The organism is Sphingomonas sp. NFR04 (genome assembly GCF_900114095.1).
Lineage (GTDB): Bacteria > Pseudomonadota > Alphaproteobacteria > Sphingomonadales > Sphingomonadaceae > Sphingomonas.
The window spans coordinates 56555-113405 of sequence record NZ_FORV01000009.1; the positions used below are offsets into that span (position 1 = coordinate 56555).

The window sequence follows — 56851 nt, forward strand, 5'->3', positions numbered from 1 at the left end:
CCTGCCTGCCCGATGCGATGCTGGCGCCGCATGTGGAGAGCGGCGCGCTGGAGACGGTGCTGACCCGCTTCTCGCCACCCTTCGCCGGCTATCATCTCTATTATCCCAGCCGCCGCCAGCCCACCCCGGCCTTAGCGCTGCTGGTCGAGCGGTTGCGCTGGCGGGGCTGATCCGCCTGTGGCAGGTTGACGGGGAAGAGGCCCAAGCGTTCTCAACATCCTACAGGGAGAGATGCCGTGAAGATCCTGCCCAGCGCCCTCGCCGCGGCCGCATTGCTGTTCGCCCTGCCCGCTGCGGCGCAGACCGCCGCCGATCCAACCTCGTTCGCCACCGCCAAGGAGGTGCAGGCGCAGCTCAAGACGATGCTGGCCGAGATGAAGCCGGGCCAGGGCTTCGCCTGGAAGCCGCTGGTACGCGACGGCAGCAACAATGCCGCCATCGAGATCTGGAAGAAGCCGGGCAAACCCGCCGTCCACCCCGACCAGGCCGAATATGCGATCGTGCTGGAAGGCGCGGGCACGCTCGTCTCGGGCGGCACCATGCCCGATCGCGAGATCCGCAACCCCACCCTGGTGGAAGGCAGCCGAATCGACGGTGGCACCACCCGCACGCTCGCGCCGGGCGACGTAATCCTGGTGCCGGCCGGCGTGCCGCACTGGTTCGGCATCACCGGGGAGCGGCTGGTGCTGCTCGGGATCAAGCTGCCCAAGGGGCAGTAATTGGCGCGGGCTAGTTCGCCGCGCTGGCCGAAGCCGCCGGGGCAAGGCTCCACCAGGAGAGCGTGTGGACATCGTGGGCGCTGGTCCACACACCCGTACTGGCGAAGCGCAGCGCACCGCTGCCGCTCGGCTTGCCGAGGCGGCCGAGGATCGCGAGCGTCTTGGGGTCGATGGTAACGAAGGTCTGGTCGGCGGTGGTGCGCAGCCAAACCATGCCGCCGCCGGTATCGATGTCGCCATAGAGCAGGTCGGCACCGACCTTCACGCGGCCGGAGACCTCCACCGTGGCAGGATCGATCCGCGCGAGCGTACCGTCGCCCTGCTCCTGCACCCACACCGCGCCCTCGCCCGCGGCGAGGAAGCCCGGCTGCTTGCCGAGCTTGGTGCGGCCGGTCACCTGGTTTGTGGCCGGGTCGATCCGCTGGAGCGACTGCTGGCCGCTGCTCACCGCCCAGACCGCATCGAACCCGAAGGCGAGGTAGTGCGTGCCCGGATCGACCGCGATTGACGCGACGACGCGGTTGTCCGCCGGATCCACCCGGGCGATCTTGCCGGCATTGTCACTGGCCACCCAGATCGATCCGGCGCCGGCGACCACGTTCAGTTCGCCCTTGGGATTGGCGATGCCGGTGGGGATCGCCGCCAGCAGCTTGGCGGTCTTGAGATCGATGCGGTTGAGCGTGCCCTCCTTGCAATCGGCGACCCAGAGCGAACCCGCCGCGATCGCCATCGCCCCGCACGGATGCGTCATCCCCACCTCGGCGAGCTTGCCCCCGCGTGACCAGCGCTCGACCCGGCCCTTGTTGGTTGCCCAGACGCTGTCGCCGTCCACCGCGAGGAAGTCGGCGAAGCCGGGCACGGTGAGCACCTGCTCCTCGCGCGGCTGCGGGTCGGCATCTGCGGGCGCGGCGGCGAGCAGCATGGCGAGCATCGGCATCCAGGCCATCGCTCAGCCCGCCGCGACGTCGGTGGTGGCGGACGGGCGCTGCTTCAGCCGCGCGAGGATCGGCTGGAACGGGAACAGCCATTGCTCGCGGATCGACAGCCGCCGCCGGTCGTCTTGGCCGACCACCGAGGCCTCGCCTTCCTTGTAGGTGCCGAAGATGCGGTCGAGCAGGATCAGCGAGTTGCCGTAATTACAGCGCGTATCCTCATAGGGCACCGAATGGTGCAGGCTGTGGTGGCGGATCGTGGTGAAGACGAAGCTGTACCAGATCGGTGGATCGGACCGCACATTGGCATGCGCGAAGCCGGACACGACGCCGAGCACGCTCACCCCGCAGAAGATCGCGGTCAGCGGCAGGTCGAACAGCGCGACGACGCTGAGGCTGATCAGGAACAGCTCGATCGGGTTGCCGACATAGCCCTTGGCGGCGTTGAGCTGAGTGAGGTGATGGTGCGGCGCATGCGTCATCCAGAAGGGCGCCGAATTGTGCATCAGCCGGTGCATCCAATACTGGCCGAACTCGATCAGGAAGACCACCAGCGCGACCTGCGCCAGGAACGGCCAGTGCATCAACCAGGGGGTGGCGATGCCGAGCGACTGCTTAAGCGCAAGCAGCGGCGTGTCGGCCAGCGTGCGGGAGACCCAGGAGATCGCCGTCGAGCCGAGCACGACATAGAACAGGTCGGTCCAGAACTCGCGCCAGTTCATCCGCCAGCCGGCGTGCCGCTCGAACAGGAATTCGAGGCCCTGGATGTACAGCGTGATCAGCGCCGACACGACCACGATCGTCCAGGGATTGGCGAGCACGGCCGCGGGGGCGAAGGCCCAGAAGCAGACGACCGCCACCACGGTCGCCGGGGGAATGAGGTTCACGAGCCCTTTGGTCATGCGCTGTCGTCCCGATCGCGAGCGGGGCGATGCCGCCCCGTTTCGATCAGAAGCTAGCCGTGCAAAGGATGCCAGCGCAGGTGGCCGAATGACGTAGCGCGCCCGAAAGCACGCGGCCGCGCGCATCCTTTCGGGACACGCACGGCCGGATAGGACCGTTCAGAAGACAGGTCTTAGCGCAGCGACGCGACCTGCACGCCGCGGCTCTTGTTCGTCTGGGCGACGCGCGTCTCGATCTGGCTGCGGACCTGCTCAGCGACATCGGCGCGGCACAGGCGGGCGCGGGCTTCGAGTTGGGGGTGGATGGTCGCGAGATTCTCGCCGCATACCGCGCGGGCAGCCTGGTCGACGCGGGTGGCGAGGCGCTGCTGGCCGTCGGCGGTGGCGAGATCGAGCCCGGCTAGCGTCAGCGTCGCGCTCGGCTTGCCGAAGCCGGTGTCGGTCGTGCCGGCAAAGGCGGCGGTGCTGATCGAGAGGGCGGCAGCAGCCGCGACGAGCATTTTCATGGCAATCTCCTGCAACCAAGACCGCCTCACCCGGGCGGGTGCCGCGCATCTAGTCACAGGAACAACAAACGGCAAGATGAAAAGCTGCGCCAACGCTACGTAACTTCCGCATCGCTGGATACGGATAGTGTTGCAACGCAGCATTTACGTATTACATATTTATTCGTTCGTCATATTTACCCAGAAAACTCCAAGATTATTACGAATCATCGCGCGCGTACTACCAGCGAGGCGAGCTCGGTCGTATGGCCCATCAGCCCCACCGGCAGGCGGACGCTTTCCCGCTGCTCCACCCGCCCGGCTGCATCGACCACCGCTACGTCGAGCGTGCGGGCGAAGGGCGAGGCGAAGCCGCGCAACGCTGCCACCGGGACCCGGGCTTTCCAGCCGCGCCCGCCACTTGCGGCAACTTCATGGTCGTTGATCGTGATCGTGGCTGTGGCGGAACTGCGTTCTCCGCGGATCAGCAGGCAGTCGCCCGCTGCACAGCGCACCAGCTTCGCGCTCGGACGCGCATCCGCATGCGCCGTTGGCGCGATCACTAGCGCGGCACCTAGAACAAGACGGAAGAAACCGGCCATATGCGCGAGGCTGCCGGAGGCCGCCGCGGCGCACCATGCGCCGTTTGACGTACGTGGCGCTCAGTCGATGGCGATGCCGCGCTCGGCGAAATAGGCGGCGACCGGCGCCAGCACCGCTTCGTGCTTGCGCCAGCGCGCGACCGAGTCGCGATAGATCGGGCGGCGCACCTGGGCCGCGCTCGGCGTGGAGACCGCCCCACCCTGCGCGTGGAAATCGAGGCAGCGATCCGACCAGTCGAGCCCGCAATGGGCTAGCAGGCGGCGTGTCTCGCCTTCCTGGTCAGCGACGATGTCCTCGTAGCGCAGCTCGAGGATGCGCCCGGGGAGCGCCGTGCGCCACAGCGCCATCAGCCGCTCGAATCCGGCCACGTACGCCGCAATATCGAGCAGGTCGTAGCTATAGTCGTAGTAGCGTGAGCTGATCGCGAACAGGTTGCGGAAGTTCGCCAGCACCGTGTCCATCGGGTTGCGACGCAGGCAAACGATGGCGGCGTTCGGCAGCGCCCGCGCGGCGATGCCGGCATAGTGGAAATTGCCCGGGAATTTGTCGACGAAGCGCCGCTCGGGCAGCCGCCGGTGGTGCGCCGCGCGCGCCAGATAGTCGCGGCCGATCGCGCCGAGATCGGCGGTCGCGGCGGCATGCAGCGTCTCGGGATCGAGCACCGTGCGGCTGCGCGTGCCCGAGGCGGCCTTCACTGCCAGCGGCAGCGCCTGGAGTTCGCCGACGCTCTCCACCGCCGGATGCGCCGCGAGAATACGGTCGACCAGCGTGGTGCCGGTGCGCGGCATGCCGATGATCAGGATCGGCGCCTCGGCCGGCGCGTCGGTGACCGGAGCTGCGGCGAAGGCCGGCCAGCTGCCCGCCACCGCGTCGACGATCGCGGCGTCACGGGCCGGCTCATAGCCGAGGGTGGCGCGATGCTCGGCGTTCACCTCCAGCAGACAGGCCAGCGCCGCGTCGGCGCGTCCGATATCCTCCAGCTCCTTGGCGAGCGCATAGCCGGTGAGCAGCCGGTCCGCTCCCCGCGCGCGCTGCTTCGCCGCTTTGAGCCGGGGCACATGGTTGCTATCCTCGCTCTGCTTGCGCAGCCCGGCGAGCAGATGGTGCGCGCGGGCATCGTCCTGGCTGCGGGCGAGCAACGTTCCCAGCACCGCCTCGGCGTCGTCGACGCGCCCGAGAAAGCTCAGCGTCGCCGCATGGTTGTAGAGGAACTGGTCGTTCTCGGGCGCCACCGCCACCGCCACCTCGAAATGCGGCAGCGCCGCCACATGATCGCCGAGCCGGGCATAGACACAGCCGATGGTATCGCGCGACAGCGCGTCCGCAGGCGGGTCCGCCTCCGCCGCCGCAAGCTGCGTGGCCGCATCCCCATCGCGCCGCACCAGCGTGTAGAGCCGCGCCAGCTGCGCGCGATATTCGCCGCGCGGGTCCTGGTCCACCGCCGCTTCGATCTGCCGGATCGCCTCGCCGATCCGCCCCTGCTCCGCCGCGATCACGCCCAGCAGAAAGGCACCCTCTGCAGAGGGAAGCGCCGCCGAGGCGAGTCGCGCCGCCGTATGGAAATCGCCCTGTTCCAGCGCCACCCGCGCCGCCGCCGCGCTCATCCCGCGAGCGTCGCCACGGCGATCGCCGTCGCCGAAGCGCGGTTCTCGACGCCCATTTTCTGGAAGATCTGCTCGAGATGCTTGTTCACCGTGCGCGGGCTGATCTCCAGGATCTCGCTGATCTCGCGATTCTGCTTGCCGCGGCTGAGCCACACCAGCACCTCCGCCTCGCGCGAGGTGAGGCCGTGGCGCTCGGCGAGGATGCGCTCGGCATCGCCCTCGCGCTTCTCAGTAAGGCGGAACAGCCATTCGCGGGCGCTGGTCTGGCGCAGGAAGCTGCACTGGAGCGCGCTGTCGCCGATCTGCAGCGTCGCCTGCGCGCCCGGCGGCACCGCTGGATCCTGCAGCCGTCGCACGACCGCCGCGAGTTCGTCGGGCAGGTCCAGCGCGCGCGGCGACCAGTCGGGGAACAGCCGCTCGATCGTCTCGGCGGCGAGCGGAGTCAGCCAGCCGGTCTGCCCGTCGCCATCGACCGCAAAGGAGGGCCGCCCGGCGGTGTCCAACGCCAGTTGGCTGCTCTGCGCGATCCGGGCATTGGCGAGGTGCACCGAAACGCGCGCCAGCAGCTCGTCGACCACGATCGGCTTGTGGACGTAATCAACCGCCCCGGCATCGAGCCCGCGCACGACATGCTCGCTCTCGGTCAGCCCGGTCATGAAGATCACCGGCACCTGGCGGAAGCGACCGTCCTGCTTGATCCGACGCGTGGTGCTGAACCCGTCGAGCCTCGGCATCACCGCGTCCATCAGGATCAGGTCGGGCGTGCCATGTTCGAGCAGCTCCAGTGCCGCGAGCCCGTCGACCGCGATCAGCACCGTCATGCCTGCCTGCTCCAGCGTCGCCGTGAGGAAGCGGAGCGATTCGGGGGTGTCGTCCACCACCAGGATCGTGGCGCCGGGATCGCTAGGCGACATCGTCGAGCGTCCTTGCCAGCCCGCGCAGGTCGAACGCCTCAAGCTGCGGCCGCAGCCGCGCGACGAGGTCGGCGCTTTCGGGGACCTCCCTCTCCAGAGTCACGAGTGTCGTTTCGATTCCACGGACATGCCCGAGCTTCATAAAGCGGCGCAGCGCATCGAGATAGGGCGCCGCCGACTCGGGCAGTGCCATCGGTGGACGGGGCGGCGCGGCGGCGGCCTCGGCATCCTCGACGATCCAGTCCAGCCCCAGTTGGCGCGCGATCATGTCGAGCAGCGCATCGAGGTCGACCGGCTTGGTGAGGAAGGCGTCGTGCGCGCGGCGGCCGTCGCGGCCGGCGTGGAATTCATGCGCATTGGCCGAGACCATCACGATGCGCAGCCCCGCCCCGAAGCGCGCGCGCAACTGCTCGGCCACGTCCCAGCCGCTGGTGCCCGGCATCTGGATGTCGAGCAGCACGAGATCGGGCGAACAATGTTCGGCGAGCGCCAGCCCCGCCGTGCCGCCACTCGCCTCGAACACGGAAAAGCCCAGCGGGCGCAGCAGATGGTTCACCACCGTGGTCTGCGCCGGGCTGTCGTCGATCACCAGAATCGTCTTCTGCGCCCCCTGATAGCCGGTGACGCGGCGATAGGCGGCGGCACCGGCGGGCGCCTCGATCGGCTCGGGGAGCAGCAGGCGGAGAAGAAAGCTGCTGCCCTTGCCAAGCTCGCTGGTCACCGTCACTTCGCCGCCCAGGATGCGCGCCAGCACGCGGGTGATGGCGAGGCCCAGCCCGATGCCCGGCTGCATCACGGTATCGGGTTCGCGACCACGCTCGAACGGCTCGAAGATCCGCTCCAGATCTTCGGGCGGGATGCCCGGGCCGGTATCGCGGACTTCGATCGCGGCGCTCTGGCTGCGATAGCGCACGGTCAGCGTCGCGCCGCCCGTCTCGGTATATTTGATCGCGTTGGACAGCAGGTTGATCAGGATCTGGCGCAGCCGCTTCTCGTCGGTGCGTACATAGGCGGGCAGCCGGCCCTCGACGACATAGTCGAGCGACAGCCCCTTGGCCGAGGCCTGGACGCGGAACATCTCCACCACCTGGTCGAGCAATGCCGGCAGCCGCACCAGTTCCTGCCGCACCTGCAGCACGCCGCTTTCGACGCGCGAGATGTCGAGAAGGCCCTCGACGAGATTGGTGAGATGCTCGGCAGAGCGGCGGATCACCCCGCCCGCCTCGCGCGGCGGGATCGAGTCGCCACGTTCGAGCAGCTGGGCATAGCCATAGATGGCGTTGAGCGGCGAGCGGATCTCGTGGCTGACCGCGACGAGGTAGCGCGTCTTGGCGGCGTTGGCGGCTTCGGCGGTTTCCTTTGCCTTGGCGAGCGCGGCTTCGGTTTCCCGGTGCGCGGCGATTTCTGCGCAGAGCCGTTCAGTCTGGGCGCGATTCGCGGCCTCGGCGGCGCGGTGGCGGTCACGCGCCTTCAGGAACAGCCGGGCAAAGGTCGCGGCAACGGCCAGCGCCAGCCCCAGGCAGATCGTTCCGAGAATGCGCGCGATCGCCATGGGATCAGCCTCCTAGACCGAAAGACGATGGCGTTCTGCATTCCTCCCCGGAACGGGGCGGGGGACCGCTCGCCGCAGGCGAGTGGTGGAGGGGCCGCGCCGCAAGGCGCGGGGTTCGCTTGGCGTCTCGGCAACCCGCCGCGTGCCGCGGCGGCCCCTCCACCATGTGCTGCGCACATGGTCCCCCTCCCCGTTCCGGGGAGGAATTGGGGCGCACCGACCAGCCCCCAAAACGGGGCTCGCCAGTGCCTGAATGACGCATTGCAGCATCACGATTTGAGGTGACACATGCCATGTGACATGCCTATAAGTCGTATTACTGGATTGGGCAAACGTAATATCGGTTGCGACCGTCCGGCGGCTGAAATTCGCGCTTTCTCGCGCTGCGAAGATGGGGGTCGATCATGGCAAAATGGGTAGCGAAGGCGCGGATCGCGATCGCGGCGACGGCGATGCTGGCGACGGCATCGTGCGGCGGTAGCGGCAGTGCACCAAAGGTGCGGACCGAGTTCAACATCGGCTGGTCGATCTATGCCGGCTGGATGCCCTGGCCCTATGCCGAACAGGCCGGCATCGTGAAGAAATGGGCCGACAAATACGGCGTCAAGATCCACTTCACCCAGGTGAACGACTATGTCGAGTCGGTGAACCAGTTCAACGCCGGCAAGCTCGACGGCGTCACCGTCACCAACATGGACGCGCTCACCATCCCCGCCGCGGGCGGCAAGGATACCAGCGCGATCATCCTGGGTGACTATTCCAACGGCAATGACGGCATCGTCCTCAAGAACGCCAAAAGCCTTGCCGACATCAAGGGCCGCACCGTCTATCTCGTCGAGCTGTCGGTCTCGCACTATCTGCTGGCGCGCGGGCTCTCCTCGGTCGGCCTCCAGCTCTCCGACGTGAAGACGGTCAACACCTCGGACGCGGACATCGTCGGCGCCTTCGCCAACCCGGCTGCTACCGCGGTCGTCACCTGGAACCCGCAGCTGACCGAAGTCGCCAAGCTCCCCGGCGCCACCAAGGTGTTCGATTCGAGCCAGGTGCCGGCTGAGATCCTCGACCTGCTCGCCGTCGACACCGCAACGCTCAAGGCCAATCCGAACCTCGGCAAGGCACTGGCCGGCATCTGGTACGAGACGATGCAGCTGATGCAGAAAAAGGATGCCGTCGGCGCCGCCGCGCGCGCCGCGATGGCGAAGCTGGCCGGCACCACGCCGCAGTCGTTCGACGCCCAGCTCAGCACGACGCACCTCTATGCCACGCCGCAGGATGCGGTCGCGGCGGTGAAGTCGCCCGCGATCGGCGCGACCATGGTGAAGGTGCGCGACTTCAGCTTCTCCAAGGGGCTGTTCGGCCAGGGCGCCAAGTCCGCCGATGCGATCGGCATTTCGGTACCCGGCAAGACGATCGGCGACGCCAACAACGTCAAGCTGCGCTTCGACCCGACCTATATGGAGCTGGCCGCGGCCGGCAAGCTCTGAGGCCGGACGCCATATGCGCTGGGTGAACATCCGACCCCGCCGCCGAACCGGCTGGCTGCTGGGGAGCCTGCCGCTGCTGCTCGCGGCGATCGTCTACCTCTTCGCCTCGGCAGCGCGGCATGCTGAGAACCCCTCAGACAAGCTGCTGCCGACGCCGGGCGCGATGGTGGAGGCGATGCACGCTCTGCTCGCCCAGGCCGACCCGCTGAGCGGGCGCCTGCTCTTCTGGGCGGATACGCTGGCCAGCCTGGAGCGGCTGGGAATGGCCCTCGGCATCTGCGCGCTCTCCGCATTGCTGGTAGGCATGGTGCTGGGCGTGCTGCCCGCCGCCCGCGCCACCTTCGGCGCCTTCGTCACCACCATTGCCGTGATCCCGCCGATCGCGCTGCTGCCGGTGCTGTTCATCGTCTTCGGGCTGGGCGACACCGCCAAGGTCGCGCTGATCGTGATCGGCGTCACCCCCTTCCTGATCCGCGACCTCGCCGACCACATCACCGCCATCCCGCAGGAGCAGCTGATCAAGGCGCAGACGCTCGGCGCAAGCAGCTGGCAGCTGGCACTTCGCGTCGCCCTGCCCCAGGCGCTGCCCCGGCTGATCGCGGGCATCCGCCTCTCGCTCGGGCCGGCCTGGGTGTACCTGATCTCGGCCGAGGCGATCGCCTCGGACATCGGCCTCGGCTACCGCATCTTCCTCGTCCGGCGCTATCTCTCGATGGACATCATCATCCCGTACGTCGCCTGGATCTCGATCCTCGCCATCCTGATGGACGTGGCGCTGGCCCAGTTGAGCAAGCGCGCCTTCGCCTGGGCGCATGGAGCCGGCCGATGAGCGCGCTCCTCTCCTTCCAGAATGTCTGGCTCGAATATGGCGACAAGGTCGTGCTGGAGCGCGTCGAGCTCGACATCGCCGAGCGCAGCTTCGTATCGATCGTGGGTCCCTCGGGGGCGGGCAAGAGCAGCTTCCTGCGGCTGGCACTCGGGCAGGAGCGACCGACGCGGGGCAAGATCCTGCTCGACGGCACGCCGCTGCCCGGCGAATGCGGCCCCGATCGCGGCGTAGTGTTCCAACGCTATTCGGTGTTCCCGCACCTGACCGCGCTGCGCAACGTGATGTTCGAGCGAGAATGCGTCGGCGCCCCACTCACCGCCCGGCTGTTCGGCGCCGCCCGTCGCCGCGCCCGCGACGAGGCCGCCGCGATGCTCGCCGAGGTAGGCCTGGGCGACGCGCTCGACCTCTACCCGGCCCAGCTTTCCGGCGGCATGCAGCAGCGGCTCGCCATCGCCCAGGCGCTGATCGCGCGCCCTCGCGTGCTGCTGCTCGACGAGCCGTTCGGAGCGCTCGACCCCGGCATCCGGCAAGACATGCACCGGCTGATCCTCAAGCTGTGGGAAGAACATGCGCTCACCGTGCTGATGGTCACCCACGACATTTCGGAGGCGTTCAACCTCGGCACCCGCGTGCTCACCTTCGACAAGCGCCGCATCGATCCGCACGCCCCGCACCGCTACGGCGCAACCGCCGTCTACGACCTCCACCTCACCCGCAAGCGGCGCGAGGCGATTGTCGAGGCGCAGCAGGAAGTATTACGATTGACAGAATCAGTAATAACCGGGAAAGAGGAATCATTGTGAAGGAACCCTCCTCCTCCCTCGCCCGGCTCAGCATGAGCCTGCCCGCCGAACTTTTCCGCCAGCTCGATGAAATGGTGGAAGACCGCGGGCTCCCCTCGCGCTCGCAGCTGATCGCCGAGCTGATCCGCGACGAACTTGCCGAGCAGAGCGCCGCCTCGCGCCCCGAGGAGATGCTCGCGGGCACGATTACCCTGGTCTACCGCGCCGATCTCGGCCGGGTGCGCCACCAGCTGGCGCAGACCCAGGCCGAGTATCTGAAGGAGGTCATCTCCTCGCAGCATGTCTTTTTAGAGGACGACCAGTCGCTCGAGGTGCTGCTGGTCCAGGGGCCGGCGCGCCGGCTCCGCGACCTGTGCGACGCGCTGCGCAAGGTGCGCGGCGTGCAGCAACTGCGCCTCTTCACCACCACCGCGCTGCTGCCCCCGCTCCACGAGCAGGACGAGGCGGCAGCCCCAACCGGGAGCAAGGCGGCATGAGCACACTCGCCGACCCCAATGCCGCGCGCGACCATGCGCGCGCGATGGCAGGCACCGTCGTCGAGGCGATGCCGATCCTGCCGCCCAAGGCGGACGACCTGCCTGCGGGCGTGCACGCCGACGATCTCGTCTGGGAAGAGACGATCGCCGCCGGCGGCTATGCCAGCCGTGTGCTGTCGCGCGGCAGCCGGCTGCGGCTGATCGACCTGCACGGCGATGCCTGCGTCTCGCTCCAGCTGTTCAACGCCGCCATGCCCACCGAGCGGTTCAACGTCGCCGATACGGTGAAGGTGCAGTGGAACGCCTATCTCGGCGAGGGCAGCCTGTTCCTCTCCGACATGGGCCGGGTGCTCGCCAGCATCGAGGCGGACGGCGCCGGCACGCACGACGCCTTTTGCGGCGCGTCCAACGCCGCGTCGAACGAACGCCGCTACGGCGACGGCAGCAATTCGGGGCCGTTCCCCAACGCCCGCGACCGGCTGCTGCTCGGTGCCGCCAAGCACGGCCTCACCCGCCGCGACATCCATCCGTGCGTCAACCTGTTCAAGGGCGTCCGCATCGCCGCCGACGGCACCACCGAACCGCAGCTCGGGCCGTTCGCGCCGGGCCGCTCGCTGGTGCTGCGCGCCGAGATGGACCTGATCGTGGTGCTGGCCAACTGCCCGCATGTGCTCGATCCGCGTCCCTGGACCGTCACCCCCTTGCGCGCCACCGCCTGGCGCGGCCCGGTGACGACACGGGACGATCCGATCCGCAACGCGACGCCCGAGCGGCAGCGCGCTTTCCTCAACACCGAAGACTGGGTCCGCCGCTGATGGAACAGGACGTAGCGCTCGCCGGCCTCACCGGCCGGGTGATCCATGACGAGATCGTCCCCGCCCGCGCCCCCTGGCTGCACCGGGTGAAGGCCGGCGAGACGCTCCGCGTCGTCGACCTCGAAGGCAATCAGGCGGTCGATTTCCTCCTCTACGCCACCCACGACGATGCCGAACGCTACAGCGCGCAGGACACGATCGCGGCACAGGCCAATATCTTCCTGCGCACCGGCAGCGTGCTGCGCTCGAACGAGGGCCGGCCGATGATGACGATCACCGCGACCGCGGTCGAGTATCACGACACGATCGGCGGCGCCTGTTCGTGCGAGTCCAACACACTGCGCTATGGCCATTTCACCAAGGCGCAGCACGCCTGTGTCGACAATTTCCTCGAGGCCAATCTCCGCGACGGCCGGGGCAAGCGCGACATCGTGTCGAACGTCAATTTCTTCATGAATGTGCCGGTCGAGGCCGATGGTGCGCTGGGCATCGTCGACGGCATCTCGGCGCCCGGCCTGACCGTGGACTTGCGCGCAGAAATGGATGTGACCGTGGTCGTTTCGAATTGCCCGCAGATCAACAATCCCTGCAACGGCTTCAACCCCACCCCCGTGCGCATGATCGTCACCGCATGAGCGTGCGCACCGTCCTGATCGCCAATCGCGGGGCGATCGCCTGCCGGATCATCCGTACCCTCAAGAAGATGGGCATCCGCTCGGTCGCCGTCTTCTCCGATGCCGACGAGGCCTCGCGCCATGTCGCGCTCGCCGACATCGCGGTGCGGATCGGCCCCGGCCCGGCGGCGGAAAGCTATCTTGACGTCGCCCGCATCCTCGCGGCGGCGAAGGAGACCGGCGCCGACGCGATCCACCCCGGCTATGGCTTCCTCTCCGAGAACGCCGCCTTCGCCGAGGCGTGCGAGGCCGCCGGCATCGCGTTCATCGGCCCGACCCCGGACAGCATCCGCGCCTTCGGCCTCAAGCACAGCGCCCGCGCGCTCGCCGAGGCGGAGAAGGTACCCCTCGCCCCCGGCACCGGCCTGCTCGACAGCGTCGAGACGGCGCTCGAAGCGGCGGAGCGGATCGGCTATCCGGTGATGCTCAAGGCGACCGCCGGCGGCGGCGGCATCGGCATGCGCGTCTGCACCGATGCCCAGGCAGTGCGCGATGGCTATGCCGCGGTGGCGCGGCTGGGTGCCGGCAATTTCGGCGATGCCGGGCTGTTCCTCGAACGCTTCGTGCCGCGCGCCCGCCATGTCGAAGTGCAGATCTTCGGCGACGGCCATGGCCGCGTCGTGGCGCTCGGCGAGCGCGACTGCTCGCTCCAGCGTCGCAACCAGAAGGTCATCGAAGAGGCCCCCGCCCCGCATTTGCCCGAGCGCGTCCGCGCGGCCTTGATCGAGGCGGCGGTGCGGCTGGGCCGGGCGGCGAACTATCGCTCCGCCGGCACCGTCGAGTTCCTCTACGATCCGGCGCGGGAGGACTGGTTCTTCCTCGAAGTAAATACGCGCCTTCAGGTCGAGCACGGCGTCACCGAAGAAGTGACCGGCGTCGACCTGGTCGAATGGATGGTGCGCGGGGCGGGCGGCGACTACAGCTTCCTCGATACCCCCGTCCCCGCCCCCAAGGGCTGGTCGATCCAGGCGCGGCTCTATGCCGAGGATCCGGCGGTCGATTTCCGTCCTGCCTCGGGCACGCTGACCGACGTCGCCTTTCCCGAAGGCGTCCGCATCGAGAGCTGGGTGGAGTCGGGCAGCGCGGTTTCCTCCTTCTACGATCCGATGCTCGCCAAGCTGATCGTGCACGGCGAGGACCGCGAGTCCGCCGTCGCCGCGCTCCAAACTGCGCTCGGCCGCACCCGCTTCGCCGGGATTGAGACCAATGTCCGCTGGCTGCGCGACGTGGCCCGCAGCGAGGATTTCGTCACCGGCGACGTCTCGACCCGCTCGCTGGAGACGGTGGTCCACCGCCCGCAGAGCATCGTCGTGCGCTCGGCCGGCACCGCGACCAGCGTGCAGGATTATCCCGGCCGTGTCGGCCTGTGGGACATCGGCGTGCCGCCCTCGGGCCCGATGGACGCCCGCGCCTTCCGGCTCGGCAACATGCTGCTCGGCAACGACAGCACCGCGCCCGGGCTGGAAGTGACCGCCACCGGCCCGACGCTCCAGTTCAACACCGCGACCCGCATCGTCCTGACCGGCGCCGACTTCGCCGCCACGCTCGACGACAAGCCGGTCGAGCGCAACAAGCCCATTGCCATCGCGGAAGGCCAGACCCTCGCGCTCGGCCGCGTCACCGGCGGGGGCATGCGCGGCTATATCCTGTTCGCCGGCGGGCTCGACGTGCCGAGCTATCTCGGCAGCGCCAGCACCTTCGATCTCGGCGAGTTCGGCGGTCATGGCGGACGCGTGCTGCGGGTCGGCGACACGCTGCACCTGACCGATCATGCGCCGGCGGTAATCCCCGGCCCGCGCACGGTCGCGCAGGAACCGCTCGGCCCCGACTGGACGATCCGCGTCCTCTACGGCCCCCACGGCGCCCCCGATTTCTTTGCTCCACAAGATGTCGACACGATCCTCTCCGCCGAGTGGAAAGTCCATTACAACAGCAACCGCACCGGCGTGCGGCTGGTCGGCCCCAAGCCGCACTGGGCGCGCAAGGATGGCGGCGAGGCGGGGCTCCACCCGTCGAACATCCACGACAATCCGTACGCGATCGGCGCGCTGGATTTCACCGGCGACATGCCGATTATCCTCGGCCCCGACGGTCCCTCGCTCGGCGGCTTCGTCTGTCCGTTCGTGGTGATCGCGGCGGATTTGTGGAAGGTCGGCCAGCTTGCGCCGGGCGACCGCATCCAGTTCGAGCAGGTCAGCCTCGACGAGGCCGATGCCGCCGCACAACAGGAAGAGGCGTTGATCGAGGGCCGCGCCGCCACGGCGACCAGCCCGGCCGAGGGCGGCGGGCGCGACGCGATCCTGGTCGACCTCCCCGCCAAGGGCCGCCGCCCGCGCGTGCTGTTCCGCCGCCAGGGCGATCGCAACCTGCTGGTCGAATATGGCCCGATCACGCTCGACCTCGAGCTGCGCCTGCGCGTCCATGCCGCGACCACCGCGCTCGCCGAGCTCGCGCTGCCGGGCATTCTCGACGTCGTGCCGGGCATCCGCTCCTTCCAGGTGCATATCGACGGCATCCGCCTGAAGGAGGCGGCGCTGATCGAGCGGCTGGTACAGATCGAGGACGCACTCGGCGACCTCGAGGATTTCGTGATCCCATCGCGCATCGTCCACCTGCCGCTCAGCTGGAACGACCCCGCGATCCACGAGACGATCCAGCGCTACATGCGCGTGGTCCGCGACGACGCGCCCTGGTGCCCGGACAATATCGAGTTCATCCGCCGCGCCAATGGCCTCGCCAGCGCCGAGGAGGTCCACCGGATCATCTTCGACGCCAGCTACCTCGTCTATGGCCTGGGCGACGTGTATCTCGGCGCGCCGGTCGCCACCCCGATCGACCCGCGCCACCGGCTGGTCACCACCAAGTACAACCCGGCCCGCACCTGGACGCCGCCCAACGTGGTCGGCATCGGCGGCGCCTATATGTGCATCTATGGCATGGAAGGCCCGGGCGGCTACCAGCTGTTCGGCCGCACCATCCAGGTGTGGAACACCTATCGCCAGACCGGCGCCTTCGCCGAGGGCAAGCCCTGGCTGCTCCGCTTCTTCGACCAGATCCGCTTCTTCCCGGTCAGCCATGAAGAGCTGACCGAGTGGCGGCGCGACTTCCCGCTGGGGCGCCGCGAGATCAAGATCGAGGAAACCGAGTTCCGCCTCTCCGACTATCGCGAATTCCTGGCGGAGAATGCCCGCTCGATCGCCGCGTTCGAGAAGCAGCGCAACGCGGCGTTTGCAGCCGAGCGCGCGGACTGGGAACGCAAGGGCGAGTTCGACCGCGTCGCCAGCCTCACCGAAAGTGCCGACGACAGCGCCGACGAAGCGGTGACGGTGCCCGAGGGCGCCGAACTGGTCGAAGCACCGTTCGGCGGCAGCGTGTGGAAGCTGCTCAAGGAAGTGGGCGACACGATCGACGCGGGCGAGACGATCGCCGTGCTGGAGGCGATGAAGATGGAGTTTCCCGTCACCAGCCCGGCAGCGGGTACGGTGGCGGCGCTCTATGTCGCCGAGCGGCAGACCGTCACCCCGGGCTCGCCAGTGCTGGCGCTGGTGCGGGCATGACGGCGCTCGACCGGCTCTCGGTCGCCGGCATTGCCGCCGAGGTGCAGGCGGGCAAACGTAGTGCGGTCGCGGTAATCGAGGACGTGCTGGCGCGGCTCGATGCCTATGATGCGATCCAGCCGGCGGTGTGGATCTCGCGCTTCGAGCCCGATGCGCTCCGCGCCGCCGCCGCTGCGGTGGATGCCCGGATCGCCGCCGGTGAGACGCTGCCGCTCGCCGGTGTGCCCTTCGCGGTGAAGGACAATATTGATCTGGCCGGCCTTGCCACCACCGCCGCCTGCCCGGCCTTCGCCTATCAGCCCGAACAGTCGGCAACCGTGGTGGCGAAGCTGGTGGCTGCCGGGGCGATCCCGGTCGGCAAGGCCAATCTCGACCAGTTCGCCACCGGGCTCAACGGCACCCGCAGCCCGTACGGCATCCCGCGCAACGCGTATAACCGCGCGTGGGTGAGCGGCGGGTCGAGCTCGGGGTCGGCCGTGGCGGTCGCCGCCGGGCTGGTCGCCTTCGCGCTGGGCACCGACACCGCAGGCTCGGGCCGCGTGCCCGCCGCGTTCAATCATCTCGTCGGCCTCAAGCCGAGCAAGGGTCGCTGGAGCAGCTCGGGGCTCGTCCCCGCCTGCCGCACGCTCGACTGCATCACGGTGTTCGCGGGCAGCACCGAAGATGCGGCGCTGGTCGACACCATCGCCGCCGGCTTCGACGCGACGGATTCGCTCTCCCGCGACCTGCCGGACGTGCCACGCGCCCGCCGCCGCATCGGCGTGCCCCGCGCCGAGCAATGCCGCTGGTTCGGCGATATCGAATCCGAGTTCCTGTACCACCAGGCGCTCGCCGGCCTCGATGCCGAACTGGTCGAGATCGACCTCGCCCCCCTCGATGAAGCCGCCCGCCTGCTCTATGACGGCCCCTGGGTCGCCGAGCGTACGGCGGCGCTGCAGGGGCTGCTGCTCGACGACCCCGACGCGATCCACCCGGTAGTGCGCGAGATCGTCGACGGCGGCTTCGGCTACAGCGCGATCGACGCGTTCAACGGCGCCTATCGCCTCGCCGAACTCGCCCGGATGGCGGAGGCGATGTGGGAACAAGTCGATCTGCTCGCCCTGCCCACCGCGCCGACCAGCTACCGCGTCGCGGAGATGGTCGCCGAGCCGATCAGGCTCAACGCGAGCCTCGGCGCCTACACCAATTTCGTGAACCTGCTCGACATGGCCGCCATCGCGGTCCCCACCGGCAGCTACGCCAGCGGCGTCGGCTTCGGCGTGACGCTGATGGGCCCGGCGGGCACCGATCGCGCGCTGCTCGACGCGGCGAACGCATTTTTCCCCGCGCCGGCATCCCCGCCGCCGCTGGACCTGGAGGGACGGATGGAAACGGTGAAGCTCGCGGTCGTAGGCGCCCATCTCAAAGGCATGCCGCTCCACTGGCAGCTGACCTCGCGCGAGGCCAAGTTCGTCGAGGCGACCACGACGGCGCCGACCTACAAGCTCTACGCCATGGCCGAGAGCGTGCCGCCCAAGCCCGCGCTGGTCCATAGCGAGGATGGCGCCGCAATCGCGCTGGAAGTGTACGAGCTCGACATGGCCGCGTTCGGCAGCTTCGTGGCGGAAGTACCGCCGCCGCTCGCGATCGGCACGGTGACGCTGGCGGACGGCAGCATGGTCAAGGGCTTCGTCGCCGAACCGCGCGCGATGGCCGGCGCCGAGGACATCACCGAACTCGGCGGCTGGCGGGCGTATATCGCGCGGGGCTGAGCCGGCTCAATCGTTTGGGCGGGCCGGCACCGGATACACGATGAAGTCCGCGTGCCGATCGATCGTCGGCACCGGTCCGGCCTTCGCCACTGCCGCACGCAGTTTCTCGATCTTGGAGGGCGCCAGCGCAAGCCCATGCTCGTCGGCATGCACCGGCGCCTCCATCGGATAGTCCTTCCCCGGCATGGTCGTCATCTCGATATGTGCGCCGAGCAGCGCGCGGATCGGGTGCGTCCTGGCGAAGGCCGCCAGCCGCTCGGCACTCGCGCGGAAATCGTCGAAATGGTTCAGCGGCACGTAGAGCCGCCCCGGATAGAGCATGTCGCCCGAGAACAGCAGTCGCGTTCGCGCATCATAGACCATGATGTGCGCCGGCTGGTGCCCCGGCGTCGCCAGCACGTCGAGCGTCCGCCCGCCCAGATCGAAGTGCGCCACGTCGCGCGGCCAGTCGGTGAAGTGGAAGAAGGCGGCGACCTCGGTCGGCTTCAACCCGACCACATCGGTATCGGGCCGATTGCGGAACTCGTCATCGCCCGCATGATGGTCGCCATGGCTGTGCGAATGCGCGACGACCAGCCGTATCGCCCGGCCGCCATGCTTGGCCTGCCACGCAGCAACCAGCCGGTCCACGGTCGGCCGGATCTTCAGCCCGCCCGCGCCGGTATCAAGCAGCAGCACTCGCTCGCGCCCGAAGATCAGGTACAGGAACGGCGCCTCGAAATTGGTCTTCACCGATTGGCGGATCACGAAAGTGTCGCCGTCGATCGCCTGCACCTGCGTCTCCGGCTCGCTCGCCGCCGTGCCGTTGATCCAGGGCGCGAAGGCCGGCGGCTTGGGGTTCGCCGCGCCGAGCAGCAGGAAGGCGCCCAGGCCGAGCGAAAAGCGGTGTCGAAAGCGTGTCATACGTCGCATGCTGGGCCACCCATCGGCACCCGACAAGCCGCGAAATCCCCCGCTACGTCAAACGACTTACGGCGCGCTGCGCCCGTTTCGGCCATCTTCTCCTTATCGGAATCACGGGCGAGGACCGGGCGCGATCATGGATGCAGCTGTACCGACCAACTTCGAACCGACGGGCGTGCAGGGCGGCCCGGTAAAGCGCTTCATCTTCACCCATTTTCAGCCGGCCGTGCTGGTGGCGATGATCCTGTTCTGGACCTTCGCGCCGGACTCGATCGCCAAGGCCTCAGTGGCGGTGGGCATCGGCATCGTCTTCAAGCTGTGCCTGCTCGGCATGGAGCGGATCAGCGAGCGCCACCGCCACTGGCGCCTGACCTGGAAGGAGCTCGCCAGCGACCTCTTCTACGTGGGCATGAGCTACACGCTGATCAAATATGCCGGCAAGCATTTCGGCGACGACGCGATCATCGACGCGATCAAGCATTACTTCCACTTCAAGACCGCCTGGGCGGGGCAGATCCCGATCCTGTTCCAGGCGCTCGCCATCCTGCTGATCTTCGATTTCTGCCAATATTGGATGCATCGCGGCATGCACAACTGGGCACCCTTGTGGCTCACCCATGCGCCGCACCACCACATCACCCAGCTCAACGCGCTGAAGGGCTCCGTCGGCAATCCGATCGAGCTGTTCCTGATCGGCCTGAGCCTGGGCGGCTTCTTCGACTTCCTGCCGCGCGCCGCCCTGCTCGCCGGCGGCATCGGCATGGCGATCGGTGCCTATACCCACGCCAATATCCGCTTCAACACGCCGCGCTGGTGGTCCTTCCTGTTCAACACGGTCGAGCATCACAGCCTGCACCACTCGCCCGATTACGACAGCAGCCGCACCAACTACGCCAACACCTTCATCTTCATCGATCGCATCTTCGGCACCTGCCGCGATTCCGAAGCCGCCCATGTCGGGCTCGACGATTGCCGCCGGCTGGGGATCAAGGAGCAAATGATCTACCCGTTCCGGCCGGTGGTACGCTGGGTGAAGCAGCTGCGCGCGCCGCGCCTGCCCGAAGCGGTGGCGGCCGAATGAGCTGGCTGCGCGCGATCGACTGGATCTGGCACGTTCGCGGCACCCTGTCGCTCCCCGCTCGTCCGACCTCGTTCACCGCGCTGGAGCCCGTGTTCGAGGAGCGCGGCACCACGCTGGAGCGAGTCCCGGATACGCTGGTGTTCCATAAGGACAACCCGGACTCGCAGGACAGGCTCGCCTCGTTCGAGCACGGCACGCTGGAGTTGGTCGAGACCGAGCAGGGTCCGGCGCTGCGCTACGACCTGACCAGCCATCCCCTGCTCTGGTGCTTCATCGCTCCCGCGCCGTTCGCCGCATTGGCCTTTGCCGCCCAGCCGATGCGCATCCCCGGCTATGTCTTCGCCGGCATCTTCGCGGCGCTGTACCTTGCCGGCCGCGTCATCGAGCAACGCAACGCGCACAAGCTGTTCCGCGAACGCCTGCTCGGGACCGACACCGCCGGAGCGGTGCCGGCCTGACGAGGCGCTTCAGGGCCGCTGGAACGTCCAGCGCCCTGCGTCGCTCGCGGGATCGAACGGCATCAGCGCCGGCGTGCTCCGCCCGATCGCGACCAGCGCCTTGGGATGCTTGGCATCGGCCTGCGCCTTGGGCTGGATGCGGTAGCTGCCGTCGGTCAGCTGGTCGATCCGCCAGAGCTGCTCGGCCGCGCCGGTGAAGGCGGGCACCGCCTGCACGCTGCCTTCGGGCCCCACCGCCAGCGCCCGATCGGTACCCGCGATCAGGATCTTGTAATAGGGCGCGCCAAACGCCCCGCCCGCGCCTTCCGCCGGCGCGATCGTCCAGAGCTGGTGCGCGCGCATCATGTAATCGCCCAGGTCCACCTCGATCGCGCCTTCGGGCCAGCTGACCCGGTTCTCGGCGAGCGTCTGGTTCGGGATGGGCCCGGTCGGGTCGCCGGGCTTGGCGAAGAAGCTGCGGCGGGCGTCGAACGGCATGCGGACGAAGTCGACCGCCAGCTCCAGCGCCCCGCCGCCGCGCTCGGACTGGATCTCGTACGTGCCGGCGGGGAGGTTCTCGCCCGCGACTGGCCAGCCATCCTTCCACAGCAGCGGCATTATGCCGAGCACGCTGCGCCCGCCGCGATCGAGATCGGACTCATAGTGCATCGAGAATTTCTCGACGCCGTCGCCGAGATCGAGCAGCCCGAAATGCCCAGGCCCGTACTGCCGCCCGCGCCCCGTCACGACCAGCTTGCCGCCGCCCTTGAGCAGCGGCACGCCCATATTGTCGACGAAAGGCCCGGTCGGGCTGCGCGACCGGCCAACGCGGATATTGTACGAGGAGTTGGGCCCGTCGCAGCAGGTGCCATGCGTGCCGAGCAGATAATACCAGCCGTCGCGGTGCATCAGCGCGGTGGCTTCCATGTCGATCGCGACGTCGACCGGCTGGCTGCCCGGCATCTTGTCGCCGGTCTTCGGATCCAGCTCGAGCATGCGGATATAGCCATAATAGGTGCCGTAGCTCAGCCACAGCCGCCCTTCCGCCAGCAGGAAGGCGGGGTCGATCGCGTCGGCCGGCTCCAGCCCGTTGGTCGAGGCGACGATGCCGACATCGTGGAAGCCGAAATCGGGCGACTTGGGGTCGAGCGACCTGGTCCACATCACCTTGACGTTGCTGGCATGGCCGCCGTTCATGCCGCCGCCGCCCACCGCATAGGCGACGTAGAAGCGGTCGCCGATCTTGATCACGTCGGGCGCGACGCCGCCGCCTGGCCGCTCGCCGCCGCTGGCCCACGTCCAGCCATCCTCGGAGACCAGCCCGCCGCCGCGCGTGCCGAAGGTCCACCAGCGGCCGTCCGAATAGGTGATCGTCGAGGGATCGTGGATGAACGGCTCGCCCGCGAGCTGGGCGGAAGCGGCCTGGGGCTGGGCGAGCAGGAACAGCGCAGCGAGCGAAGGGCTTGCAAACTTCATGGCGTTCCTCACTTCACGTCAATGGTGATGTCGCGGATCGGCTTGCCGGCCTCGTCGACGAAGCGGGCGCAGAAATCGCTGAGCCCGGGGCCGTTGATCACCGCGCCGCGCAGCACGTTGCGGCCCTTGCGCAGCGTGATTGGGCGCGAGACGACATCGTCCATCACCATTCGTCGGTCGCCATACAGCCCGGCCACCTCGCTGCCGTTCAGCCACCAGCGCGAGGCCGAGTTGGAGCCCATCGCCAGTCGCACGCCGCGCATCTCGCGGGGCGCGTTGATCACCGTCACCGCCCAGAAGATCACGCCATAGGTCGGCTTGCCGAGCCCTTGCGCGAGGTAGAACAGCTTCATGTCGAACAGGCTGGAATCGAGCGCATGCCAGCGTAAGGCGCCGGGCGCGCTGTCGCCGTCGCGCGGCACCGCCTCGAACTTGCCGGGATAGGTGGCGGGCGCGATCGCCGCGCGGACATAGCTGGGGGTGAAGCCGGTATTGGTGCGGTTGGGCTTCACCACCGGTTCGAGCAGCAACCAGCGGCGGAGAAAGCCATCGGCGTCAGGCGCGATCGGATCGGCGGAAGCTGGCGTGAAATAGGGCGCCAAGCCCGTCGGCGGCGGCAGCTTCTCTTCCACCATGCCGGCGGTCTGCGCGTGCAGCGCTCCGGGCAGGAGCGTCGCCAAAGCCATCACGCACCAGTGCGCAGCCGAACGGGGCTTGCCCATCGCCAGTGTCTCCTCTCCCCGGCGACTCGAAGCGGCCGCCGTTGTTATCGGTAACAGCATGGCTAGGCGGCGGCACACTGCGCCGTCAACTGGCGAAACGATTGCAAGCAGCTTCGACAGTCGTACCCGAGGCAATAAGTCATATTTATCAATGCCATAAAAATGCTATGCAAGATATCGGAACCGCGCGATCCCGGCTTGATTTTCTCAGACTAAACTGTCCTAATGTGCACGCTAACATCCAAGGCTCCCGGACCATGCGCCGGCAGCACTTAGGGGAGGAATCGCCGTGAAAATCGCGTTTGCCGCCATGGCTGCGGCCACTTTCGCCGTGCAACTTGTCCAGGCGCAGACCGCGCCGGCCGCGCCGCCGCAAGCGGCGCCCGCGACGATTGCCGAGGACTTCAAGCCCTCGTCGCTCAACCAGCCCGGGCAGCAATATCCGCAGGTCAATTCGCAGGGCTATGTCCGCTTCCGCGTCCTGGCGCCCGACGCCACCGCGGTGAAGGTCAGCCTAGGTTTGGGCGGCCGCGGCGGCACCACGCTCGCCAAGGCGGCCGACGGCAGCTGGACCGGCACCACCGAGGGCCCGCTCGACGAGGGCTTCCATTATTACCACCTGACGATCGACGGGGGCATCTTCAATGATCCCGGCACGCTCAACTTCTACGGCTCGACCCGCTGGGAAAGCGGTATCGAGATTCCCGCGAAGGACGCCGATTTCTACGCGCTGAAGGACGTGCCACACGGCCGCGTCGAGCAGATCCTGTTCCCCTCTCCCAGCACCGGCACGCAGCGCCGCGCCTTCGTCTATACGCCGCCGGGCTATGAGAAGAACGCCGGCACCCGCTACCCGGTGCTCTACCTCCAGCATGGCTGGGGCGAGGACGAGACGGCATGGAGCAATCAGGGCCACGCCAATCTGATCCTCGACAATCTGCTCGCTGCGGGCAAGGCGCGGCCGTTCCTGATCGTCATGACCTATGGCATGACCAACGACGTGCGGCCGGGCCAGCCCGGTGGCCTCGCCAGCTTCGACATCAAGCCGTTCCAGACCGTGCTGCTGAACGAGCTGATCCCCTATGTCGACGCGCACTACCGCACGCTGGCCGACCAGAAGCACCGCGCCATGGCCGGCCTGTCGATGGGCGGCTTCGAGACCAAGCTGATCGCGCTCAAGAACCTCGACCGCTTCGCCTATATCGGCCTGCTGAGCGGCGGCACCATTTCGCTGGAGGACGTCAACACCACGCCCGGCTATCGCGACAAGGTGAAACTCAGCTTCGTCGGCTTCGGCAGCCGCGAGATCGAAGGCGGGCGCTCGGGACCTGCGGGTGGCCCGAAGGTCGATCCGCGCGCCAATGCCGAGGCGATCAAGGCGGCCGGCGTCCCCAGCGCCTTCTACGTGTCGCCAGGCACCGGTCACGAGTTCCTAACCTGGCGGCGCAGCCTGCACGAGATGGCACCGTTGCTGTTCCGCGACTGAACGGTCCGACGCGAACCGGTCCAGAAAAGCCATTGCGCGCGCATTTCGCTGCAAATATGCGCAAACGCAGACCATGTCATCGCTGGGGCAACGGCGGTGGCATGCAGGGCAGAACAGGGACGGAGCAGGGTGCGCAGCGCGGAGCGACAGGATCGACACGTGGTGCACGGGCTCGGCGTAGCGACGCTCGCCCTGCTGCTCGCCTCGACCGCCTCCGCCTGGGCCCAGGGCACGGCTCCGCCCGCGCTCAGCTTCCAGGCGGCGCTCGCCCGGCTCGACAAGGCCTCGCCCGGACTTAGCGGCGAGGATCACGCCGTCCGCGCCAGCGAGGACCTTGCCGCCGCCACCCGCACGCTGCGCCGCCCGGTGGTCACCGCTTCGGCCAGCGTGATCGAATATCAGAAGACGCTCTCGGTCGACCTGTCCGAGCCCAAGGCCGATGCGCTGAGCGCCACCAACGGCTTTCTCGACCAGCTCGGCGGCCAGTTCTCGGGCGAAAGCGCGCAGATCGTGGCGCAGGTCACCCAGCGGATCGGCGCCGCCCTGCCCCGGCTGTTCGGCGCGATCCCCAATGCGCTGGAATTCCAGACCCGCGACACCGTGTTCCGCCCGGCGATCACCGCCGCGATGCCGCTCTATACCGGCGGCGCGATACCCGCCGTGCAGAAGGGTGCCGATGCGGCGGTGGGCATTGCCCGCGCCAAGCAGGCGGGCGGGCAGGATCTCTCGCGGGTCAATCTGGTGCGCGCCTATTTCGGCCAGAAGGTCGCGAGCCAGTTGACCGTTTCCACACGCGAACAGCTCGAAGCCTTTGATCGCCATCTCTCCGATGCCCGCAAGCTGGAGGCGGAAGGCGTACTCGCCCATGCCCGCGTGCTCGAGGTGGAGGTCGCCCGCAACACCGCTCAGCGCGCGCATGAACATGCCCGCAGCGAGGAAGCGATCGCCACCGATACTCTGGCACGGCTGCTCGATCAGCCGGCAGGCGTCACCGCTTCGACCCCGCTGTTCGTCCAGTCGGAGCCGCTGCCGCCGCTCCAGCATTTTCTCGACGGCATCGACCAGTCACCCCGCGCACAGGGTGCCGATGCGGCGAAGAGCGCGGCGCAGGCCGGGGTCGACCTCGCCAGGTCGCGCTATCGCCCCCAGGCCTTCGCCTTCGGCAGCTACAACGCCAACCGCAACAACGCGCTGCCGACCGAGCCCGACTGGATCGCCGGCGTCTCGCTGCGCATGACGTTGCTCTCCAATTTCGATCGCCAGAAGACGCTCTCCGCGGCACGCGAGAACCAGGCCGCCGCCGCCGATGCCGCCGCCCAGGCGCGCCGCGACGTGGCGGGCGAGATCGTCCGCGCCTGGAACATCGCCGAGGCGGCGCGCCGCTCCTTCCTGCTGCTCGATGCCAACCTCGCCGCCGCACAGGAGAATCTTCGCGTGCAGCAGCTCTCCTTCCGCGAGGGGGAGGTCGCGTCGTCGGCGCTGATCGATGCCGAGGCGGCGCTGTCGACGGTGCGTACCCAGCGGCTGGCCGCGGCGTACGAATACGACCTGGGGCTGATGGCGCTGCTCGCCGCCAGCCACCGCGTCGACGAATACAGCAGTTTCATGGCGCGTGCCGACCGGCACGTGGAGGACCAGCAATGACCGACGAGACCGTGGCCCCGCCGCGCCGCAAGCCGCCCATCCTCGCGATCATGATCGGTATCGTGGTGCTGGCACTGATCGTCGGCGGGCTGTGGCAGGCCAACCGGCCCGCGCCCGAGCAGTTGCAGGGCATGGTCGATGCCGACGAGGTCAATGTCGCCACCAAGGCGCTCGCCCGCGTCGAGACGCTGGTGGCTGAGGAAGGCCAGCGGGTGTGCGCCGGCACGCTGCTCGCGACGCTGTCGAGCCCGGAGATCGCCGGCGGCAAGGCGCAGGCGCAAGGCGCGGTGGACGCCGCCCGTGCGATCGCCTCGGAAACCAACGAGGGCGCGCGGCAGGAAGACATCGCCTCGCTGCGCTCCACCTGGCAGGCGGCGCAGGCCGCGGCCGACCTGGCCGCGGTGACCAGCCGGCGCACCGCGAACCTCTACGCGCAGGGCGTGGTCGCGGCGCAGCGGCGCGACGAGGCGGCAGCGGCGCGCGACGCCAGCGCCAAGCAGGCCGAGGCCGCCCGCCAGCAATATCTCAAGGCCCTCGCCGGCGCGCGCCCGCAGAACAAGCAGGCGGCCAATGCGCAGGTCCGCATCGCCGAGGCGGCGCTCCAGACCGCGACCGCGCTTGGGCGCGAGACGCAGCTGGTCTCGCCGATCGACGGCGAGGTGTCGCGCAAGCTGGTACAGCCGGGCGAAGTCGTCAGCCCGGTGATCCCCGCCTATCAGGTGCTCGACATCGACCATAGCTGGGTGGCGCTCACCGTGCGTGAGGACCGGTTCAAGGGGATTGCGATGGGCAAGCGGCTGCACGGGCATATCCCCGCACTGGGCCGCGACGGCGATTTCGCGGTCTACCAGATCGCCCCGCGCGGCGACTTCGCGACGTGGCGCGCGACGCGGGAGGCCTCGGGCTATGACGTTCGCGCCTTCGAGGTGAAGCTGCGTCCGGTGGCGGCAATCCCCGGCCTGCGCCCCGGCATGAGCGTGCTGTTCGACTGGCCGCAATGAGCGCCTTCGGCCACGCCTTGCGGGCGGAGCTGCGCCATCTGGCGCGGGACCGCTGGGACCTGGCCGGGCTGACGCTGATCCCCGCGCTGCTGCTGTTCCTGATCGGCGCGATGTTCTGGCAGGGATCGATGCGACGGCTGCCGATCGTGGTGGTCGACGACGATCGCAGCTCGGCGAGCCGCGCCATCCTCCGCGCGATCGACGCGGCGCCGCTGGTGCACATCGTCGCGATGCGCGCCACCGAGGCGGAGGCGGTGGAAGAGGTGCGGCGCGGCCATGCCAATGGCTTCGTCCATCTGCCCCAGGATCTCGGCGCCGGGCTCGCCCGCCACCGCACGCCGGTGATCCGCATTCTGTACAATGCCAGCTTCCTCTCCTCCGGATCGCAGGCGGCAAGCGGCGCGGCGAGCGCGGTGCAGGCCGCTGCAGCCTCGCTGGTGGTGGACCAGCTTTCTGGCCATGCCCTGCCGCCCGACCCGACGCGGCGCTTCGCGGTGGAGGCGGTGCCGCTCAACAATGCTGCATCGAGCTTCGAATGGTTCCTCAGCACGCTGATCTATCCGGCGGTGCTGCATCTGGTGGCGGCGGTGACCTCAGCGATGGCGTTGGGCCGAGAGCTGGAAGCGCGCTCGCTCGGCGGCTGGGCAGCCCGTAGCGGCGCGATCGTGCCGGCGCTGCTCGGCAAGCTGCTGCCCTATGTCGCGGCGGCAAGCCTGTGGGGCGTCGCCTGGCTGCTGTTCGTCACGCTGGGGCGCGGCTGGCGGGTGGAGGGCAGCATCGCGGCGATCGTCCTGGGGCAGACGCTCTTCTATCTCGGCACCGCCGCGATCTCCGCACTCCTGGTCGCCGCCACGCGCGAGACCGCCACCGCGCTGTCGGTCTGTGCGGTCTATGCCGGCTCGGCGCTGGCCTATGCGGGCGCCACCTTGCCGCTCAACGGCGGCAGCGGCTTTGCGCGCTTCTGGAGCGAGGTGCTCCCCCTCACCCATTATCTAGCGCTCCAGACCGGGCAGCTGGGCGGACAGGATCTCCGCACCATCGTGCCGCCGATGCTGGCGCTGCTCGCTTATGTGCTGGTGCCGGGCCCGCTCGCCTGGGCCCTGATCCGGCGGCAGGCGCGATGAGCTTCGCCGCCGCCTTCCGCGCCACCTGGGCGACGGTGCTGACCTCGCGCACCCTGCTCAGCACGATGCTGCTCGCGGTGGTGCTCTACGCCTTCTACTATCCCGCACCGTACAGCCAGGAAGTCGCACAGCAACTGCCGGTGGTGCTGGTTGACGAGGATGCCAGCGCGCTCAGCCGCGAACTGGTCCGCAACCTCGAGGCGACGCGCGCCGTGGTGGTAGTCGATCATGCGCCGAGCGTCGCCGAGGCGCAGGCGCGGCTGCGTGCCGGCAAGGCCGACGGCGTGGTGCTGATCGCCCGCGGCTTGCAACGCCAGCTGCGGACCGGCGCACCGGGGGCCGGAATCGCGGTGTGGGTCAACGCTTCGTACCTCTTGCGCGCCAGCACGATCGGCGAGGCGGTGACCGAGGTGCTGCGCGATCTCGCCGTTGAGAAGCTCGACGTGCTGGGGCAGGCCGTGCGCGCGGGACCGCCGGTCACCATCGTGCGCGAGCCGCTGTTCAACCCGACCGCCGGGTACAAGGGCTATGTCTTCCCCGCCGTCGCGATCGTGATCATCCAGCAGACCCTGTTGTTCGGCGTCGCGACCTTCGTCGGCGGGCGCCGGCGCGAGGGCCGCTGGCGGACGGGGCATGGCGAATATCTCGGTACCTGGGCAGCCTTCACCTCTCTCGGGCTGTTGACCTGCCTGTTCCTGTTCGGCTTCATCTTCTGGGTCCAGGGCATCCCGCGCGACGAGAATGTCGCGGGCATGCTGCTCGCCGCGCCGTTGCTGGCGGCGTCGGTCGCTGGGCTGGGGCTATGGCTCGGCAGCTATTTCGACCGCTCCGAGCGGGCGATGGTGATCCTCGCGCCCACCTCCGCGCCCTTCTTCTTCCTCTCCGGCACCGCCTGGCCGCTCGACCAGATGCCGGGCTTCGTCCGCGCGCTGGCGCAGCTGATCCCCTCGACCAGCGGGGTGCATGTGTTCGTGCCGCTCAACCAGATGCACGCCAGCCTCGCCGACGTGGCGCCGGGGGTGCTCACGCTGCTCGGCCTCGCCCTGCTCTATGGCGGGCTCGGCTGGTGGCGGATCGCCGGGCCGCGTCAGAAGCGGAAGCTGATCCAGCCGGCGACGAAGTCCGAGCTGGCATAGCCCGCCTTGGTGAGCGCCGGCCCGGCGGCGAGATGCTCGTACCGCCCGGTGAGTGACAGCCGCGGGGTCAGCGCCCACACCGCCTGCACCCGCGCGACATCGGCGGTCCGGGAATCGCGAACGTTCTGCGTCCCCGCAAAGGGCTGGCCATTGGCGCGGTACACGGCGTCCTGGACATTGGCCCGCCACGCCCGCTGATACTCCAGGTTCAGCCGCAGCTTCGCGGTCGGCGACAGGTTCAGCGTCGGCGCGAATGCCACCAGGTTGCTGGGCGTGAGGAACAGGCCGTAGCTGTAGTAGACGTTATTGCCGAACGGCGCATAGGCGTTGCGCAGCTTGCCCTCGCCATAGCCGCCCCCGCCGCTGGCATAGTCGGCATGGAAGCCGATCCGGGGCGCGCGCTTGCCCGAGCCCAGCCGCACATTCTGCGCAAAGAAGCCTTGCCAGGCATCGATCTGCTGGTCGCGCCAATATCCCCATTGGTGATTGATCGACCAGTCGAGCGTCACCGGCCCCGCCTCGCCCCACAGATGCGTGCCGAGATAGAAGCGCGTGCCCGGGCCGATACGGCCGCCCCAAGTGCCGACATTGTTGCGACGGCGCCAGAAGAAGGGATCGAAATAAAGCTTGGCGCCGCCCACCCACGCCTTGGGCACGACGAAGCCGAGGCTCACCCCCGAGAAGCGCCGCGCGGGATCGATCACGTCGTCGTCGGTGCCCAGGTCGCCATATTGGGTGGGCTTGAGGTCGAACACATCGACCCGCACCGTCTTGCCGCGCGCCCAGCCGCGAAAGCCGTTGAGCGTGTAGCGGATCGTGTTGTTGTCGCGCTGCGAGAGCAGCAGGTTCGGCCCGTCGGTGAACTCCTGCCGGCCGTAGCGCGCGCCGATGTCCACGCCGGCCACCTCGCCCTTGGCCTCGACGAACAGCTGCTGCACCGCCACGTCGTTGCGCAGCGTCGCGGCCGGCGCGCCGAGCTCGACGCCGGAGATGCCGCCATGCGCGATCTCGCCATAGACGCGGAGATGCTCGCCGATGTACAGGTCCGCACCGCCAACTAGCCGGACGATATCCTGCCGCTGTGCGCGGCTGTCGCGCAGATTGGGGTTCGTCGTGTGGTTCATCCGCAGCCGCGCCTCGCCGGACAGGGTGACGTACACGTCGCCGCTGGGGGTGAGCTTGATGCATTTCAGCGCATCGATCGGATCGTCTCGCTTCGCCGGATCGCAGAGCTTGCGCCAATCCTCCGCCCAGCGGGAGAGATTATAGCCGCCGGTGGTGGCACCGTCGCCGGCGGCAGCGGCCGGGTAGCCGGCGGTTTCGACGACCTGCGCGGCGGCAGGCATGCTCAGGGCGAGCGCCGGGGTGGCGCCCAGGACGCGGTACAGGATACGCATGGGAGGTTCCCTTTACTCGGCGGGGACGGCGTCGGCGGGGCGCTGGTCGATACGCAGCGCACGGCCGTGGAGCGCGGCATCGAGCGCCTCGTGATCGAGCCGGCCTTCCCAGCGCGAGACGACCACGGTCGCCACTGCATTGCCGATGAAGTTGGTGAGGCTGCGGCACTCGGACATGAACCGGTCCACCCCGAGGATCAGCGCCATGCCTGCCACCGGCACGCTGGGCACGATCGACAGCGTCGCCGCCAGCGTGATGAACCCCGCGCCGGTCACCCCCGCCGCGCCCTTGGACGACAGCATCGCCACCCCGAGCAGCAGCAATTGCTGCTCGATCGACAGGTGGACATTGGTCGCTTGGGCGATGAACAGCGCCGCCAGCGTCATGTAGATGTTGGTGCCGTCAAGGTTGAACGAATAGCCGGTCGGCACGACCAGGCCGACGATCGTCTTGGGGCAGCCGGCGCGCTCCATCTTCTCGATCAGCGAGGGCAGCGCGCTTTCCGACGAGGAGGTGCCGAGCACCAGCAGCAGCTCGGCCTTCAGATAGGCGATCAGCCGGAGGATCGAGAAGCCCGCCAGCCACGACACCGTGCCCAGCACGACGAGCACGAACAGCGCCGAGGTGAAGTAGAAGGTGCCGACCAGCATCGCCAGGTTGGCGAGCGTGCCGACGCCGTATTTGCCGACGGTGAACGCCATCGCGCCGAACGCGCCCACGGGGGCCGCCTTCATCAGGATCGCGACGACCTTGAACATCGCCAGCGAAATGTCTTCGAGCGCATGGGTGATCCGCTCGCCGCGGTCCCCGACCAGCGCCAGTCCGATGCCGAACAGGATGGCGACGAACAACGTCTGCAGGATGTTGCCGCCGGTGATCGCGGAGAGGAAGGTGTCCGGGATGATGCCGAGCAGGAAGCCGGTCAGCGTGCTCTCATGCGCCTTGGCGGCATAGTCGGCGACCTTGCCGGCATCGAGCGAGGCAGGGTCGATGTTGAGCCCCGCCCCCGGCCGCACGACATTGGCCACGATCATGCCGACGACCAGCGCCAGCGTGGAGAAGAACAGGAAATAGCCAAACGCCTTGGCCGCGACCCGGCCGACGGCCTTCAGGTCGCGCATGCCGGCGATGCCGGTGACAATGGTGAGGAAGATCACCGGCGCGATGATCATCTTGACCAGCTTGATGAACCCGTCGCCGATCGGCTTGAGCGCCTCGCCGGTGGCGGGGGCATAATGGCCGATCAGCACGCCCGCGATGATCGCGACCAGCACCTGCGCATAGAGATGCCGGTACCAGGGCAAGGCCTTGGCGGGGACCGGCGCAGCTGCGCTGCCATGGGACTCGGCGGGGATACGAACCATCACTTCCTCTCCTTCGGCCTCCGTTGTGCCGGTAGGACTCGATCGGGGCATTCTCGATTGCGGAAACGTGCGGAGGAAGCAAAAAGCGGCTCAACCTTATATCGTTACTTTTCAGCATTATAGCGCCACTCCGGCACCGAAGGTGCGCAGAAATCGGCACATGGCTGCCGGGCAAAGTGCAAAAACTTGCACATCGTCCTGCACTGGCGGATAGCGAAGCGGTGACGCGACGCGACTCGTTTTCGGGCTGGCGCTACTGGGCGCTCGCCGCACTGCTCGGCGTGGCGGTGGCGGTGGCCGCCGGCTGGATCGCCGGAAGTCGTACCCGCGAAACGCTGGTCTCCGGCGCGCGCACCAATGCCCAGTTGCGCGCCGCGCTGCTCGACAGCGAAATTTCCCGCTTCCGCCTGCTCCCGCTTGCGCTGGGCGACGACCGCGACGTCGCAGCGACGCTGGCCGGTGCGCCCCCGCGCGCACTCAACGCGAAGCTGGAAAGCCTCGCTCGCACCACCGGCGCCGCGGCGATCTACGTGATCGGCGCCGACGGCCGCACCCGCGCGGCGAGCAACTGGCGCACGCCGCAGAGCTTCGTCGGCTCCGACTATCGCTTCCGCCGCTATTTCCGCGAGGCGAGCAGCCGCGGCGAGGCCAGCCAGTTCGCGCTGGGCACGGTCAGCCGCCATTCGGGGCTCTATCTCGCCCGCCGCACGCCGCTGAACGGGGTGATCGTCGTCAAGCTGGAGTTCGATGCGATCGAGGCGGCATGGCGACAAGCGGGTGGCGACACCTATGTCGAGGATCCCGCCGGGCTGGTGCTCGTCGCCAGCGATCCCGGGCTGCGCTTCGCCGTCGCCCGCCCGATCCTGCCGGCGGTGCTCGCCTCGCTGCGGCGCGAGGCCGCGCTGCCCGAAAGCTCCGCGCCGGTGCTGCTGCCGCCCGCCCGCGGAGACCTGATCGAAGCGCGTGTGCCGACCAGCCAGCCGGGGTGGACGCTGGCGCTGCGCCGGTCGGTAGGGCCCGCCGTCGCCGCCGCGCAGCGGACCGCCGGGCTCGGTGCGCTGATGGCGGTGCTGGCACTGGCGCTGTTGCTCTGGGGCCTGCGCCAGCGCGCGACGCAGCGCCAGCGCCGCACCTCCGAACTCGAAACCGCGGTGGCCGAGCGCACCGCCGAACTGCGCCGCGAGATCGAGGAACGCGCCGCGCTCGAAGCCCGCGCCGCCGATCTGCGCGAAGGACTGCGCCAGGCCAACCGGCTCGCCACGCTGGGCCAAGTCACCGCCAGCGTCGCGCACGAGACGGCGCAGCCGGTTGCCGCGATCCGCACCTATGCCGAGACCAGCGTGCAGCTGCTCGCCCAAGGCGCGACCGAGATGGTGCGCGACAATCTGGAGACGATCCGCCGCCTGAGCGACCGGATCGGCGCGGTGACGGCACAGCTGCGGGGCTTCTCGCGCCGCCAGCCGGGCGAGATCCGAGCGTTGCCGCTGGCCGAGGTGCTCGACGGCGCGCTGCTGATCCTGAAGGAGCAGTTGCGCAACGTCCGGCTGGAGCGCCCGGCGATCGGCGCGCAGCTGCTGGTGATGGGCGGACGGGTGCGGCTGGAGCAGGTCTTCGTCAATCTGCTCCAGAACGCCGCCGAGGCGCTGGCCGGGCGCCCCGAGCCGACCATCACCATCCGCGTCACGCTGAGCGACGGGCTGGTCTGGGTCCGCATCCAGGACAATGGCCCCGGCATCGCGCCCGACATCGCCGCCCGGCTGTTCACCCCCTTCGCCACCAGCCGCAGCAACGGCTTGGGGCTCGGCTTGGTGATCGCCAGCGACATCATGACCGACTTGGGCGGCAGCCTCCGCTGGCTGCCCGACGAAGGCGGCGCCTGTTTCGAGCTGGAGCTCCGCCACGCATGAGCGTGCCCGTCGCCCTGGTTGATGACGATGCCGATTTCCGCGCGGCGCTGATCCAGCTGCTGACGCTCGCGGGGCACGACGTCCGCCCCTTCGTCGATGCGCCCAGCGCGCTGGCGGCGATCGACCGCGACTTTCCCGGCGTGGTCGTCACCGATGTGCGGATGCCGGGCATGTCGGGCGTCGACTTCTTCCATCGGCTGCGCGCCGTCGATCCCGAGCTGCCGGTGATCCTGATGACCGGCCACGGCGACGTTGCGATGGCGGTGGACGCGATCAAGGCGGGCGCCTGGGACTTCCTCACCAAGCCCTTCCCGGGCGACGCGCTGGGTGCCGCGCTGCAACGCGCCGGCACCGCGCGCACCCTCGCGCTGGAGAACCGGCGGCTCCGTGCCGCGACCAGCGAGAGCGACACGGCGCTGCTGGGCGAGGCGCCCGCGATCCGGCGGCTGCGCGAGATGATCCCGGTGCTGGCCGATGCCGCGCTCGATCTGGTGCTCGAAGGCGCAACCGGCACCGGCAAGGAGCTCTATGCTCGGCTGGTCCATCGCGCCGGCAGGCGCGCGCGGCACCGCTTCCAGGCGATCGACTGCGCGACGCTGCCGCCGGGGATCGACGCGCGCGCACTGTTCGCCCGCGACGGGCTGGTCGCCCGCGCCGATCGCGGCACGCTGTTCCTCGACCATCTCGACCTCGCCCCGCCCGAGCTGCACCACCGCCTCGCTCAGTTCGCCGAGGCGCGCACTGTCGCCACCGAGCAGCGCGATCCCGAATCCGTCGACGTGCGGATCATCGCGGCGATCGGCGAAGGCGGCGCGGCGGCGCTGCCGGCGGGCCTCTACCACCGGCTGGCCGGCGTGCCGCTGCGCCTGCCACCACTGGCCGAGCGGCGCGAGGACGTGCCGTTGCTTTTCGCGCACCTCGCGCAACAGGCCGCGCAGCGCCACCGGCGCCCCGCCCCGCCGCTCTCCGAAGCCGCGCACGCCGCCGCCCGGCGCGACTGGCCCGGCAATGTCCGCGAACTGGAGCGTGCGGCGGAGCGCTTCGTGCTCGGGCTCGAGCCTGCCGCCGAGAGCGTGCCCACAGAAGCGCGGCCGCTCACCGAGCGGCTGGAAGCCTTCGAGCGCAGCGCCATCCTGGATGCGATCGCGGCGGCGGACGGCGAGATCAATGCGGCGATCGCGGCGCTGGGCCTGCCGCGCAAGACCTTCTATTACCGGGTCAAACGGCTCGGCATCGACCTGCGGCGTGCCCGCGGGGTCGAATAGGGCAAGCAAGGAGACCGAAGGTGCGGCGTTTCGTCATCGTGGTGGATACCCAGGCCGATTTCATGCACGCGGATGGGGCGCTTTCGGTCGCGGGCGCCGAGGCGTTGATCGGGCCGATGCGCGCCTGGCTTGCCGATCTCGATCCGGCGGAGACCGCCGGCGTGCTGTTCACCTTCGACACCCACACCGCCGAGCGCTTCGCCGGATCGCCCGAGGCCGAGCAATTCCCGCTCCACTGCGAACGCGGCACGCCGGGCTGGGCGAACGTGCTCGACCTCGCCGCGGTGGCGCCGGGCATTCCGGTCTATCGGATCGAAAAGGGCGTGTTCGACATGTGGGCCGAACCCGATCTGGCGATCGAGGCGGTCGACACCGGCGAGACGCAGCCGCGCGACGCCTTTTTCGCGGCACTGCGGGCGGAGGGCGTCACGGAGCTGACGGTGATCGGCGTCGCAGCCGATTATTGCGTGCGCTGGGCAATCGACGGCGCGGTGGCGCACGGCTTCACCGTCGACGTGCCCGCCGCGCTCACCCGCGGGATCGCCCGGCCGATCGCACAGGTGCTGGCCGAGGACTTTGCCGGCAAGCCCGTGCGGCTCGGCGAGGAAGCGCCCGTCAGCGCCTAGGCTGACGGGCACCCTCCAGGGCCTCAGAAGGCGAGACGGACGCCGATCGTCCCGCCATTGTTGCTCCAGGCCGAGCCGAACTCGCCCCGCCAGTTGGCGAAGCCGGTCCAGCGGCCCTGGTGCACGGTCAGGCTGGCGCCGGCGATCGCGCTGCCCCGCGGCAGCCCGATGGCGTTGCCGGCAAAGGCGGTGCCGTCCGCCGCGACCAGCGTCGTCGCCAGCCCGCGCGCTGTGTCCGAGCGGCGATAGCCGATCGTCGCGTCGGGGATGATCTGCAGGCCGCTCGCCGTCTCGACGGTGTAGGACCAGCCGATCTGCGCGAAGGGCGAGGCACTGGTGCGGCTCGATTCGAGGCCGGTCACGCGGAAGCTGGCCGGCACCGCACCGGCTTCGGCGAAGCCGTCGCTGCGCACATGCGACACGATCACGCCCGCCGCCGGAGTGATCGTCGCGCCGGCGAGGGTGAAGGGCACCGCCGCCTGCGCACCGCTCAGCCACTGGCTGACGTGCCGGCGCACCGAGGCCTGCCCCACGCCGGTCGCGCGCTGGGTGTTAACCCAGCCATAGGCATAGCCGCCGACCGCCGAGAGCCCGATCGGGCCGACCGGCACCGAGCCGTAGACGCTCGCGCGCAGCACGTGGGTATCGCCGCCGCCGCTGCTCTGGTCCTTGTAGGACTGGCGCTCATAGCCGATCGCCACGCCCAGCCGGCCGGTTGCCCCCACCATGGTGTCGGCACCGCCCGAGACGCGGAAACCCTGCGAGCGGAAGGGCAGCGATCCCTTGTCCGGGTCCGCCACGAAACGCTGCGCGCCGAACTGCATCCAGCTGCGCAGCCGCGGCCCTTGGCTGAGCGCGAGATTATAGCCGGTATGGCCGCCGCCATCGGCCTGCGTGCGGGACAGCAGCGCCACGGCCTCCTGCTCGCCTGCCGCCGCAAAGGCGAAGTTCTGCGCGCTGAAGATGCGCGCGTCGGCCGGTGCGATCACCGCCGGCACCGGTGCCGGACCGCCCGTCGGAGTCGCGGGGGTGGGCGTGGGCGTCGGGGTTGGGGTCGGCGTCGGCGTCGGCGTCGGCGTTGGAGTCGGGGTCGGGGTCGGAGTCGGGGTCGGAGTCGGCGTAGGCGTCGGCGTGGGCGTCGGCGTGGCCGCGATCGCGAGCTTCGCATCGAACGCGGTATAGACGACATCGGCGCTAACCCCGGCAGGGCGGGCCGCACTCGTCGCGTCGGTAACCTGCGCGAAGGTGCCGCTCAACCCTCTGTCGGTGTGGAGGAAGGTCCGCGTGCCGTCGGTATAGGTGCCCGGCGCCCAGGCAAGCGTGAGCGCACCGGAAAGCGCCGCCGTCTGCGAGACGTTGATCACGTCGATCGCGGTGGGCGACACGCCCAGGATCAGGTTGCCGCGATGATCCAGCGTGCCGTTCAGCGTCACGACATTGCCGATCACACCGCCGTTGGTGAGGTCGATCGTGCCGCGATTGACGATCGCGAGAATGTCCGCGCTTCCCAGCGTGGGGTTGACCCCATTGCCGATATTGAAGGTGGAATCGGAATCGATGTTGAGGTTCCGCGCGCTCATATTGCCGGTCAGCGTCCACTGCGTGCCGTGCAGGTTCATGGTCCGCCAGTCGCTGACGCTGACGCCCTTGACGTCGTCGGAGACCGGAAGCGCTGCCCCCTTGAAGTCCATGTCGTTGAGGTTGAGGACGTGGTTCCAAGCCGTGCTGCCGCCGGAAAGATGCTCGACGCCGGCCAGTTGTTCGGCGCCGATCCCGTTCAGGTTGAGCGTGGCGACCTTGGGATCCAGCGTGCTGCCGAACGCGATGTCGCCGCGGATCGCGCCGCCCGACCAGTTCATCGTCACGGCACCTTCGGTCCTGACCGTGCCGAGGATCGTCCCGCCCGCCATGTTGAAGACGCTATCGTCCCCCTCGACCAGGACGCCGTCGCTCCCCCCGATCGCCGTGCGGACATCGATCGTGCCGGTGTTGGTGAACACGATCGCGCCCCCGCCCACATGGAAGCGTCGGGCGGTGACCGAACCTTCGTTCCGGACGAAATTGTCCGGATCGATGCCGTCGGCGAGGACTTCCACGTCGCCGCTGATCATCGCCGTAGGCTGGATCCAAACCTTGATGACGTCGCCCGCCACCTGCAGCGCCATCTGGTTGGGGTCGGCGGTCAGCGATCCGGCAACCTTTACGTCGATCATATGCTGGGCAACGCCGTAGATCCCGCGGAAACCGCTGAGCACGGCCGGCGCCTGGATGTCCAGCGTCACGTTGCCGCCGGCGCGGGCGATCAGCGCCGTAGCGCCCTCGTTCACGCCCACCCCGGCAGTCACCTCGCCACCCGTCACCGTGAAGGAGACGCTGCCGGGGCCCTGCTGCACCAGCGAGACGGCCGCCACGCTCAGTTCCTCCGATTCCGGCACGTGGATGGTGCCGGCGCTGGTGCCGACGAAGGTGCCGCTGTCGATGCCGACGAACTGCACGCCGAACACGCCGTTCAGCCGTGCAGTCTTGGTGATATCGATGACGATGTTGGGCGCCTTGGCCGCACCCGGGGACTCCGCATTGGTGCTGATCGCCACCGCCGCGCCCGTAACCTCGGACGTGGCAGCGCTATAGGTGCCGTTGATCGTGATGCTCGTATCGGCCGCCGGCTTGCGGAATTGCAGCGCATCCCAACCCGCACTGACGATGCTGGTCGCATCGTCCTTGAACGAGCGGATATTGTACATGGAGATGCCCGGAGTATCCGTGTGCGAAGGCGCGCGAAGATAGAAGTCGGGCGACACGGTGACGTCGAGGGGCACGTCGTCCTTCCCGAAGAGAAATTGCGATGCGTCGGGTCCGGGCTTTGCCGGGCCGCCGGAGCACACGAAGGTGCCGCTGTTCGCAGGCGTCTGGACGCAGGTCGCCGTCTGCGCCAGCGCCTGCTGCCCCGCCAGCGCCACTATCGAAGCGCCGCCCAGCAGCAACGCGCGCAAATAGTCTCGAATATGCATGGATCGTCCCCTTTGATTCCCCCTTCGCGGCGCACGCCCCGGCCGTCGCCAAGGTCGGACCGAGCCGCGAGCCGCGGCGAAGTTTAACGGTAAACGAACTTTTTGGAATGCTATTGGATATCTCAAAATGTCTCATTGACCGTGCGTTCGGGCTAACTCGGCAAGGAAACCGTACCGAAACAGGTCAAATAGTGATTGGACGGTCCAGACTCCGCGCGATAGCATTTCGCCCATGGACCGGCCTTGGAGCGGCAGAGATGGGGACGGTACGGCGCTGCGTCAGGCGCAGGCGGCGAGGAAGGCGCGCAGCGTCGGCAGATCGGGAAGCGCGTCGATGACACCGCAGCGCGTCGCGGTAATCGCACCTGCAGCCGCAGCCCAGCGGAGTGCCCCGGCAGCTCCCTCACCGTACGCCAGCGCTGCCACCAGGGCTGCGAGAAAGGCGTCGCCCGCGCCGACCGTGTCGACGGGCGTGATCGGAAAGGCCGGCTGGTGATGGCAGCCATGCCGACCCTACAGCATCGCGCCGCCCGCGCCATGCGTGACGACCAGCAGGGAGACCCAGCGGCCGAACAGTGCCGCCGCCAAGGCGTCCGCCTGCGCACCCTCGGCGCTACCGAGCCCGAGCGTCGCCGCCAGCGCCGCCGCCTCCCGCGCATTGACCACCAGCATGTCGGTGGCACCGAGGATCCCCTCGGCGATCGGGCGGAAGGGCGAGGGATTGAGCACCGTCGGAACGCCCGCGGCACGCGCGAGCGAAAAGGTCGCGCCGATCACCGCGTCGCCGACCTCGAACTGCGCGGTGACAAAGGCAGATGCCGCGATCCGATCGGCCGCCGCCGCGGCGTGGCCGGCATCCAGCGCGTCATTGGCACCGGGATAGACGGCAATGCGGTTCTCGCCGTCGCGGTCGATCAGGCCGATGCCCGCGCCGGTCCCGCCGGGCAGGGTCAGCAGCAACGCCGGCGACAGGCCCTGTGCGGCGAAGGCCTGGCTGGCGAGCAGGCCGAAGGCATCGGGTCCGACCGCGAACAGTCCGTCGACCGCCAATCCCAGCCGCCGTGCCGCAACCGCCACGTTGAAGCCCTTGCCGCCCGGCTCCGCCTGGAACGCGGTGGCGCGCACGCTCTCGCCCGCCTCGGGCGCGGAGTCGACGCGGGCGCAGCAGGCCATGACCATGCTGCCGACCACGAAGATCCCCCCAGACCCCTTCATGGGTCGATCTATACCCAATGCGGTGTCATTGTCATCGGCGCGGCGATCTCCGATATGTTACCGGTCGCGCAAGAAAAAATGCCGGAGAAGCGGCTGGATGAATAGCCATGTTGCCACCCCGCTCGGGGATCGGACGCCACTGCACGAACTGGTCGTGCTGCGGCGCGATTCGCCCGAGCCGCTCTATCTGCAGCTGGAGCAGCAGATCGCCGCGCTGATGGCCCAGCAGCTGCTGCCGCCGGGATCGACGCTGCCGCCCGAACGCCAGCTGGCGGAGGCGCTCGGCATCAGCCGCAGCACGGTGCAGAACGGCTATGACGCGCTGCGGGCGCGCAAGCTGCTCGGCGGTCGCGGAAGGCGCGGATCGGTGGTTCAGCCGGGCGCCGAACCCGCGATCGTGCCGCGGATGGACAAGCTCAAGGGCTTCACCCAGGAAATGCGCGAGCTGGGGCTCGTGCCCTCCACAAGGCTGATTGAATGCGAGGTGCGCACCGATCGCTCGATCGCCTCGCTGTTCGGGCTGCAGTCGAACGCGCGCTTCCTGCGGCTGGCGCGCATCCGCTATGGCGACGATCAGCCGATGACGATCGAATCCGCCTGGTACAACCTCACCGCCGCCCCGGAGCTGGAGACCGCCGATCCGCTGGGGTCGATCTACCAGCAGCTCGCCGATGCCGGACTGAAGCTGACGCATTGCGAGCAGAGCATCGAGGCGACGATGCCCTCGCCGCAGGAAAGCGCGGTATTCGGCTTCGAGCAGCCGACGCCGTGCCTGCTGATCAAGCGCCGCAGCTTCGTGCCCGGCGGCGCGATGGTCGAATATGTCGAAGGGCTGTTCCGCGGGGACAGCTATGTCTACCGGCTCCAGCTCGACGCCTAGCGGTGGCGTTGCGGAGGCCGCCGCCCAGCTTGGGGCGACGGCATCTCGGACGACCTGATTCGGCGCTGAAAGGCTCAGCCTCCTGCCGTTGCGAGATAATCGTGGACCACTTCGCCCGGTGCCAGCGTGAGGTCGGCGAGGATGTGCGTCGCCGAGACCACTTCAAGCACCGGCAGCTTGGCGACGGGCGCGAGGCAGTGCGGGTGGAGCTCGAGGCTCCCCGGCCCGGTCCACGCCCCCTTCACGACCACGTCCTGCGGCGCATAGCGGACCAGCTCACACACCCGCGCGGTACCGTCGACATGCGGCAGCACCTTGAGGAGGAAGGTCGGCGTGGTCAGGAAGTCCGCCACCTTGTCGTGATCGAGCGTCTTGTACTTATAGGCCATGGTCGCGGTGGCGACGCGGACGCCGTTATAGTCGAGCGTGCCGACGATCGCGTCGTTGCGCACTTCCAGTTTCGGTTGGGCGAACATCTTGGGAAAGCCCCACAATTCGCGGCCCGAGGCGATGCCGGCCTCGCTGTCGAGATACATGGCATGGGTGAAGCCGCCCGGAACGTCCTGATAGCGGACCGGCAGCACCTGCCCCGATTCGGTGTAATCGCCGAGCCCGCTCGAATCCGGCATCTTGATGAATTCATACTTCACGATCTGATCGGCGGACAGCAGCGGTGCCGGGATCGCCTTGGCAAGCGCCTCGGGATCGGTGCGATAGGCGATGATCACGAATTCGCGGTTGACGAAGCGGAACGGCGGTTTCGGATAGGCCGGGCTGCTGACCGGCATCGCATAGGCGGTTGCGCGGATTTCGTCCTCGGTCATGGTCGTCTCCCTTTGATGGTACGATGCGGTAAAGAGCGTGAATGCGCGCGACCGCGCCTCAGCCGGCGCGCTGCGCCGAGCGCCGCCGCCCCCTTTCCCGCGCGAAGGCGGCCGGGGTCGAACCCAGCCGTTCGCGGAAGCGGCGGGTGAAATGGCTCTGGTCGGCAAAGCCGGTCATCAGCGCGACCTCCGCGATCGGCAGATCGGTCTCGGCGAGCAGCCGCTGCGCGTGGAGGATGCGCCGCGCCTCGACATAGGCGAGTGCGGTCGTGCCGGTGCTGCGCTTGAACAACCGCGAGAAATGGAAGCGGCTGACCTTGATCAGCGCCGCGAGCTCGACGAGCGCGATGCCGCGATCGATGTTCCGATCGATATAGTCGGTGATGCGCAGGAGCTCGACGCGGCCCAGCCCGGCCGCCTGCCGGCACGCCGCCACCGGCAGGGCGAGGTACAGGCCGCCGAGCTCGGTGGCGAGTGCGCGCTGGATCGTTTGCGCGACCCGCTCGGTGGACGGGGCCGCCAGGCTGTCGAGCGCGTCGAGCAGCCGCTCGACGAGATGGCGGGCCAGCGCCTCCCGATCGGCCGCTCCGCCGCTGCACACGGCCGGAATCGCCGGCAGATCGGCGACGCTCAGCGGGTGCGCAGCCGACGCTGCCCTCGCCCGCACGCGGCGCACCGGCACCGGCGCCCGCCGGTGCTCCAGCAGCTTCGGCGATTCCTGCGCGGGGAGCGTGCCGGACGCCAAGGCTTCACTGCGCAGCGCGAGGCGGAAGGGCCCGAAGCCCACCCCTTCTGAAGACATGGTTCATCATCCGGATAGTCCCTGTTGGCTGGGTTTCTATCCGCCGCGGAGGCGGCGCGGCGTTACTTGGCGTGACTCGATCGGGTCTAACGGGATGGTGACACCCCGCCGGAGCTGCGCCCTTTCACTACCGCAGACCTGCTTCGCCCCACTTGCCTTGAAGGAGCGGGTTGCGCCCGGGAACCCGCTGACGGATCCGTTCGGAAGCCGCAGGCATGGCGGCAGGTCGCCGTCCGCTCGCCCCCCCATTCTCTGCAAGCATAGGCATTAGTCCGGCGAGCGGTCTTCGTCGGAAGCGCGCGAGGCGGCATCTCCCTGCCTGTCGAAACCACGACTTCACGCAAGGAACGCGCCATGACCGACTTTACCGCCTACACCGTGGAAACCGCCCCGGCCGCCGCACGCCCGATCTTCGAAGGCGTCAAGGCAGCCTTTGGCTTCGTCCCCAACCTCCAGGCCTACATGGCGGAATCGCCCGAGCTGCTCGCCGGCTACACCGCGCTTTGGGACCTGTTCTCGAAGACCAGCCTGACCGCGCATGAGCAGCAGGTCGTCTACCTCACCGCCAATTTCGAGAATGAGTGCCATTACTGCATGGCCGGCCACACCACCCTGGCCAAGATGCAGAAGATGGACGCGGGCGTCATCGCGGCGCTGCGTGCCGGCACCCCGCTGCCCGACGCGCGGCTGGAGGCGCTGCACCGCTTCACCACGCTGGTCGTGCGCAACCGCGGCTGGGTCGACAGCGCGGAAGTGGACGCGTTCCTCGCCGCCGGCTTCACCCGCCAGAACGTGCTCGAGGTCGTGCTCGGCGTCGCGACCAAGGTGATGAGCAACTACACCAACCACATCGTCCACACCCCGCTGGACAGCTTCATGCAGGGCAATGAATGGACCAAGCCGGCCGCCCAGGCCGCCTGACCGCACGCCTCCCCATGTGCGACCTGCCCGGCCTGCGCCAAACGGCGCAGGCCGGGTTGCGTTTCCGGTCGTCCGTGAAGGTAGCGCGTGCCCGCGTAACCGGCCTCCAAGCCGATCCGAATAGGTATCACTGGGTGCGGATCCCTGCGCCCCGGTATGGAAAGCGTTCCCATGTCCCCTCCGCTCGCCCAAGGCAGTCACACCCTCCTCCTCGAAGGGGTGCAGCAACATTTCCGGGTGGCGGGCGCCGGCCCCTGCTGCATCGTTCATGCCGGCGGGCCGGGGATCGACTCAGGCTATCTGCGCATGCCGCTGCTCGAGGCCCAATGCACCATGGTCTATCTCGATCCGATCGGCACCGGCGCGTCCGGCAAGCTGCCGACGCATCCGATGGGCTATTCGGTCGATCGCTTCGCCGACCAGGTGCTCGCGCTGCTGGAAGCAACCGGCATCCACCGGCCCTATCTGCTCGGCCATTCGCACGGCGCGTTCGTTGTCCTCGAGGCGGCGCTGCGTCGTCCGAACGCCGTGGCCGGATTGCTGCTCCATGCCGGGGCTGCAAGCACCGGCGGAGACTTCATGGCTTCAGCCGCGGCACGGATCGACGGCTTCGTACGGCGCCATCTAGGCACGCCGGAGGCGGAGAGCGTGCGCGCGGCTTGGAACGGGTTGCCGGCGATCCGCAGCGACGCCGAATATACCGCAGCGCTGCACGGGCTGCTGCCCGCTTATTTCTCCGATCCCATCCGCTCCGCCGAAGTGCTGGCGGCGCTGCGTCGCGGCTTGCAGGCCACCTTGCTGGTCGGCGACGCCGCGCCGTTCGACGTGCGCGACCGACTGGGCACGCTGACCACGCCGACGCTGGTGATGGCGGGCCGGGACGATTTCATCCTCGGCCCGGATTACGCAGACGCTCTGACCGAGCATATGCCCGACGCCCGCCAGGCCTTGTTCGACCAGAGCGGGCATTTCGCGCATCTCGAGGAGCCCGAGGCCTTTGCCAGGGCGGTTCTGGACTTCGTCGCGTCGACGCAGGGCGATTATCGACCATAATCGCAACGATGAACTTCAGTATCCCCCGATTATCATCCGATCTGCCGTGAGCGAAAAGCGGGCGTCTCAAGTCCTTCGCTCAAGGAGCAGATCATGATGAACGCCATCGCCCTCGGCGCGCTTGCCGCCGCGCTCGCCGTCACCGCGCCCGCCGCCCGCGCCGCCGAGCCCGCAAGCCCGGCCACCGTGCAGGCGCCGGAGACGGTGATCCACTACCGGACCGCCAAGGTGCAAGGGCTCGACATCTTCTACCGAGAAGCCGGCCCCAAGGACGCGCCGACGGTGCTGCTGCTGCACGGCTTTCCCAGCTCGTCCTTCCAGTATCGCAATCTGATCCCGGCGCTGGCTACTCGCTACCATGTGATCGCGCCCGACTATCCCGGCTTCGGCCAGTCGAGCGCGCCCGATCACACCCAGTTCGCCTATACCTTCGCGCACCTGACCGATGTGACCGAGGCGCTGCTCGATCAGATCGGCGTCACCCGCTATACGATGTATATCCAGGATTATGGCGCGCCGATCGGCCTGCGCCTGGCGCTGCGCCATCCGGACCGCGTGACGGGCCTGATCGTGCAGAACGGCAACGCCTATCTCGACGGCATCCAGGACTTTTGGAAGCCGGTGCAGGCGCTATGGGCCGATCCCAGCCCCGCCAACCGCAACGCGCTGCGCAAGGTGGTGACGCCGGAGATCACCAAATGGCAGTATCTGAACGGCGTGTCCGACCCGAGCCGGGTCGACCCGGACAGCTGGGGCCATGACCAGGCGCTGCTCGATCGGCCGGGCAATGACGAGATCCAGCTCGACCTCTTCTATGATTACCGCACGAACCTGGCGCTCTACCCGCAATTTCAGGCCTTTTTCCGCACGCGCAAGCCGCCGATGCTGATCGTCTGGGGCGCCAACGACGAATGCTTCGTCGTGGCCGGCGCCAAGGCCTATCTGCGCGACAACCCCAAGGCCGAGCTGCACCTGATCGACTCCGGCCATTTCGCGCTGGAGGACAAGGCCGACGAGATCGTGCCCCTGATCCAGGACTTTCTCGGCCGCACGCTGCCCGGCCGTTGATGCTGGAGATCGGCGGCGGCCGCCACGCCGCCGCCGATCCCGGTATCACCAGGGAATGCGCCGGTTGAACCGGTCGACATAGCGCAGCCCCGGCTTGCCCCGATTGGCCTCGATCATGTCGACCACCAGCGGGATGCTCTCCTCGATCGACAGCGCCGCATCGCTGCCGCCCATGTCGGTCCGCACCCAGCCCGGCGCGACCAGGAGCAACACGTGGCCGTCGCCTGCGTGCTTTGCCGCATAGCCCTTCATCAGCATGTTGAGCGCGGCCTTGCTGGAGGAATAGAGCTGCCAGCCGCCCCCGGCATGCTCGATGCTGCCCAGCTCGGACGTCATGACCGCGATCGTGCCCCCTGCGGGCACCAGGTCGCGCAGCAGTTCGGCGGCGCGGACCGGCGAGAAGGCGTTGGTGAGCATCATGTCGAGGAAATCGGCCTCGTCCGCGGTGGCGGGGCTCGCCTCGATCGCGCGGGCGATGCCGGCATTGACGAACAGCACGTCGAGCCGCCGCCCGTTCAGCCGGGCGCGCAGCGCCCGCACCGCGTCCACCGCGTTGATGTCTACCTGCTCGATCGCGAGCGCGCCGGGGTAGCGGCGGGCAAGCGCGTCGAGACCCTCGGAGGCGCCGCGCGCCGTGGCGATCACCCGCCAGCCGCGGCCGAGCCATTCCTCGGCCAAGGCGAGCCCGAGCCCGCGCGACGCGCCGAGAACCAGGGCAGTCGATGCTTCCGTCATGCAATCCTCCTGAAGAACGGGTGCAGCCGCTATGGCGCAGCAACGGCGACAGGCGTAGCGCCGTTCCGTCCAGACATTCCGGACAAGGAGTCATGGAACCATGGCATATGACGGACGGCTGCTCTCGGGTGTGACCGTGCTGATGGCGGTGGTCGAGGCCGGCACGATGACGCGCGCCGCCGAAGCGCTGGGGCTGACCCAGTCGGGCGTAGGACGCGCCATCCAGCGACTGGAGGCGCGCGTCGGCGTGCGGCTGCTCGACCGGACGACGCGCAGCCTGCGCCTCACCGATGAGGGCCGACGGTTCTGGGAGCAGGTCGGCCCGCATCTCGAAGGGATCGAGCAGGCCGCGCTCGAAGCCGCAGGCAGCAGCCAGCGCGTCCGCGGCAGGTTGCGGGTGAATGTCGACCCGTTCTTCTCGCGGCTGGTGCTCGCGCCGGCGTTGACCGCGTTCCTCGCGGCGCATCCGGAGCTGCGGCTCGAACTGCTGATGCGCGAGCAGATGGGCGACCTGGTCGCCGACGGGTTCGACATGGCGCTCCGCTTCGGCGAGCCGCCCTCGGCCGGGGTCACCGCGCGCAAGCTACTGGAGACGCGCATCCTGACCGTGGCCTCGCCCGGCTATCTCGCCGCGCATGGCCGACCGGCGGACCCGCGGGAGCTGATCGACCACGCCTGTATCGACTATCAGGATCCGCGCACCGGCCGCCCCTTTGCCTGGGAATTTCGCCGCGGGGATGCGGTGCTTCCCGTGCGCCAGCCGGCGCGACTGATGGTCTCGGACGTCGACACGATGATCGGCGCCTGCTGCGAGGGCGCCGGGATCGCGCAGATCCTGGAACTGGGCAGCCGCGACCTTTTGGCGCGCGGCGCGCTGGTCGAGCTCTTTCCGGACTGGCCGGGTGAGACCTTCCCGCTCTACGCGCTCTATCCCACCCGCCAGCATCGCCCGGCCAAGGTGCGCGCGTTCACGGACTGGTGCCTGCAGCTGCTCCGCCAGCGCACCGGCCCGTGAGCGCCGACCCCGCCCTGGTGTCTCAGAACGCCGCCTTGCCGATCGACGCGCCGCCGTCGACATGAATCGTCTGGCCGGTAATGAAGCCGGCATCGTCGGAAAGCAGGAAGGCGATCGCCGCGGCGATCTCGTCCGGCCAGCCCAAGCGGCGCATCGGCACCTGCGCCAGATAGCGCTGCTCGCCGATGCTGCCCGCGGGATTGTTCTCGCGGAACAGCGCAGTCTGGGTCGGGCCGGGCGATACCGCGTTGACGGTGATGCCGGTGGTCGCCAGCTCCAGCGCCCAGCTGCGGCTGAAGCTGGCCAGCGCGGCCTTGGCGGCGGCATAGGCGGTGCGCTCCGGCGCGCCGAGCACGGTCAGGCTGGTGATGTTGACCACCCTGCCCCAGCCGCGCTCGATCATCCCCGGCAGCAGCGCCTGCACGGCCTGCAGCGCGGGGTGGAGATTGACGCGCAGCACCTCCTCCAGCACCGGAAGCTCGACGGCGCCGAGCGGCTGCGGCCGCACCAGCCCGACATTGTTGACCACGCCGTCGAAGCGGAAACGGGCAGTGAGCTCGCCGAGCGTCGCCTCAGTCACCGCCGGATCGGCGAGGTCGGCCAGCACCAGCGTGCCGGGGAAGTCCGCGGTCGAGCGGCGCGCGAGGCCGACGACCTGGTGGCCGCTTCGATGCAGGCGCTGGGCGAGCGCGAGGCCGATGCCCTTGCTGGCACCAGTGACGAGGAAGGTACGCGACATGGGGCTGCTCCGGAAAGGCCCGACCGCCGGCGCGGCCGGGCGGAGGATCAGGCGGAGAGGGCGACGGCGCGGCGCAGCGCCGGGAGCATGTCCTCGGGCTCGGGGCGGCGGGTATAGTCGGGGTTCACCTCGGCATAGAGGATCGTCCCGTCCTGGCCGATCACGTAGCGGGCCGGCATCGGCAGGGTCCAGCTGGGATCGCCGTTGAACGAGGGCAGGTCGTTCTTCAGGCTCTTGTACAGCTCGACCAGATAGTCGGGCAGCGCGAAGCGGAGGCCGAATGCGGCGGCGACGTCGTTGTGCGGGTCCGACAGGATCGGGAAGTCCAGCGCGTTCTGGCGTACCGACTTGCGGCTGTTCACCGCCGTCTGGGGCGAGATGGCGATAAGGCTGGCGCCCAGTGCCTGGAAGGCCGGCAGCGCTTCCTGCAGCGCCTGCAGCTCCATGTTGCAATAGGGGCACCAGACGCCGCGATAGAAGCTGACGACCAGCGGCCCCTTGGCGAGCAGCGCTGCCGAGGAGACGGGGGTTCCGTCGGGGTCGGTGAGGGTGAAGGCCGGGGCCTTGTCGCCGGCCTTGAGGGCCTTGGCGGCGGCACCGCTGGCGATCAGCTCCGCGGTCGCGCGGTGCATCGTCGCGATCACGGCGGGGGGCACGTTATAGGGCGGCTTGCCGGCCTGGAAATCGGCCTTGAAGGCGTCGAGCTTGGCTTGGAGGGTCATGGCGGTTGGCTCCTTGGTCCGTAGTGGCAAGGCACAGATGCGCCGCCGCGCGCCGCCGGTGCAGCCGCGCCCGGCGACTAACGTCCATTCCGCCGGGGAATGAGCAGCCGTTGCTGCTGATCCTGCTAGGCGCTATCCCGCTGCTGCTCGGCGATCGCGGCCTCGACAAAGGCGGCGAACTGGCGCGCCTTGGCGCTCGCCATGCGCCCCGCGGGGAACACCGCCCAAAGATCGTTCGGCGGGAGCGACCACGCCGTCAGTACGCGGCGCACCGCGCCGCTCGCGAGTTCGGGCCAGAACATCCAGTCCGGCGCCGCGGTGAGGCCCATGTCGCTCAGCACCGCTGCGCGCAGTCCTTCTGCCGCGCTCATCCGCACCCGGCTGCGGACCATGATCGAGGTTTCCGCGCCATCGCGGGTGAACGACCAGATGCTGGAAAACTGGCTGTGCACGACCGTGTCGTGCGCCGCGATGTCGGCCGGGCTCTGCGGCTCGCCCGCGCGCGCGAAATAGGCGGGGGTGGCGAGCACCGAGCGGCGGCCGGTGGCAAGCTTGCGCGCGACGGCCGAGGAGTCGGGCAGCGCGCCCATCCGCAGCGAGACGTCGATGCCCTCCGCGATCAGGTCGATCACGCGATCATCGAGGATCACGTCGATCTCCAGCTCGGGGTGCTGCGCCAGGAAGCGCGGCAACAGCGGCACGATGTGCAGCCGCGCGAAGGTGGTGGCGGCGGACACGCGCAGGCAGCCGGACAGCCCGGCCCCGGCCCCGCGCGCGGCAAGCTCGGCCTCGTCGGCCTCCTGGATGGCGAGCTTGGCGCGCTCGTAGAAGCGCTGCCCCGCCTCGGTGGGCGTGAGGCCATGCGTCGAGCGGATCAGCAGGCTCACCTGCAGCCGCCCCTCCAGCTGCGCGATCGTCTTCGACACCGCGGGCTGCCCTACGTTCAGATGCCGCGCCGCCGCCGAGAAGGAGCCGGTTTCCACCACCCGCACGAAGGTGGCCATCGCCTGGTATCGATCCACGTCATTCCTCCTTGGAATGGACGTTATCGCCTGCGGCCTGCTGCCATGTCCACAGCGGAAGAGGCATCTGGACGTCACGCCATTGTTTCAATCCTAGGGAGGACTCCCATGCTTGACGTCTATGCCTTCGCCACGCCCAACAGCATCAAGGTGCCGATCGCACTGGAAGAGCTGGGCCTCGACTATGACCTGCATGCGGTGAACATCCGCAAGGGCGAGCAGAAGCTGCCCGATTTCATCGCGCTCAACCCGAATGCCAAGGTGCCGGTGCTGGTCGATGACGGCCTGGTGCTCACCGAATCCGCGGCGATCCTCGTCTATCTCGCCGAGAAGACCGGCAAGCTGCTGCCCGCCACGGGCGAGGCGCGGGCGCGCGTGTTCGAGCAATTGTTCTTCCACGCCTCCGCGCTGAGCCCCGCCTTCGGCCAGTCCGGCTTCTTCCAGCGTCTCGCCGCCGAGCCGCAGCCGCTCGCCATCGAGCGTTTCTCCGGAGAAGCCAGGCGGACGGTTGCCGTGCTCGACGACCTGCTGGGCCGGCGGCGCTTCGTCGCCGGCGACGCCTTCACCATCGCCGACATCGCCCATTTCGGCTGGCTCTGGCGCCGGGAATTCGCCGGGGTCGGGCTGGAAGCAGCCCCCAATGTCGCCCGCTGGTACGCCGAGGTCGAGCAACGCCCCGCCGTCCGACGCGCCATTGCCCGCGTCGAGGCGCTCGTGCCGGTCGCCGCCTGAACGACCTTCTAGGAGAACGTCCCATGTCGAAATTGTTCACGCCGCTCCGCGCTGGCGCTCTGTCACTCGGCCACCGCGTGGTCATGGCGCCGCTCACCCGCATGCGCGCCGAACCGGGAGACCGCCCGAGCGCGCTGATGCGCGAATACTACACCCAGCGCGCCGCCAAGGGCGGGCTGATCGTCTCGGAGGCGACGCCGATCTCGCGCCAGGGCTATGGCTATGCCGGTGCGCCCGGCATCTATGACGACGCGCAGATCGAAGGCTGGCGGGCTGTGACGGACGCGGTGCATGCCAAGGGCGCGCAGATCGTGCTGCAGCTCTGGCATGTCGGCCGGCAATCGCATCCGGACATCCAGCCGGGCGGCGCGGCGCCGGTCGCGCCCTCGGCCATCGCGGCGGAGGGCTATGGCTATGCGACGCACGGCCCCGTCCCGTTCAGCATGCCGCGTGCGCTGGAGCGGCACGAGATCCCGCCGATCATCGCGGCATTCGGCGCGGGGGCGGCGCGGGCGAAGGCCGCGGGCTTCGACGGGGTCGAGATCCACGGGGCCAATGGCTATCTGCCCGATCAATTCCTGCAGGACGGCACCAACCGGCGCACCGACGACTATGGTGGCCCGATCGAGAACCGCGCGCGCTTCCTGCTCGAGGCGACGCAGGCCGCGATCGAGGCGTTCGGTGCCGATCGGGTGGGCGTGCGGCTGAGCCCCAGCGGCACCTATGGCTCGATGTCCGACAGCAATCCTCAGGCGACCTTCGGCTATGTCGCGCGGCAGCTCGATGCGCTGGGCATCGCCTATCTCCATGTGGTCGAGCCACGCATCAAGGGCACGCAGCTGATCGCCGAGGCCGAACCGGTCGCGGTGCGCTACCTGCGACCCTTGTTCGGCGGCACGATCATCGCGGCGGGCGGGTTCGACGGCGCCGGCGCCGAAGCGCTGCTGGAGGCCAGGGATGCCGATGCGGTGGCGTTCGGCCGCGCGTTCATCGCCAATCCCGATCTGCCGGAGCGGCTGCGGCTGGGCCTGCCGCTCAACCCCTATGACCGCGCGACCTTCTATGGCGGCGATGCGCGCGGCTACACCGACTATCCGTTTCATGACCGCGCCGCGGCGTGACCCTGGTGCGCAGGCTCGTCTCGCAAGGGCCTGCGCACCCGCCCCGCCCGGGCTCAGCTCAGGTTCGCGCCGCGGAAATACTGCTTCGCTGCCTCGATGAACACGCGGAGATTGGGCGAGGCGGATCGCTGGCCCTGGAACAGCAGGTGGACCGGCACGGGGGGCGGCTCCTGGTCGATCAGCAGCCGTTTCAGGCGTCCCGCGGCGATGTCGTTCACCACCTGGTAGGAAAGCGCGCGCGTGATCCCCATCCCCAGGCACGCCGCGTGGATCGCCGCGTCCGCGCTGTTGACGATCAGCCGCGGCTCGAGCCGGAGCGCCGGCCGCCCGGACGCGCCGAAACGCCATTCTCCCGGCGGTCCTGCCAGCCCATCGAAATGGAGCAGCCGGTGCGCTGCGAGTTCGGACACGCTCATGGGCTCGCCATGCTGGGCGAGATAGGCCGGGCTCGCCGTCACCACCTTGCGGATCTCGCCGACGCGCACGGCGTGGAACGCACTGTCCGAGAGGTCGGCGATGCGCACGGCGATGTCGATCCCCTCCTCCACCATCCGCACCACGCGATCGAGCAGCAGCAGGCGGATGTTGAGATCGGGATTCGCGCGGATCACCGCGTCGATCACCGGCACGATGTGGAGACGGCCGAACACCATCGGCGCGGTGACGACCAGCGTGCCATGCGGCTTGGCGCCGACGCCGCGCACGTCCCTTTCGGCTGCGTCCAGCTCCGCCAGTGCCGCGCGGCAGCGGGCGATATAGCCCTCGCCGGCTTCACTCAGCCGCACCGAACGGGTGGTGCGCATCAACAGCGTCAGCCCCAGCGACTCCTCCAGGTCCTTGATCGCGCGGGTGGCGGTGGAGGGCGTCATGTTCAGGCTGCGCGCTGCCTCCGCGAAGCTGCCCTTGTCGGCAACCGCGATGAACGTCCGCAGCATCTCCAGTCGATCCATTTGATACCCGCAAGAAACAGCCAGTGATGCCCGGGATTATCATCGGGTTCCGCAAGGGTACTAGAACGAAACGGACGGATTGCGGGCCGACCGCCGGGACCGCTCAGGCATGCAAGAATGACTTTCGACCTTTGCGCATTATCGCGCCGCCCGCGCTGCCGTAGCTAAACAGGGCGACGCCGGACACGCGATCGTCGCCGGCGCGGCCCCCGAACTGCCCGCGCTGACGTGCAGAACAACATTTTCGATGAACAGGCCGGGCAGGCCCTTCTGCCCCGCCCCTATCGTCGCGTCGACGAGCCGTCGTCGCGCACCCACCAGGCTCAACTTCGGAGACACGACATGGCCAAGTTCGAAACCTATCGCGACGCCTTCCCCAACGCCCGCCTCACGCGCAAGGACAATGGCGTTCTGGAGGTGGCGCTGCACAGCAATGGCGGCAAGCTGGTCTTCAACGGCCATACCCATGAGCAGTTCGTCGACCTGTTCCACCAGATCGGCGAGGACCGCGACAATCGCGTGGTGATCCTCACCGGCACGGGCGACGCGTTCATGGACGTGATCGAGCCCGACGGGTTCGATTTCTTCACCCCCCAGGGCTATGACAAGATCCTGCGCGAGGGCCGCAAGGTCCTATCCAACCTGCTCGACATCGAAGTGCCGATGATCACCGCGCTCAACGGCCCGGTGCTGCTCCACAGCGAATATGCCCTGCTGACCGACATCATCCTCGCCACGCCGGAGACGGTGTTCCAGGACAAGCCGCATTTCGAATTCGGCATCGTCCCCGGCGACGGCATGCACCTGCTGTGGCCGCACGTGATCGGCTCGGTGCGCGGACGCTATTTCCTGCTGACCCGCCAGGTGCTGGACGCCGCGACGGCCAGGAACTGGGGCGTCGTCAACGAGATCGTGCCTGCCGATAGCCTGCTCGCCCGTGCGCACGCGATCGCCGACGGCATCGCTGCACTGCCGCCGCTGACCAGCCGCTACACCCGCATCGCGCTCACCACGCAGCAGCGCCGCTTGGTCGATGAAGGTACCGGTTATGGCCTCGCGCTGGAGGGAATCAGCGCCGCCGAGGTCGCGCGCTCGATGGCCGCCCAGGCCTGACGTCCAGCGCGGCGCCGGGCGACTGCCCGCTTCGGCAAGCGGCTCGCAGCAGGTAGCAGCGTGGCGGAACGATGCCAGCTATTACCTGCCGGCCGGGCAGGACCAGGCGCCCTCGCCGGTCCTGCACCGCTGGGTGGCGGAGCAACTCCGTGCGTCATTCCATGTTAGCGGTCACAGTTTAACCGGTTACATTCTCGCCTTGATATCTCAACTTGTTTTTCTCATAGTTTGAAAAAGCAAAATAATTCCCGCCAACGAGCGGTAATGTTTCAAACGGGAGAGGAACGCGCCATGTCATCGTCGCTTAAACTTTGCCTGCTGCTCGGCAGCGTGCTGTCGGGTGCGCCCGCGTTCGCGCAGACCGGATCGGCACCGGATCTCGCGGCGCCCGGGCCGCAGAGCCAGACGCCGCCGGCGGCTGCGGTGGGGCAGGATAGCGCCGCTGCCCCGGATGGCACCACCGCTGCTCGCGACGAGATCGTCGTGACCGGCATCCGCGCCAGCCTGAGTTCCTCCGCACAGGTGAAGCGCGAGGCCAACCAGATCGTCGACTCCATCAGTGCGGTGGATGTCGGCAAATTCCCCGACGCGAACATCGCCGAATCGCTCCAGCGCATCACCGGCGTCGCGATCGACCGTTCGGGTGGCGAAGGACAGTTCATCACCGTCCGCGGTCTGGGACCGGAGTTCAACACCGTGCTGGTCAACGGTCGCGTGATGGCGACCGACAATGCCGGCCGTGAATTTTCCTTCGACGTGCTCTCGTCGAACATGATCCAGCGCACCGACGTCTTCAAGTCGAGCGTGCCGGAGCTGCAGGAGGGCGGCATCGGCGCGACGGTCAACATCGTGACCGCGCGTCCGCTCAAGGGCCCGAGCGGCTTCCAGGCCGCGGCGCAGATCGGCGGCATCTATGATCGCTCGCGCAAGAGCGTGTCGCCCGATCTGGCGGCCACGGTCTCCTACGCCAACCCAGACAAGACCTTCGGCGTGCTGCTCGCGGGCTCCTACACCAAGCGCAAGAGCCAGACGGACACGATCGCGATCGACGGCTGGATCAACGGTCGCCCGAACATCGTGCAGCAGATCGGCGGCGTGCCGACGCTGATCACCGGCACCGATCCGCGTTACCCGGTCACCGGCAACGCCAACCTGCCGCAGAGCCTCTACTATCAGCGCGCGCAGGAGGAGCGCGAGCGGATCAACGTCTCGGGCGCGGTCCAGCTGAAGCCCAGCGACAATCTCGAGATCACCGTCGACGGCATCTATTCGCGCTTCAACATCTCGGGCGTGACGCGTCGCCTCGACAACTTCATGGCGGCGCCGTACTTCGAACCGACCTTCGACGGCACGAACACCGCCACCAGCCTGACCATGCTCGGCCGCGACTTCATTGCGCAGAACCCGCAGTTCCTGGCGGCAAACCCCGACCTGACGAACAACGGCGTCAACGCCAAGGTCGACCATGTCTACAACACGACCAACCGCAAGTCGGACAGCTACCAGGTCGGCGCCAACCTGAAGTGGAACCCGGCGGAGAACATCGAGCTGCGCTTCGATGCCTCCACCACCGGCGCCAATCGGCGCTCGCCCAACGCCTATCTCGTCTATGGTGCGCTGCTGCCGTACAATTACCAGTTCAAGCTGGATGGCGGTAACGGCATCCCGTCGATCTCGTACGACAACAACGTCATCAACAACGCCGACTTGATGCGCCTGCATTATATGGGGATCGACGCCAATCGGTCGCGCGATCGCGGCTCGGAATATCATTTCGACACGAAGTTCGACGTGGACCGCTCGATCCTGCGCAACGTCATGGTGGGCCTGTCCTATACCGAGCGACGCAAGATCAACCGTTCGTTCAACAACAGCGATACCAGCTGCACCTATTGCGGCTACCAGGTGCCGATCGCGCAGGGGCTGCTCAAGCCCTATCAGTGGAGCGACCTGCTCGGCGGCGGGCAGAATATCCCGCCCTCGGTGTTCGAGGTCGATCCGCAGGCCTTCCTCGCCTATCTCAACAATCCCGCGACGCTCAACATCCCTTCGAACGGGCGCACCCCGGAGCAGCAGGCCGCGTTCGCGGCACAGGTGCAGGCGCTGGAGGGCGGCCCCTTCGGCGTGCGCGAGCAGCTGCGCGGCACTGTCAACGTGCGCGAGCGGCTTACCGCGGGCTATATCAGCATGCAGTTCGGCAACGATCGCTGGACCGGCAATGCCGGTGTGCGCGTGATCCGCACCCAGGTACTGTCCTCGGGCTTCGATACGCCGGTTACGAGCATCAACAACACGCCCGGCGACGACACGCTGCAATATACCTATGGCCCGGCCACCGCGATCGCCGTGCGCAGCAGCTACGTCAACGCCCTCCCCTCGGCCAACATCAAGTACAGCCTAACGGACAAGCTGATCGCCCGCGCGGCCTTCTCGCAGACGATCACGCGGCCGACGCTGACCGATCTGGGGGTCAACAACGACTATGGCGGCCGCATCGCGGTGCCGCTGTCATCGGGCGGCAATCCCAGCCTTTTGCCATTCCGCTCGACCAACTATGATCTGTCGCTGGAATGGTACCTGTCGCGCGTCAGCTACATCAGCGTCGGCGGCTTCTACAAGGACCTGTCCGATTTCCTCGAGCTGCAGACGCTGCCGGTCGAGCGCTTTGGGCGGACCTATCAGGACACGCGCACGCGCAACGGCCAGACCGGAACGATCAAGGGTATCGAGGTCGGCGCGCAATATTCGCTCGATGCGCTGGGCGGCTTCGTCGGCGGCTTCGGGGTGACCGGCAACTACACCTATGTCGCCAGCAGCGCGACGCGCGACCAGACGCTGAGCGACTTCTCCTGCGGCTATAACGGCCTGTCGCCACACTCGGCGAACGGCAGCGTGTTCTACGAGAAATTCGGGATCTCCGCCCGGGTATCGTACAACTGGCGCTCGGACTATCTGCGCAATTGCCGCGACAGCCAGTCGCGACCGCGTAACCGCTCGTCCTACGGGCAGCTCGATTTCAACCTGTCCTACGATCTCACGCCCAACTTCCAGGTCTATCTCCAGGGTGTGAACGTGACGAACAGGTTCATCAACGAATGGTCGGCCATCGAGGAGCGCTACCTGCTCCAGCAGGAGACCGGCGCGCGCTACAATTTCGGCGTTCGCATCAAGCTTTGAGGCTGCGACGGCGGCGCCCTACGGCGCCGCCGTTTCCACTTCGCAGCACCACCCAGCAATATGCGAGACGAGGCGCTCGGT

49 protein-coding genes and 1 pseudogene (1 of these 50 only partly in view) are annotated in these 56851 nt (G+C 68.5%); 29 read left to right on the forward strand and 21 right to left on the reverse strand.

Annotated elements, in window-relative coordinates:
- Positions 1–170: the end of a LysR family transcriptional regulator gene (locus BM009_RS20265; RefSeq protein WP_093298963.1), read on the forward strand. 724 nt of this gene lie to the left of the window's left edge; 170 of the gene's 894 nt are visible here — the last part of the coding sequence; the start codon falls outside the window, past its left edge; its stop codon occupies positions 168–170.
- A 66-nt stretch (positions 171–236) separates the two neighbouring features.
- Positions 237–719 (forward strand): cupin domain-containing protein, encoded by a 483-nt coding sequence (locus BM009_RS20270; RefSeq protein ID WP_175488144.1) that lies wholly within the window; start codon positions 237–239, stop codon positions 717–719.
- A gap of 10 nt (positions 720–729) precedes the next feature.
- Here BM009_RS20270 and BM009_RS20275 read toward each other — a convergent pair whose 3' ends face one another.
- From BM009_RS20275 to BM009_RS20305, 7 genes are all read right to left on the reverse strand, one after another.
- Positions 730–1650 carry a Vgb family protein gene (locus BM009_RS20275; protein WP_254772395.1) on the reverse strand — a complete coding sequence of 307 codons (921 nt, stop codon included), beginning with the start codon at positions 1648–1650 and terminating at the stop codon, positions 730–732.
- Positions 1651–1668: 18 nt separating this feature from the next.
- The gene (locus BM009_RS20280) at positions 1669–2553 is read right to left on the reverse strand and encodes a sterol desaturase family protein (protein WP_093298968.1); all 885 of its coding nucleotides are present in this window, start codon (positions 2551–2553) and stop codon (positions 1669–1671) included.
- Between the two features lie 173 nt (positions 2554–2726).
- Entirely contained in the window at positions 2727–3059 is a 333-nt protein-coding gene (locus BM009_RS20285) for a UrcA family protein (protein ID WP_093298971.1), read from the reverse strand.
- 206 nt (positions 3060–3265) lie between these two features.
- A complete protein-coding gene (locus tag BM009_RS20290; RefSeq protein ID WP_093298973.1) occupies positions 3266–3601 on the reverse strand; it encodes a hypothetical protein in 336 nt (111 codons plus the stop codon).
- A 99-nt stretch (positions 3602–3700) separates the two neighbouring features.
- Complete coding sequence (locus BM009_RS20295) at positions 3701–5245, reverse strand: tetratricopeptide repeat-containing sulfotransferase family protein (protein WP_093298976.1); 1545 nt, start codon at positions 5243–5245, stop codon at positions 3701–3703.
- Positions 5242–6159: a response regulator transcription factor gene (locus BM009_RS20300; RefSeq protein ID WP_093298980.1), complete on the reverse strand. Its 918-nt coding sequence runs from the start codon at positions 6157–6159 to the stop codon at positions 5242–5244. The genes BM009_RS20295 and BM009_RS20300 overlap by 4 nt, the downstream gene beginning before the upstream one ends.
- The gene (locus BM009_RS20305; protein ID WP_093298982.1) at positions 6149–7711 is read right to left on the reverse strand and encodes an ATP-binding response regulator; all 1563 of its coding nucleotides are present in this window, start codon (positions 7709–7711) and stop codon (positions 6149–6151) included. Before BM009_RS20305 ends, BM009_RS20300 begins: the two co-directional genes overlap by 11 nt.
- Positions 7712–8115: 404 nt before the next feature.
- On the opposite strand from BM009_RS20305, the gene BM009_RS20310 reads away from it, so the two are divergent.
- Genes BM009_RS20310 through atzF form a run of 8 tightly spaced genes read left to right on the forward strand, consistent with a single transcriptional unit; the run spans position 8116 to position 18100 of the window.
- Positions 8116–9195 (forward strand): putative urea ABC transporter substrate-binding protein, encoded by a 1080-nt coding sequence (locus BM009_RS20310; protein WP_093298984.1) that lies wholly within the window; start codon positions 8116–8118, stop codon positions 9193–9195.
- 13 nt (positions 9196–9208) lie between these two features.
- The gene (locus tag BM009_RS20315; RefSeq protein WP_093298986.1) at positions 9209–10024 is read left to right on the forward strand and encodes an ABC transporter permease; all 816 of its coding nucleotides are present in this window, start codon (positions 9209–9211) and stop codon (positions 10022–10024) included.
- Complete coding sequence (locus tag BM009_RS20320; RefSeq protein WP_093298989.1) at positions 10021–10827, forward strand: ATP-binding cassette domain-containing protein; 807 nt, start codon at positions 10021–10023, stop codon at positions 10825–10827. Before BM009_RS20315 ends, BM009_RS20320 begins: the two co-directional genes overlap by 4 nt.
- Positions 10824–11303, forward strand: coding sequence for a CopG family ribbon-helix-helix protein (locus BM009_RS20325; RefSeq protein ID WP_093298991.1), 480 nt, complete (start codon positions 10824–10826; stop codon positions 11301–11303). The genes BM009_RS20320 and BM009_RS20325 overlap by 4 nt, the downstream gene beginning before the upstream one ends.
- Positions 11300–12118: an urea amidolyase associated protein UAAP1 gene (locus BM009_RS20330; protein ID WP_093298994.1), complete on the forward strand. Its 819-nt coding sequence runs from the start codon at positions 11300–11302 to the stop codon at positions 12116–12118. Before BM009_RS20325 ends, BM009_RS20330 begins: the two co-directional genes overlap by 4 nt.
- A complete protein-coding gene (locus BM009_RS20335; protein WP_010543571.1) occupies positions 12118–12753 on the forward strand; it encodes an urea amidolyase associated protein UAAP2 in 636 nt (211 codons plus the stop codon). The genes BM009_RS20330 and BM009_RS20335 overlap by 1 nt, the downstream gene beginning before the upstream one ends.
- A complete protein-coding gene (gene uca / locus BM009_RS20340; protein ID WP_093298996.1) occupies positions 12750–16349 on the forward strand; it encodes an urea carboxylase in 3600 nt (1199 codons plus the stop codon). The genes BM009_RS20335 and uca overlap by 4 nt, the downstream gene beginning before the upstream one ends.
- Positions 16346–18100, forward strand: coding sequence for an allophanate hydrolase (gene atzF / locus BM009_RS20345; RefSeq protein ID WP_093298998.1), 1755 nt, complete (start codon positions 16346–16348; stop codon positions 18098–18100). The genes uca and atzF overlap by 4 nt, the downstream gene beginning before the upstream one ends.
- Before the next feature lie 6 nt (positions 18101–18106).
- Here the strand turns inward: atzF and BM009_RS20350 are convergent, their stop codons facing one another.
- Positions 18107–19012, reverse strand: coding sequence for an MBL fold metallo-hydrolase (locus BM009_RS20350; RefSeq protein ID WP_093299000.1), 906 nt, complete (start codon positions 19010–19012; stop codon positions 18107–18109).
- Between the two features lie 127 nt (positions 19013–19139).
- Between BM009_RS20350 and BM009_RS20355 the strand changes: the two genes are divergently transcribed.
- A complete protein-coding gene (locus BM009_RS20355) occupies positions 19140–20084 on the forward strand; it encodes a sterol desaturase family protein (protein WP_093299002.1) in 945 nt (314 codons plus the stop codon).
- Positions 20081–20542: a hypothetical protein gene (locus tag BM009_RS20360; protein WP_093299005.1), complete on the forward strand. Its 462-nt coding sequence runs from the start codon at positions 20081–20083 to the stop codon at positions 20540–20542. Before BM009_RS20355 ends, BM009_RS20360 begins: the two co-directional genes overlap by 4 nt.
- 9 nt (positions 20543–20551) lie before the next feature.
- Here the strand turns inward: BM009_RS20360 and BM009_RS20365 are convergent, their stop codons facing one another.
- The gene (locus tag BM009_RS20365) at positions 20552–21997 is read right to left on the reverse strand and encodes a family 43 glycosylhydrolase (RefSeq protein WP_093299007.1); all 1446 of its coding nucleotides are present in this window, start codon (positions 21995–21997) and stop codon (positions 20552–20554) included.
- An 8-nt stretch (positions 21998–22005) separates the two neighbouring features.
- Positions 22006–22719, reverse strand: a complete 714-nt coding sequence (locus BM009_RS20370) for an acetylxylan esterase (RefSeq protein ID WP_254772382.1) — start codon at positions 22717–22719, stop codon at positions 22006–22008.
- Positions 22720–23008: 289 nt separating this feature from the next.
- Here BM009_RS20370 and BM009_RS20375 point away from each other — a divergent pair, with 289 nt between their 5' ends.
- From BM009_RS20375 to BM009_RS20395, 5 genes are all read left to right on the forward strand, one after another.
- Positions 23009–24205, forward strand: a complete 1197-nt coding sequence (locus BM009_RS20375) for an alpha/beta hydrolase (protein ID WP_217644232.1) — start codon at positions 23009–23011, stop codon at positions 24203–24205.
- A gap of 159 nt (positions 24206–24364) precedes the next feature.
- Complete coding sequence (locus BM009_RS20380) at positions 24365–25849, forward strand: TolC family protein (protein WP_217644233.1); 1485 nt, start codon at positions 24365–24367, stop codon at positions 25847–25849.
- On the forward strand, positions 25846–26850 hold the full coding sequence (locus BM009_RS20385) for an HlyD family secretion protein (RefSeq protein ID WP_093299015.1): 1005 nt from the start codon (positions 25846–25848) through the stop codon (positions 26848–26850). The genes BM009_RS20380 and BM009_RS20385 overlap by 4 nt, the downstream gene beginning before the upstream one ends.
- Positions 26847–27974, forward strand: coding sequence for an ABC transporter permease (locus tag BM009_RS20390; protein WP_093299018.1), 1128 nt, complete (start codon positions 26847–26849; stop codon positions 27972–27974). The genes BM009_RS20385 and BM009_RS20390 overlap by 4 nt, the downstream gene beginning before the upstream one ends.
- Positions 27971–29110 (forward strand): ABC transporter permease, encoded by a 1140-nt coding sequence (locus tag BM009_RS20395; protein ID WP_093299020.1) that lies wholly within the window; start codon positions 27971–27973, stop codon positions 29108–29110. Before BM009_RS20390 ends, BM009_RS20395 begins: the two co-directional genes overlap by 4 nt.
- Here BM009_RS20395 and BM009_RS20400 read toward each other — a convergent pair.
- Both BM009_RS20400 and BM009_RS20405 read right to left on the reverse strand, forming a co-directional pair.
- Entirely contained in the window at positions 29062–30507 is a 1446-nt protein-coding gene (locus BM009_RS20400; protein WP_093299023.1) for an alginate export family protein, read from the reverse strand. The genes BM009_RS20395 and BM009_RS20400 overlap by 49 nt on opposite strands.
- A gap of 12 nt (positions 30508–30519) precedes the next feature.
- A complete protein-coding gene (locus BM009_RS20405; protein WP_254772383.1) occupies positions 30520–31872 on the reverse strand; it encodes a dicarboxylate/amino acid:cation symporter in 1353 nt (450 codons plus the stop codon).
- A gap of 221 nt (positions 31873–32093) precedes the next feature.
- On the opposite strand from BM009_RS20405, the gene BM009_RS20410 reads away from it, so the two are divergent.
- From BM009_RS20410 to BM009_RS20420, 3 genes are read left to right on the forward strand one after another with little or no spacing between them, the layout of a single operon-like run.
- The gene (locus tag BM009_RS20410) at positions 32094–33779 is read left to right on the forward strand and encodes a sensor histidine kinase (protein ID WP_093299025.1); all 1686 of its coding nucleotides are present in this window, start codon (positions 32094–32096) and stop codon (positions 33777–33779) included.
- Complete coding sequence (locus BM009_RS20415; protein ID WP_093299028.1) at positions 33776–35044, forward strand: sigma-54-dependent transcriptional regulator; 1269 nt, start codon at positions 33776–33778, stop codon at positions 35042–35044. The genes BM009_RS20410 and BM009_RS20415 overlap by 4 nt, the downstream gene beginning before the upstream one ends.
- Before the next feature lie 20 nt (positions 35045–35064).
- The gene (locus BM009_RS20420) at positions 35065–35670 is read left to right on the forward strand and encodes a cysteine hydrolase family protein (RefSeq protein WP_093299030.1); all 606 of its coding nucleotides are present in this window, start codon (positions 35065–35067) and stop codon (positions 35668–35670) included.
- Positions 35671–35693: 23 nt separating this feature from the next.
- Here the strand turns inward: BM009_RS20420 and BM009_RS20425 are convergent, their stop codons facing one another.
- The gene (locus BM009_RS20425) at positions 35694–38681 is read right to left on the reverse strand and encodes an autotransporter outer membrane beta-barrel domain-containing protein (RefSeq protein ID WP_139216696.1); all 2988 of its coding nucleotides are present in this window, start codon (positions 38679–38681) and stop codon (positions 35694–35696) included.
- A gap of 279 nt (positions 38682–38960) precedes the next feature.
- Positions 38961–39896 (reverse strand): annotated as a pseudogene (locus tag BM009_RS20430) (PfkB family carbohydrate kinase).
- 97 nt (positions 39897–39993) lie between these two features.
- On the opposite strand from BM009_RS20430, the gene BM009_RS20435 reads away from it, so the two are divergent.
- Positions 39994–40776: a GntR family transcriptional regulator gene (locus tag BM009_RS20435; protein ID WP_093299035.1), complete on the forward strand. Its 783-nt coding sequence runs from the start codon at positions 39994–39996 to the stop codon at positions 40774–40776.
- Positions 40777–40850: 74 nt separating this feature from the next.
- On the opposite strand, the gene BM009_RS20440 is transcribed toward BM009_RS20435, so the two are convergent.
- Together BM009_RS20440 and BM009_RS20445 are read right to left on the reverse strand one after the other, a co-directional pair.
- Positions 40851–41600: an acetoacetate decarboxylase gene (locus tag BM009_RS20440; RefSeq protein ID WP_093299037.1), complete on the reverse strand. Its 750-nt coding sequence runs from the start codon at positions 41598–41600 to the stop codon at positions 40851–40853.
- A gap of 58 nt (positions 41601–41658) precedes the next feature.
- A complete protein-coding gene (locus tag BM009_RS20445; protein WP_093299041.1) occupies positions 41659–42402 on the reverse strand; it encodes a helix-turn-helix domain-containing protein in 744 nt (247 codons plus the stop codon).
- 354 nt (positions 42403–42756) lie between these two features.
- On the opposite strand from BM009_RS20445, the gene BM009_RS20450 reads away from it, so the two are divergent.
- From BM009_RS20450 to BM009_RS20460, 3 genes are all read left to right on the forward strand, one after another.
- Positions 42757–43323, forward strand: a complete 567-nt coding sequence (locus BM009_RS20450; RefSeq protein ID WP_093299043.1) for a carboxymuconolactone decarboxylase family protein — start codon at positions 42757–42759, stop codon at positions 43321–43323.
- Positions 43324–43494: 171 nt separating this feature from the next.
- Positions 43495–44376: an alpha/beta fold hydrolase gene (locus tag BM009_RS20455; protein ID WP_093299045.1), complete on the forward strand. Its 882-nt coding sequence runs from the start codon at positions 43495–43497 to the stop codon at positions 44374–44376.
- A gap of 96 nt (positions 44377–44472) precedes the next feature.
- Complete coding sequence (locus tag BM009_RS20460; RefSeq protein ID WP_093299047.1) at positions 44473–45444, forward strand: alpha/beta fold hydrolase; 972 nt, start codon at positions 44473–44475, stop codon at positions 45442–45444.
- A gap of 45 nt (positions 45445–45489) precedes the next feature.
- On the opposite strand, the gene BM009_RS20465 is transcribed toward BM009_RS20460, so the two are convergent.
- Positions 45490–46179: an SDR family NAD(P)-dependent oxidoreductase gene (locus tag BM009_RS20465; RefSeq protein ID WP_093299050.1), complete on the reverse strand. Its 690-nt coding sequence runs from the start codon at positions 46177–46179 to the stop codon at positions 45490–45492.
- 100 nt (positions 46180–46279) lie between these two features.
- Here BM009_RS20465 and BM009_RS20470 point away from each other — a divergent pair, with 100 nt between their 5' ends.
- On the forward strand, positions 46280–47194 hold the full coding sequence (locus BM009_RS20470; protein WP_093299052.1) for a LysR family transcriptional regulator: 915 nt from the start codon (positions 46280–46282) through the stop codon (positions 47192–47194).
- A 22-nt stretch (positions 47195–47216) separates the two neighbouring features.
- Here the strand turns inward: BM009_RS20470 and BM009_RS20475 are convergent, their stop codons facing one another.
- The 3 genes from BM009_RS20475 to BM009_RS20485 form a co-directional block, all read right to left on the reverse strand.
- On the reverse strand, positions 47217–47933 hold the full coding sequence (locus tag BM009_RS20475; protein ID WP_093299055.1) for an SDR family oxidoreductase: 717 nt from the start codon (positions 47931–47933) through the stop codon (positions 47217–47219).
- A gap of 47 nt (positions 47934–47980) precedes the next feature.
- Positions 47981–48655, reverse strand: coding sequence for a peroxiredoxin-like family protein (locus BM009_RS20480; protein WP_093299057.1), 675 nt, complete (start codon positions 48653–48655; stop codon positions 47981–47983).
- Between the two features lie 125 nt (positions 48656–48780).
- Positions 48781–49677, reverse strand: coding sequence for a LysR family transcriptional regulator (locus BM009_RS20485; RefSeq protein WP_093299060.1), 897 nt, complete (start codon positions 49675–49677; stop codon positions 48781–48783).
- Between the two features lie 108 nt (positions 49678–49785).
- Here BM009_RS20485 and BM009_RS20490 point away from each other — a divergent pair, with 108 nt between their 5' ends.
- Together BM009_RS20490 and BM009_RS20495 are read left to right on the forward strand one after the other, a co-directional pair.
- Positions 49786–50409, forward strand: a complete 624-nt coding sequence (locus tag BM009_RS20490) for a glutathione S-transferase family protein (protein ID WP_093299062.1) — start codon at positions 49786–49788, stop codon at positions 50407–50409.
- Positions 50410–50432: 23 nt separating this feature from the next.
- On the forward strand, positions 50433–51530 hold the full coding sequence (locus BM009_RS20495) for an alkene reductase (protein WP_093299065.1): 1098 nt from the start codon (positions 50433–50435) through the stop codon (positions 51528–51530).
- A 53-nt stretch (positions 51531–51583) separates the two neighbouring features.
- Here BM009_RS20495 and BM009_RS20500 read toward each other — a convergent pair whose 3' ends face one another.
- Positions 51584–52465, reverse strand: a complete 882-nt coding sequence (locus BM009_RS20500) for a LysR family transcriptional regulator (RefSeq protein ID WP_254772384.1) — start codon at positions 52463–52465, stop codon at positions 51584–51586.
- A gap of 357 nt (positions 52466–52822) precedes the next feature.
- On the opposite strand from BM009_RS20500, the gene BM009_RS20505 reads away from it, so the two are divergent.
- The gene (locus BM009_RS20505; protein WP_093299070.1) at positions 52823–53593 is read left to right on the forward strand and encodes an enoyl-CoA hydratase/isomerase family protein; all 771 of its coding nucleotides are present in this window, start codon (positions 52823–52825) and stop codon (positions 53591–53593) included.
- A 291-nt stretch (positions 53594–53884) separates the two neighbouring features.
- Positions 53885–56770 (forward strand): TonB-dependent receptor, encoded by a 2886-nt coding sequence (locus BM009_RS20510; RefSeq protein WP_175488145.1) that lies wholly within the window; start codon positions 53885–53887, stop codon positions 56768–56770.
- The last annotated feature ends 81 nt before the right edge of the window (positions 56771–56851 follow it).

Bases quoted from the DNA above. Each gene is read 5' to 3' on its own strand.
- BM009_RS20275 (WP_254772395.1), bottom strand. From the start codon at position 1,650: ATGCTCGCCATGCTGCTCGCCGCCGCGCCCGCAGATGCCGACCCGCAG.
- BM009_RS20280 (WP_093298968.1), bottom strand. From the start codon at position 2,553: ATGACCAAAGGGCTCGTGAACCTCATTCCCCCGGCGACCGTGGTGGCG.
- BM009_RS20285 (WP_093298971.1), bottom strand. From the start codon at position 3,059: ATGAAAATGCTCGTCGCGGCTGCTGCCGCCCTCTCGATCAGCACCGCC.
- BM009_RS20295 (WP_093298976.1), bottom strand. From the start codon at position 5,245: ATGAGCGCGGCGGCGGCGCGGGTGGCGCTGGAACAGGGCGATTTCCAT.
- BM009_RS20300 (WP_093298980.1), bottom strand. From the start codon at position 6,159: ATGTCGCCTAGCGATCCCGGCGCCACGATCCTGGTGGTGGACGACACC.
- BM009_RS20305 (WP_093298982.1), bottom strand. From the start codon at position 7,711: ATGGCGATCGCGCGCATTCTCGGAACGATCTGCCTGGGGCTGGCGCTG.
- BM009_RS20310 (WP_093298984.1), top strand. From the start codon at position 8,116: ATGGCAAAATGGGTAGCGAAGGCGCGGATCGCGATCGCGGCGACGGCG.
- BM009_RS20315 (WP_093298986.1), top strand. From the start codon at position 9,209: ATGCGCTGGGTGAACATCCGACCCCGCCGCCGAACCGGCTGGCTGCTG.
- BM009_RS20320 (WP_093298989.1), top strand. From the start codon at position 10,021: ATGAGCGCGCTCCTCTCCTTCCAGAATGTCTGGCTCGAATATGGCGAC.
- BM009_RS20330 (WP_093298994.1), top strand. From the start codon at position 11,300: ATGAGCACACTCGCCGACCCCAATGCCGCGCGCGACCATGCGCGCGCG.
- BM009_RS20335 (WP_010543571.1), top strand. From the start codon at position 12,118: ATGGAACAGGACGTAGCGCTCGCCGGCCTCACCGGCCGGGTGATCCAT.
- uca (WP_093298996.1), top strand. From the start codon at position 12,750: ATGAGCGTGCGCACCGTCCTGATCGCCAATCGCGGGGCGATCGCCTGC.
- atzF (WP_093298998.1), top strand. From the start codon at position 16,346: ATGACGGCGCTCGACCGGCTCTCGGTCGCCGGCATTGCCGCCGAGGTG.
- BM009_RS20350 (WP_093299000.1), bottom strand. From the start codon at position 19,012: ATGCGACGTATGACACGCTTTCGACACCGCTTTTCGCTCGGCCTGGGC.
- BM009_RS20355 (WP_093299002.1), top strand. From the start codon at position 19,140: ATGGATGCAGCTGTACCGACCAACTTCGAACCGACGGGCGTGCAGGGC.
- BM009_RS20360 (WP_093299005.1), top strand. From the start codon at position 20,081: ATGAGCTGGCTGCGCGCGATCGACTGGATCTGGCACGTTCGCGGCACC.
- BM009_RS20365 (WP_093299007.1), bottom strand. From the start codon at position 21,997: ATGAAGTTTGCAAGCCCTTCGCTCGCTGCGCTGTTCCTGCTCGCCCAG.
- BM009_RS20370 (WP_254772382.1), bottom strand. From the start codon at position 22,719: ATGGGCAAGCCCCGTTCGGCTGCGCACTGGTGCGTGATGGCTTTGGCG.
- BM009_RS20385 (WP_093299015.1), top strand. From the start codon at position 25,846: ATGACCGACGAGACCGTGGCCCCGCCGCGCCGCAAGCCGCCCATCCTC.
- BM009_RS20390 (WP_093299018.1), top strand. From the start codon at position 26,847: ATGAGCGCCTTCGGCCACGCCTTGCGGGCGGAGCTGCGCCATCTGGCG.
- BM009_RS20395 (WP_093299020.1), top strand. From the start codon at position 27,971: ATGAGCTTCGCCGCCGCCTTCCGCGCCACCTGGGCGACGGTGCTGACC.
- BM009_RS20400 (WP_093299023.1), bottom strand. From the start codon at position 30,507: ATGCGTATCCTGTACCGCGTCCTGGGCGCCACCCCGGCGCTCGCCCTG.
- BM009_RS20405 (WP_254772383.1), bottom strand. From the start codon at position 31,872: ATGGTTCGTATCCCCGCCGAGTCCCATGGCAGCGCAGCTGCGCCGGTC.
- BM009_RS20415 (WP_093299028.1), top strand. From the start codon at position 33,776: ATGAGCGTGCCCGTCGCCCTGGTTGATGACGATGCCGATTTCCGCGCG.
- BM009_RS20425 (WP_139216696.1), bottom strand. From the start codon at position 38,681: ATGCATATTCGAGACTATTTGCGCGCGTTGCTGCTGGGCGGCGCTTCG.
- BM009_RS20435 (WP_093299035.1), top strand. From the start codon at position 39,994: ATGAATAGCCATGTTGCCACCCCGCTCGGGGATCGGACGCCACTGCAC.
- BM009_RS20440 (WP_093299037.1), bottom strand. From the start codon at position 41,600: ATGACCGAGGACGAAATCCGCGCAACCGCCTATGCGATGCCGGTCAGC.
- BM009_RS20445 (WP_093299041.1), bottom strand. From the start codon at position 42,402: ATGTCTTCAGAAGGGGTGGGCTTCGGGCCCTTCCGCCTCGCGCTGCGC.
- BM009_RS20450 (WP_093299043.1), top strand. From the start codon at position 42,757: ATGACCGACTTTACCGCCTACACCGTGGAAACCGCCCCGGCCGCCGCA.
- BM009_RS20455 (WP_093299045.1), top strand. From the start codon at position 43,495: ATGTCCCCTCCGCTCGCCCAAGGCAGTCACACCCTCCTCCTCGAAGGG.
- BM009_RS20460 (WP_093299047.1), top strand. From the start codon at position 44,473: ATGAACGCCATCGCCCTCGGCGCGCTTGCCGCCGCGCTCGCCGTCACC.
- BM009_RS20465 (WP_093299050.1), bottom strand. From the start codon at position 46,179: ATGACGGAAGCATCGACTGCCCTGGTTCTCGGCGCGTCGCGCGGGCTC.
- BM009_RS20470 (WP_093299052.1), top strand. From the start codon at position 46,280: ATGGCATATGACGGACGGCTGCTCTCGGGTGTGACCGTGCTGATGGCG.
- BM009_RS20475 (WP_093299055.1), bottom strand. From the start codon at position 47,933: ATGTCGCGTACCTTCCTCGTCACTGGTGCCAGCAAGGGCATCGGCCTC.
- BM009_RS20480 (WP_093299057.1), bottom strand. From the start codon at position 48,655: ATGACCCTCCAAGCCAAGCTCGACGCCTTCAAGGCCGATTTCCAGGCC.
- BM009_RS20490 (WP_093299062.1), top strand. From the start codon at position 49,786: ATGCTTGACGTCTATGCCTTCGCCACGCCCAACAGCATCAAGGTGCCG.
- BM009_RS20495 (WP_093299065.1), top strand. From the start codon at position 50,433: ATGTCGAAATTGTTCACGCCGCTCCGCGCTGGCGCTCTGTCACTCGGC.
- BM009_RS20500 (WP_254772384.1), bottom strand. From the start codon at position 52,465: ATGCTGCGGACGTTCATCGCGGTTGCCGACAAGGGCAGCTTCGCGGAG.
- BM009_RS20505 (WP_093299070.1), top strand. From the start codon at position 52,823: ATGGCCAAGTTCGAAACCTATCGCGACGCCTTCCCCAACGCCCGCCTC.
- BM009_RS20510 (WP_175488145.1), top strand. From the start codon at position 53,885: ATGTCATCGTCGCTTAAACTTTGCCTGCTGCTCGGCAGCGTGCTGTCG.